Origin of the sequence: Burkholderia lata (genome assembly GCF_902499335.1) — a bacterium.
GTDB lineage: Bacteria > Pseudomonadota > Gammaproteobacteria > Burkholderiales > Burkholderiaceae > Burkholderia > Burkholderia lata_B.
Genome location: NZ_CABVQK010000001.1, coordinates 393392 through 449585, shown reverse-complemented (window position 1 = coordinate 449585; position 56194 = coordinate 393392). Strand labels below are relative to the sequence as shown.

Annotated in this window: 52 protein-coding genes and 1 tRNA gene (1 of these 53 only partly in view); 29 read left to right on the top strand and 24 right to left on the bottom strand. The window is 67.8% G+C overall.

What is annotated here, in order from left to right:
• The 3 genes in view from BCO18175_RS02105 to BCO18175_RS02095 are tightly spaced (at most 3 nt apart) and all read left to right on the top strand, a layout consistent with a single transcriptional unit that may run on beyond the window.
• Positions 1 to 538: the end of a DUF802 domain-containing protein gene (locus BCO18175_RS02105; protein ID WP_174979134.1), read on the top strand. It extends 2510 nt beyond the left edge of the window; the window shows 538 of its 3048 coding nt (coding positions 2511-3048); its start codon lies beyond the left edge, outside the window; its stop codon occupies positions 536 to 538.
• Between the two features lie 3 nt (positions 539 to 541).
• Positions 542 to 1186, top strand: coding sequence for an OmpA family protein (locus BCO18175_RS02100; protein WP_174979133.1), 645 nt, complete (start codon positions 542 to 544; stop codon positions 1184 to 1186).
• Positions 1183 to 1797: a DUF2894 domain-containing protein gene (locus BCO18175_RS02095; RefSeq protein WP_174979132.1), complete on the top strand. Its 615-nt coding sequence runs from the start codon at positions 1183 to 1185 to the stop codon at positions 1795 to 1797. Before BCO18175_RS02100 ends, BCO18175_RS02095 begins: the two co-directional genes overlap by 4 nt.
• A 32-nt stretch (positions 1798 to 1829) precedes the next feature.
• Here BCO18175_RS02095 and BCO18175_RS02090 read toward each other — a convergent pair whose 3' ends face one another.
• The 5 genes from BCO18175_RS02090 to BCO18175_RS41095 all read right to left on the bottom strand — a co-directional run bounded on the left by BCO18175_RS02090 (position 1830) and on the right by BCO18175_RS41095 (position 7838).
• Positions 1830 to 2402 carry an NADPH-dependent FMN reductase gene (locus BCO18175_RS02090; protein ID WP_174979131.1) on the bottom strand — a complete coding sequence of 191 codons (573 nt, stop codon included), beginning with the start codon at positions 2400 to 2402 and terminating at the stop codon, positions 1830 to 1832.
• A gap of 58 nt (positions 2403 to 2460) precedes the next feature.
• The gene (locus BCO18175_RS02085; protein ID WP_174979130.1) at positions 2461 to 3051 is read right to left on the bottom strand and encodes a histone acetyltransferase; all 591 of its coding nucleotides are present in this window, start codon (positions 3049 to 3051) and stop codon (positions 2461 to 2463) included.
• Between the two features lie 516 nt (positions 3052 to 3567).
• The gene (locus tag BCO18175_RS02080; RefSeq protein ID WP_174979129.1) at positions 3568 to 4065 is read right to left on the bottom strand and encodes a GNAT family N-acetyltransferase; all 498 of its coding nucleotides are present in this window, start codon (positions 4063 to 4065) and stop codon (positions 3568 to 3570) included.
• A gap of 128 nt (positions 4066 to 4193) precedes the next feature.
• Positions 4194 to 5477, bottom strand: coding sequence for an isoprenylcysteine carboxylmethyltransferase family protein (locus BCO18175_RS02075; protein ID WP_174979128.1), 1284 nt, complete (start codon positions 5475 to 5477; stop codon positions 4194 to 4196).
• Positions 5478 to 5597: 120 nt separating this feature from the next.
• Complete coding sequence (locus BCO18175_RS41095) at positions 5598 to 7838, bottom strand: collagen-like triple helix repeat-containing protein (RefSeq protein ID WP_174979127.1); 2241 nt, start codon at positions 7836 to 7838, stop codon at positions 5598 to 5600.
• 359 nt (positions 7839 to 8197) lie between these two features.
• Here BCO18175_RS41095 and BCO18175_RS02060 point away from each other — a divergent pair, with 359 nt between their 5' ends.
• Entirely contained in the window at positions 8198 to 8596 is a 399-nt protein-coding gene (locus BCO18175_RS02060) for a carboxymuconolactone decarboxylase family protein (protein WP_174979126.1), read from the top strand.
• 57 nt (positions 8597 to 8653) lie between these two features.
• Here the strand turns inward: BCO18175_RS02060 and BCO18175_RS02055 are convergent, their stop codons facing one another.
• Genes BCO18175_RS02055 through BCO18175_RS02045 form a run of 3 tightly spaced genes read right to left on the bottom strand, consistent with a single transcriptional unit; the run spans position 8654 to position 12118 of the window.
• Complete coding sequence (locus BCO18175_RS02055; protein WP_174979125.1) at positions 8654 to 9637, bottom strand: alpha/beta fold hydrolase; 984 nt, start codon at positions 9635 to 9637, stop codon at positions 8654 to 8656.
• 7 nt (positions 9638 to 9644) lie between these two features.
• A complete protein-coding gene (locus BCO18175_RS02050; protein WP_174979124.1) occupies positions 9645 to 11219 on the bottom strand; it encodes a flavin-containing monooxygenase in 1575 nt (524 codons plus the stop codon).
• Positions 11216 to 12118: an SDR family NAD(P)-dependent oxidoreductase gene (locus BCO18175_RS02045; protein WP_174979123.1), complete on the bottom strand. Its 903-nt coding sequence runs from the start codon at positions 12116 to 12118 to the stop codon at positions 11216 to 11218. The genes BCO18175_RS02050 and BCO18175_RS02045 overlap by 4 nt, the downstream gene beginning before the upstream one ends.
• Positions 12119 to 12220: 102 nt before the next feature.
• On the opposite strand from BCO18175_RS02045, the gene BCO18175_RS02040 reads away from it, so the two are divergent.
• Positions 12221 to 12862, top strand: a complete 642-nt coding sequence (locus BCO18175_RS02040) for a TetR/AcrR family transcriptional regulator (protein WP_241019541.1) — start codon at positions 12221 to 12223, stop codon at positions 12860 to 12862.
• A 24-nt stretch (positions 12863 to 12886) separates the two neighbouring features.
• Here the strand turns inward: BCO18175_RS02040 and BCO18175_RS02035 are convergent, their stop codons facing one another.
• Positions 12887 to 13342: a hypothetical protein gene (locus tag BCO18175_RS02035; protein ID WP_174979121.1), complete on the bottom strand. Its 456-nt coding sequence runs from the start codon at positions 13340 to 13342 to the stop codon at positions 12887 to 12889.
• A gap of 251 nt (positions 13343 to 13593) precedes the next feature.
• Positions 13594 to 14544, bottom strand: a complete 951-nt coding sequence (locus tag BCO18175_RS02030) for a LysR family transcriptional regulator (protein WP_174979120.1) — start codon at positions 14542 to 14544, stop codon at positions 13594 to 13596.
• 126 nt (positions 14545 to 14670) lie between these two features.
• Between BCO18175_RS02030 and BCO18175_RS02025 the strand changes: the two genes are divergently transcribed.
• The 11 genes from BCO18175_RS02025 (at position 14671) to BCO18175_RS01975 (ending at position 31026) form a co-directional block, all read left to right on the top strand.
• A complete protein-coding gene (locus BCO18175_RS02025; protein ID WP_174979119.1) occupies positions 14671 to 15315 on the top strand; it encodes a glutathione S-transferase family protein in 645 nt (214 codons plus the stop codon).
• A 36-nt stretch (positions 15316 to 15351) separates the two neighbouring features.
• Positions 15352 to 17439: a pyridoxamine 5'-phosphate oxidase family protein gene (locus BCO18175_RS02020; protein WP_174979118.1), complete on the top strand. Its 2088-nt coding sequence runs from the start codon at positions 15352 to 15354 to the stop codon at positions 17437 to 17439.
• A gap of 123 nt (positions 17440 to 17562) precedes the next feature.
• Positions 17563 to 17766, top strand: a complete 204-nt coding sequence (locus BCO18175_RS02015; protein WP_043178166.1) for a DUF2970 domain-containing protein — start codon at positions 17563 to 17565, stop codon at positions 17764 to 17766.
• A 604-nt stretch (positions 17767 to 18370) separates the two neighbouring features.
• Positions 18371 to 20602, top strand: coding sequence for a TonB-dependent siderophore receptor (locus BCO18175_RS02010; RefSeq protein WP_174979117.1), 2232 nt, complete (start codon positions 18371 to 18373; stop codon positions 20600 to 20602).
• Positions 20603 to 20661: 59 nt separating this feature from the next.
• Positions 20662 to 21294, top strand: coding sequence for a nicotinamide riboside transporter PnuC (gene pnuC, locus BCO18175_RS02005; protein ID WP_174979116.1), 633 nt, complete (start codon positions 20662 to 20664; stop codon positions 21292 to 21294).
• A gap of 41 nt (positions 21295 to 21335) precedes the next feature.
• A complete protein-coding gene (locus tag BCO18175_RS02000) occupies positions 21336 to 22526 on the top strand; it encodes a phosphotransferase enzyme family protein (protein ID WP_174979115.1) in 1191 nt (396 codons plus the stop codon).
• Between the two features lie 243 nt (positions 22527 to 22769).
• Positions 22770 to 24074: a TolC family protein gene (locus BCO18175_RS01995; RefSeq protein WP_174979114.1), complete on the top strand. Its 1305-nt coding sequence runs from the start codon at positions 22770 to 22772 to the stop codon at positions 24072 to 24074.
• A gap of 34 nt (positions 24075 to 24108) precedes the next feature.
• Positions 24109 to 25584 carry an efflux RND transporter periplasmic adaptor subunit gene (locus tag BCO18175_RS01990; protein ID WP_174979113.1) on the top strand — a complete coding sequence of 492 codons (1476 nt, stop codon included), beginning with the start codon at positions 24109 to 24111 and terminating at the stop codon, positions 25582 to 25584.
• Positions 25585 to 25709: 125 nt separating this feature from the next.
• Positions 25710 to 28922 (top strand): efflux RND transporter permease subunit, encoded by a 3213-nt coding sequence (locus BCO18175_RS01985; protein WP_174979112.1) that lies wholly within the window; start codon positions 25710 to 25712, stop codon positions 28920 to 28922.
• Positions 28922 to 29605: a heavy metal response regulator transcription factor IrlR gene (irlR, locus tag BCO18175_RS01980; RefSeq protein ID WP_089497548.1), complete on the top strand. Its 684-nt coding sequence runs from the start codon at positions 28922 to 28924 to the stop codon at positions 29603 to 29605. Before BCO18175_RS01985 ends, irlR begins: the two co-directional genes overlap by 1 nt.
• Positions 29602 to 31026 carry a heavy metal sensor histidine kinase gene (locus BCO18175_RS01975; protein ID WP_174979111.1) on the top strand — a complete coding sequence of 475 codons (1425 nt, stop codon included), beginning with the start codon at positions 29602 to 29604 and terminating at the stop codon, positions 31024 to 31026. Before irlR ends, BCO18175_RS01975 begins: the two co-directional genes overlap by 4 nt.
• Before the next feature lie 82 nt (positions 31027 to 31108).
• On the opposite strand, the gene BCO18175_RS01970 is transcribed toward BCO18175_RS01975, so the two are convergent.
• A complete protein-coding gene (locus tag BCO18175_RS01970) occupies positions 31109 to 31393 on the bottom strand; it encodes a DUF4148 domain-containing protein (protein WP_174916083.1) in 285 nt (94 codons plus the stop codon).
• Positions 31394 to 31691: 298 nt separating this feature from the next.
• On the opposite strand from BCO18175_RS01970, the gene BCO18175_RS01965 reads away from it, so the two are divergent.
• Positions 31692 to 31940: a hypothetical protein gene (locus BCO18175_RS01965; protein ID WP_254607943.1), complete on the top strand. Its 249-nt coding sequence runs from the start codon at positions 31692 to 31694 to the stop codon at positions 31938 to 31940.
• 200 nt (positions 31941 to 32140) lie between these two features.
• Here the strand turns inward: BCO18175_RS01965 and BCO18175_RS01960 are convergent, their stop codons facing one another.
• Positions 32141 to 33301, bottom strand: a complete 1161-nt coding sequence (locus tag BCO18175_RS01960; protein WP_174979110.1) for a porin — start codon at positions 33299 to 33301, stop codon at positions 32141 to 32143.
• A gap of 316 nt (positions 33302 to 33617) precedes the next feature.
• Here BCO18175_RS01960 and BCO18175_RS01955 point away from each other — a divergent pair, with 316 nt between their 5' ends.
• Positions 33618 to 33893, top strand: a complete 276-nt coding sequence (locus BCO18175_RS01955; protein ID WP_174979109.1) for a DUF4148 domain-containing protein — start codon at positions 33618 to 33620, stop codon at positions 33891 to 33893.
• A 65-nt stretch (positions 33894 to 33958) separates the two neighbouring features.
• Complete coding sequence (locus tag BCO18175_RS01950; RefSeq protein ID WP_174979108.1) at positions 33959 to 34462, top strand: hypothetical protein; 504 nt, start codon at positions 33959 to 33961, stop codon at positions 34460 to 34462.
• Between the two features lie 16 nt (positions 34463 to 34478).
• On the opposite strand, the gene BCO18175_RS01945 is transcribed toward BCO18175_RS01950, so the two are convergent.
• Complete coding sequence (locus BCO18175_RS01945) at positions 34479 to 35204, bottom strand: ZIP family metal transporter (RefSeq protein ID WP_174979107.1); 726 nt, start codon at positions 35202 to 35204, stop codon at positions 34479 to 34481.
• 186 nt (positions 35205 to 35390) lie between these two features.
• Positions 35391 to 36686, bottom strand: a complete 1296-nt coding sequence (locus BCO18175_RS01940) for an O-acetylhomoserine aminocarboxypropyltransferase/cysteine synthase family protein (RefSeq protein ID WP_174979106.1) — start codon at positions 36684 to 36686, stop codon at positions 35391 to 35393.
• A 132-nt stretch (positions 36687 to 36818) separates the two neighbouring features.
• Between BCO18175_RS01940 and BCO18175_RS01935 the strand changes: the two genes are divergently transcribed.
• The gene (locus BCO18175_RS01935; protein WP_174979105.1) at positions 36819 to 37487 is read left to right on the top strand and encodes an O-methyltransferase; all 669 of its coding nucleotides are present in this window, start codon (positions 36819 to 36821) and stop codon (positions 37485 to 37487) included.
• Positions 37488 to 37534: 47 nt separating this feature from the next.
• On the opposite strand, the gene BCO18175_RS01930 is transcribed toward BCO18175_RS01935, so the two are convergent.
• The 6 genes from BCO18175_RS01930 to BCO18175_RS01905 form a co-directional block, all read right to left on the bottom strand.
• Positions 37535 to 38830: an XAC2610-related protein gene (locus BCO18175_RS01930; protein WP_174979104.1), complete on the bottom strand. Its 1296-nt coding sequence runs from the start codon at positions 38828 to 38830 to the stop codon at positions 37535 to 37537.
• A 61-nt stretch (positions 38831 to 38891) separates the two neighbouring features.
• Positions 38892 to 40040: a DUF1176 domain-containing protein gene (locus tag BCO18175_RS01925; protein ID WP_174979103.1), complete on the bottom strand. Its 1149-nt coding sequence runs from the start codon at positions 40038 to 40040 to the stop codon at positions 38892 to 38894.
• Positions 40041 to 40298: 258 nt separating this feature from the next.
• Complete coding sequence (locus tag BCO18175_RS01920) at positions 40299 to 41111, bottom strand: nucleotidyltransferase domain-containing protein (protein ID WP_174979102.1); 813 nt, start codon at positions 41109 to 41111, stop codon at positions 40299 to 40301.
• 55 nt (positions 41112 to 41166) lie between these two features.
• Positions 41167 to 42390: an RtcB family protein gene (locus BCO18175_RS01915; RefSeq protein WP_302480635.1), complete on the bottom strand. Its 1224-nt coding sequence runs from the start codon at positions 42388 to 42390 to the stop codon at positions 41167 to 41169.
• A 59-nt stretch (positions 42391 to 42449) separates the two neighbouring features.
• A complete protein-coding gene (locus tag BCO18175_RS01910; protein ID WP_174979101.1) occupies positions 42450 to 43592 on the bottom strand; it encodes a slipin family protein in 1143 nt (380 codons plus the stop codon).
• A 258-nt stretch (positions 43593 to 43850) separates the two neighbouring features.
• A tRNA-Cys gene (locus BCO18175_RS01905) sits at positions 43851 to 43921 on the bottom strand.
• Positions 43922 to 44256: 335 nt separating this feature from the next.
• On the opposite strand from BCO18175_RS01905, the gene rtcR reads away from it, so the two are divergent.
• Positions 44257 to 45873 (top strand): RNA repair transcriptional activator RtcR, encoded by a 1617-nt coding sequence (gene rtcR / locus BCO18175_RS01900; RefSeq protein WP_174979100.1) that lies wholly within the window; start codon positions 44257 to 44259, stop codon positions 45871 to 45873.
• Between the two features lie 63 nt (positions 45874 to 45936).
• On the opposite strand, the gene BCO18175_RS01895 is transcribed toward rtcR, so the two are convergent.
• The gene (locus BCO18175_RS01895) at positions 45937 to 46527 is read right to left on the bottom strand and encodes a nuclear transport factor 2 family protein (RefSeq protein WP_174979099.1); all 591 of its coding nucleotides are present in this window, start codon (positions 46525 to 46527) and stop codon (positions 45937 to 45939) included.
• Positions 46528 to 46655: 128 nt separating this feature from the next.
• On the opposite strand from BCO18175_RS01895, the gene BCO18175_RS01890 reads away from it, so the two are divergent.
• The gene (locus BCO18175_RS01890; protein WP_174968232.1) at positions 46656 to 47198 is read left to right on the top strand and encodes a MarR family winged helix-turn-helix transcriptional regulator; all 543 of its coding nucleotides are present in this window, start codon (positions 46656 to 46658) and stop codon (positions 47196 to 47198) included.
• A 58-nt stretch (positions 47199 to 47256) separates the two neighbouring features.
• Here the strand turns inward: BCO18175_RS01890 and BCO18175_RS01885 are convergent, their stop codons facing one another.
• Positions 47257 to 48468 carry an IscS subfamily cysteine desulfurase gene (locus tag BCO18175_RS01885; protein ID WP_174979098.1) on the bottom strand — a complete coding sequence of 404 codons (1212 nt, stop codon included), beginning with the start codon at positions 48466 to 48468 and terminating at the stop codon, positions 47257 to 47259.
• 255 nt (positions 48469 to 48723) lie between these two features.
• On the opposite strand from BCO18175_RS01885, the gene BCO18175_RS01880 reads away from it, so the two are divergent.
• From BCO18175_RS01880 to BCO18175_RS01865, 4 genes are all read left to right on the top strand, one after another.
• A complete protein-coding gene (locus BCO18175_RS01880; RefSeq protein ID WP_174916069.1) occupies positions 48724 to 49272 on the top strand; it encodes a flavin reductase family protein in 549 nt (182 codons plus the stop codon).
• Between the two features lie 36 nt (positions 49273 to 49308).
• The gene (locus BCO18175_RS01875; RefSeq protein WP_174979097.1) at positions 49309 to 50787 is read left to right on the top strand and encodes a 4-hydroxyphenylacetate 3-hydroxylase family protein; all 1479 of its coding nucleotides are present in this window, start codon (positions 49309 to 49311) and stop codon (positions 50785 to 50787) included.
• Positions 50788 to 50831: 44 nt separating this feature from the next.
• Positions 50832 to 51218 (top strand): hypothetical protein, encoded by a 387-nt coding sequence (locus BCO18175_RS01870; RefSeq protein ID WP_011356002.1) that lies wholly within the window; start codon positions 50832 to 50834, stop codon positions 51216 to 51218.
• Between the two features lie 72 nt (positions 51219 to 51290).
• Positions 51291 to 51980 carry a DUF2848 domain-containing protein gene (locus BCO18175_RS01865; protein WP_174979096.1) on the top strand — a complete coding sequence of 230 codons (690 nt, stop codon included), beginning with the start codon at positions 51291 to 51293 and terminating at the stop codon, positions 51978 to 51980.
• A gap of 24 nt (positions 51981 to 52004) precedes the next feature.
• Here the strand turns inward: BCO18175_RS01865 and BCO18175_RS01860 are convergent, their stop codons facing one another.
• Together BCO18175_RS01860 and BCO18175_RS01855 are read right to left on the bottom strand one after the other, a co-directional pair.
• Complete coding sequence (locus tag BCO18175_RS01860) at positions 52005 to 52769, bottom strand: class I SAM-dependent methyltransferase (protein ID WP_174979095.1); 765 nt, start codon at positions 52767 to 52769, stop codon at positions 52005 to 52007.
• Positions 52770 to 52782: 13 nt separating this feature from the next.
• On the bottom strand, positions 52783 to 53409 hold the full coding sequence (locus tag BCO18175_RS01855) for a LysE family translocator (RefSeq protein ID WP_011355998.1): 627 nt from the start codon (positions 53407 to 53409) through the stop codon (positions 52783 to 52785).
• Between the two features lie 178 nt (positions 53410 to 53587).
• Between BCO18175_RS01855 and BCO18175_RS01850 the strand changes: the two genes are divergently transcribed.
• The 3 genes from BCO18175_RS01850 (at position 53588) to BCO18175_RS01840 (ending at position 56024) form a co-directional block, all read left to right on the top strand.
• Positions 53588 to 54388, top strand: a complete 801-nt coding sequence (locus BCO18175_RS01850) for an AraC family transcriptional regulator (protein WP_174979094.1) — start codon at positions 53588 to 53590, stop codon at positions 54386 to 54388.
• A gap of 125 nt (positions 54389 to 54513) precedes the next feature.
• Positions 54514 to 54933 carry an ATP--cob(I)alamin adenosyltransferase gene (locus tag BCO18175_RS01845; protein ID WP_174916064.1) on the top strand — a complete coding sequence of 140 codons (420 nt, stop codon included), beginning with the start codon at positions 54514 to 54516 and terminating at the stop codon, positions 54931 to 54933.
• Positions 54934 to 55028: 95 nt separating this feature from the next.
• On the top strand, positions 55029 to 56024 hold the full coding sequence (locus tag BCO18175_RS01840) for a LysR family transcriptional regulator (protein ID WP_254607942.1): 996 nt from the start codon (positions 55029 to 55031) through the stop codon (positions 56022 to 56024).
• The last annotated feature ends 170 nt before the right edge of the window (positions 56025 to 56194 follow it).

Here is a 56194-nt window from a genome sequence, read left to right as displayed (position 1 = left end):
GGCGCCGAAGGCCGCGGCCGACGTCGTCGCCGAGCTGCGCCAGCGCCTGTCCGACAGCCTGGTGCACGACACCGCGATGCTCGAGGAACGCAGCCGTCTGCTCGCGACGCTCGAAACGCTGCTCGGCGCGGTCAACCACGCGTCGACCGAACAGCGCACCGCGATCGACGCGCTCGTCAGCACGTCGGCCGACCTGCTCGACCGCGTCGGCGCGCGCTTCAACGACACCGTCGATGCCGAAACGCGCAAGCTCGACTCGGTGGCCGCGCAAGTCACGGCAGGTGCCGTCGAAGTCGCGAGCCTCGGCGACGCGTTCGGGATGGCCGTGCAGGTATTCGGCGAGTCGAACGACAAGCTGCTGACCCATCTGCAACACATCGAGGCCGCGCTCGAGAAATCGCTCGCGCGCAGCGACGAGCAGCTCGAGTACTACGTCGCGCAGGCGCGTGAGGTGATCGACCTGAGCATGATGTCGCAGAAGCAGATCGTCGAAGACCTGCAGCAGCTCGCCGGCCGGCGGGCGAGCGTCGGAGCGTAACGCATGCACGACGAAATCGACGGCGGCGCGTCCTCCGCGCCGGTATGGCCCGCGTTCGCCGACCTGATGTCGGTGCTGCTCGGCGCGTTCGTGCTGATCCTCGTCGGCGTGATCGGCATGCAGCTTCAGCTCACGTCGAAGCTCGAGGAGGCCGTACGCGCGCGCCAGCAGGAAGCGCAGCAGCGCAAGTCGCTCGAGCAGGCGCTCGCCGGGCCGCTCGCGGCCGGCCGCGTGACGCTCGTGAACGGTCGTATCGGCATCAGCGGCAACGTGCTGTTCGCATTGAACTCCGACCAGTTGCAGCCCGCGGGCCGCGATCTGCTGAAGACGCTGGCCGCGCCGCTGGGCGCCTACCTGAAGACGCGCGACGAGATCCTGATGATCAGCGGCTTCGCCGACGACCAGCAGGTGCATGCGGGCAACCGCCAGTTCACGGACAACTGGGAGCTGTCGGCCAAGCGTGCGTTGACCGTCACGCGTGCGCTGATCGACGCCGGCGTGCCGGCGTCGTCGGTGTTCGCGGCCGCGTTCGGCTCGGAACAGCCGGTCAGCTCGAATGCGGACGATGAAGGCCGCGCGAAGAACCGTCGCGTGGAGATCGCGCCGGTGCCGCGCAAGTCGGCATCGAACGGAGGGAAGGCGAAGTGACCGGCGACGCGACGCACGTTCGCGCGACGCTCGACGCATGGCGCGAGCAGGGCGCCGACCGGCTCGATCCGGTGCGCTTTCACCGGATCGACGCGCTCGAACGGCGGGCGGCCGCGCTCGAAGGTGACGCACGCGCGTTGCTCGACGCGCGTCTGGCGACGTTGCTCGAAGGTTTCGCGGAGGTTGTGTCGCGCGCCGGTGAAACGGCCACCGTGAGCGACGCGCCAGGTGCGCCCGCGCGCGGCGCGCTGGCGGAACTCGTCGAGCGGCTCGCGCGCGATGCGCAGGCCGACCGGCGCGGGCTCGATCCCGAGCTGGTCGACTACTTCCGCACGATGTGGTCGAAAGTCCGCACGGAGCAGCAGTACCGTCAGTCGCTCGACCAGGTGCCGCGCAACGCGGGGCCGCTCAATTCGAACAGTCTCGTGCACCGGTCGCTCGCGACGATGCGCGAGTTGTCGCCGGCCTATCTGCAGCAGTTCCTGTCGTATGTCGACGCGCTCGCGTGGCTCGAGGATCTTGCCGGCGGCGGCGCGCAGCCCGAGAAGGAAGCGCCGCGCGCGAAGGCGGCAAAACCGGCGAAGAAGGTGGCGCGCACGAAGGCGCGGTAACGCCGCGCGCGTTCACGAACGAACGCAGGTCACTACCGGCCGGGCTCTGCCTCCTGGATCGCCGCGCGCAGTGCGTGCAACGCGTCGGTCAACGCCGATGCGAACGGCGGATGCGCGGCGACGCCCGCCGCGTCGAGCTGGCTTCCGAGGATCGGCAGCGTGATCGACGCGGGTTCGACGATGCGCGCCGACATCACCGACAGCGTTTCGCGCAGCGCCGCGTCCGCATGCGTCGCGCGCGGCGACGCATTCAGCACCGCGACCGGTTTGTACACGACGGCCTCGCATCCCACGATCCAGTCCAGCGCGTTCTTCATCACGCCCGTTACGCCGTGCGCGTATTCCGGGCTGGCGATCAGCAAGCCGTCGGCAGCATTCACGCGGTCGATCAGGTCGCGCACCGCGGCGGGCGACGGATATTCGGCATCGGGATTGAACAGCGGGAATTCGCCGAGACGATCGAAGCGCACGATGCGCATGCCGCGCGGTGCGACGAGCGCGGCCGCATCGAGCAGCGCGGCGTTGTACGACTGCGTGCGGAGGCTGCCGCACAGCGCGACGATGTCGATGTGGCGGTCGGCGTGGGTGCGGGGATCGGTGGTCATCGATGTGCGTGTCGGTTGGCGCGTGGCATAGCGGCGTGCGTCGCGCGGGTCGCACGGATTATCGCACCGGCGTCGGGACGGCACCGGTTATCCCCGTCACGCGCGCGAATTCCCCGATTTCCCATCCATTACCGAGCAACAGTCGCCGCGTATGCAGCGCGCCGTGCACGTCGTCGGCGACGGCGTCGCCGAGATAACGCAGCGCACGCCCCTCGATATCGACGAAGCCGTGCCGGTAGTCCTGCGCGAGCGCCGTCCACAACTGCGCGGCGCCAACCGACTGGCGCGCGCCGCTGATCAGGCACAGGCCCGCGTCGAGCCCCCAGCGATACAGCGTCGTCGCGAGGCCCTTGCGCTGCGACGAGCCGCGCAGCCGCGTATGCGGCGCGCGCAGGTAGCGGTCGGCGCGGCGCGGGATTTCGGGTAAGCGGTTGAACACCGTATAGCCGGCGAGCTGGCGCGCGGCCGGATCCTCGACATACAGGAAGTATTCGCCGTCCGCTTCGCGGTGGCGGACGATCAGGCCGGAGCGGCCGAGCGCGATGGCCGGCAGGCCGTGCAGGCGATGGCCTGGCTGGTGGAGACGCGCGTAGAGCGTGTCGAGTTCATCGTCGATGTCGTGCTGGGAATGCTGTACGTCGATGCGCATGGCAAAGGTCGCCCGTCCCGGGCGGTCCGAGAAAGTGGTTCATCGCAAAAGGGGAGAGGAATGGGTGCGGCCCCCGGGCTCGGCGAAGCGAGCCGGGGCCGCGAATCAGCTGGGGATGTGCTGGAAACCGGCGGCGATCGCGGCGAGGCCCGCGATGCAGAGTGCAAACAGGATCAGGACTTTGTGGATCACGTCTCTCTCCTCAAGAATGCGCGGCGCCGAAGGGTGGCATCGCGGAGACGGTGAGCGGCGGGCACGGCCCGCGCGGCCGTCGTGCGGGACGACGGTCGAAGGTCCGGGTGATAGCGCGCAGGTCGGGCGCCGTATCGCACGCGGACGGGCAGCACCATACGCGACACGATTCCGGTGGGCAACCGGACAGAAGATGAAAAGCGACGAAAGGCGGAGATTCGCGTCGTTTCGCGACAATTGGCCGCAAGGGGGCGTGTCGCCGCCGGAGCGGCGGGCGAGGCGGGCCGGATCGCGGCTACAGGACAGTGCGCGCGGCCGGTGCCGTCAACCGGCCACCGCGCGCTCGTAGAGCGAAGCGATGTAACCGCTGGGCAGTGGGCGAAGCGCGACACGTTCGAAGCCCAGCGCCTCGTAATACGCACACAGCTTCACGTTGCGCGGATCGCAATCGAGCCGCAGAAGCGCGCGCTGCTGCGCGCGCACCTGATCCGCGCACCAGTCGATCGCATGGCGGCCGAGCCCGCGGCCGTGGAAACCGTCCCGTACCGAGAGCCGGTGCAGATAGCCGGCGACGGGCGCCTGCGGCCCCCAGTACGCTTCGTCGTCCCACGTCAGCACGAACATCGCGGCCGCGATGCCGTCCTGCTCGACGATGTGAAGACTGCCGTCGTCGAGCATCGGGCGAACGTCCTGTTCGGTGCGTGCGTGATGCCCCCATGCCGGGTCGTCGTGCGCGGTCTTGAACGCAACGGCATCGGTCAGGATGCGTGCGGCAATCGCCGCATCATCGGTCGTAGCCAGCCGCACCGTGGTGACGTTCATCGTTCGCCTGTTGCACCGTTCTCGAGGGAGCGCGCATTGTGCGCCGGAACCGGCGAAACGTCGACGTGCGAACGCGAACGCGAACGCAGACGTGGGCGGGGCAGCCGGGCCCGCCTTGCGCCGCCGCGTCAGGCCGGCGCGCGCTGCCCGAATGCCTGCTTGATCCGCGCGAACAGCCCGTGTTGCTCGATCCATTCGGCATACGCGCGATAGTCGGGGTCGCGCATCAGGTGGCGCTCTTCCGTCTTCGCCCGCGTGTAGTAGATCAGGTTGACCGCGACGAGCCCCGCACAGTGCATGAGCCCGACCCGCCAGCCGAGCGGCTCGACGAACGGCACCGACACCATCCAGTACGACAGGTTCTTCGTGATGTACGCCGGATGCTTCGTGAAACGGTACGGGCCCGACGTGATGATCCCGCGATTGGTGAGGTTCGAGAAACGCAGCCCGAACGAGATCGTGCACAGCGCGTAGGTCAGCAGCAGCAGGATGATCACGGTGCCCCAGATCACGCGCAGCGTCGGAGCCGACATCAGCCAGTTGTCCCAGAACATCGAGCCTTCGTAACGGATGTAGTTGTTCGAGAACAGCGACCAGAACGGCTGGTAGCACATCAGCGCGGCCACCCAGCCGAGCGTCGTCGGCTCGACGGTGCGCACGTGGCTGTCGAGGATGCGGAACGTGCACAGGTAGCCGACGGTGCCGAACATCAGGTCCATCGTGAACGACAGGTCGTACATGAACATGAAGGCCGCGATCGTCGTCGGCGCGTGCATCGCGTTCGCGAGCGACGCGGTCAGGTGATCGGCGTCCTTCGACAGGTAGACGGTCATCAGCGGCAGGAAGAACGCCTTCACGCCCCAGCCGGCCAGCATCTCGCGCACCGGCTTCCAGCTCACGGGCTGCTCGCGGCGGAACAGGAAGCGGCCCCACAGCAGGTACGCGTCGTCGGTCTCGCGCTGGTGGCGGTCCATCCACGCGAAGTAGAACGGCGCGGCGACGATCACGTACGGCGCGAGCGAGCGCAGCAGCGACCAGAACGGCCGGTAAAACGCACCGTGGTATTCGGGCAGCAGCCAGTAGATCACGCCGATGCCGGCATAGATCGACGTCAGCGCGCCGAGCCGCGTCGCGACGCGCGCGATGCCGAGCGGCCGGACGGCCTGCCGTGACAGGCCCGCGCTCGGGCGCAGGTAGACGCGCGAGATGAAGATTTCGTGCAGCGCGATCGTGCCGATGATCGCGAGGCTGGCGATGACCGCGCGCGTCGCGGCATCGAGGGCCGGCTGGTCGCGCGTGATCCACAGCGCGAAGAGTCCGGCGGCGATGCCGAGCAGGCCGGCGCGCAGGGGCGTGGCGGAACGGGGTGGGCGATCCTGGACCGCGGCGATGCCGTCAAGCGTGGAATTCATGATCGGATCCTCGTACGGATGAGGGCCGGCGCCCCTGCTTGGCGGGTGACGCCGGCCGTCGGCCGGGCTTTGTATGGATGCGCGCCCGGCCATTGGCCTGTGGTTCTGATAGGTAAAGCGTTACTTCTTGGTGCCGCCGCCCAGCAGACCGCCGAGGAGGTTGGTCACCGGCGACAGCAGGTTGCCGGCGCCGCCCGCGGTACCACCGTTCGAGCCGCCGGTCAGGCCGCCCACCAGGGTGCCGCCGCCGGCCGGCGTCGTGACCGTGCCGGCCGCGCCGCCGGGGCTGGCCGTGCCGGTGGCGCCCGCGGCGCCTGCCGGCGTCGTCAGCGCACCCGTCACCGTGCCGACCGGGCCGCTCGACAGCAGGCCGCCGAGTGTGCCCGTCACGTTGCCGCCCGGCGTCGTGACCGTGCCCGTGAGGCTGGCGCCGAGCGGGGTCAGCGAGTTGACGAGGTTGGTGACCGGCGCCAGCAGGCCGCCGACACCCGAGCCACCGGTGCCGCTGGTGCCACTCGTTCCGCCAGTGCCGCTCGAACCGAGGCCGCCGAGCGCACCCGTCAGCGAGCCGAGCAGGCCCGTGACCGGTCCGAGCGGGCCACCGCTGCTGGTGCCGCTCGTGCCGCTGGTGCCGCCCGAACCGCTCGAGCTGCCGCCGCCCAGGCCGCCGGTCAGCGTGCCGAGCAGGCCCGTGATCGGGGCGAGCGGGTTGCTGCCGCCCGTGCCGCTGCTGGAGCTGCCCGCGTTGTTGTCGTGAACGAGGCCACCGGTGGACGTCACCGTGTTGCCGAGCTGCGCCACGACACCGCCGAGGCCGGTACCGACCGGGTTGTCGGTTGCGCCGCCGACCTTCGTGCCGGCGCTGGCGAGGCCGTTGCCGAGCGTGCTCAGGAGGCCGTTGAGCGGCGTGCCGAGCAGCGTCACGCCGCCGAGCGTTTGCGTGGCGCCCGGCGTCGTGACACCGCCGGTCAACGTGTTCGTGATCGGGTTGATCACCTTGCCGACCTGCGTCTCGAGCTGCTGGACCGGCGAGCTGTTCAGCGCGGTGTTGAGGCCCGATGCGGTCGAATTGACGGCGCCGCCAACTGTGTTGACGAGATCGCCGACGAGCGACGTGACCGGCGACAGCGGCGACAGCGGGCCCGAACCGAGGCTCTTCACTGCGTTGCCGAGGTTGTTGACCGCGCCGCCGGCGCCGGTCAGCAGACCGGTGGTCGACGTCAGCGTCGGTCCGAGCGGGTTGGCCGACACGCCGATCGAGCCGAGGCCGGCCGCGACGCCGTTGCCGAGTGCCTGCACGCCGTTGCCGAGGCTCGTGACCGCGTTGCCGACGCTGGAGGCCGTCGTCGGGTTCGTGCCGGGGATCTGCACGCCGCCGATCTGCCCGCCGCCGTTTGCGACCGTCGTGCCGAGTGCCGTCACGAGGTTGCCGGATTTCTGGAGGACATTGCCGAGCGGGGTGACGCCGGTGCCTGACGTACCGGAGGTGCCCGAGGTGCCGGAAGTACCCGACGTACCGGAAGTACCCGACGTGCCGGAGGTGCCTGACGTACCGGAAGTGCCCGACGTGCCGGAGGTGCCCGACGTACCGGAAGTGCCCGAGGTACCGGAAGTGCCCGAGGTACCGGAAGTGCCCGAGGTGCCGGAAGTACCCGAAGTGCCGGAAGTACCCGAGGTGCCGGAAGTACCCGAAGTGCCGGAAGTACCCGAAGTGCCGGAAGTACCCGAGGTGCCGGAAGTACCCGACGTGCCGGACGTACCCGAGGTGCCGGAAGTACCGGACGTACCGGAGGTGCCTGACGTACCGGAAGTGCCCGACGTACCGGAAGTGCCCGACGTACCGGAAGTGCCCGACGTACCGGAAGTACCCGACGTACCGGAAGTACCCGACGTACCGGAGGTGCCCGACGTACCGGACGTACCGGAGGTGCCGGACGTACCCGACGTGCCGGAGGTACCCGAGGTGCCGGAAGTACCCGAGGTGCCGGAAGTGCCCGACGTGCCGGAGGTACCCGAGGTGCCGGAAGTACCCGAGGTGCCGGAAGTGCCCGACGTGCCGGAAGTGCCCGACGTGCCGGAGGTGCCCGAGGTACCGGAAGTACCCGACGTGCCGGAGGTGCCCGACGTACCGGAAGTACCCGACGTCCCGGACGTACCTGAGCTACCCGACGTCCCGCCACCCGAAGTCCCCGAAGTCCCACCGCCCGACGTACCCGAAGTCCCCGAGCTGCCCCCCGTCCCGGACGTGCTCGGCTTGATCGTCGGCGGGGTCGTCGGTCCATCGACCGAGCCGCAGCCATAGAGTGCGAGCAGCGACGAGACGGCCATCGTTACCGTCGTCTTCTTGAAGAGTTTGTGCATGTTGGCCTCGACATTGGAAATGTGTCCAAGCCACCTCTGCAAATTCCGCGCCACGACGTTTCCCCCGAAACGGTGTCGCGATTTGTTGCAGGAATCGGGAATATACGCGCGATTTAAACGCAGTTCCGGCGCTTTCGCGCGACGGGTACGCAAGGTGCGCCGGCGCGGCGGTTGCGATGTTCCCGCAAGCCGCCGTAACGCGCGGCGCGATGTTACGTAGCGTTCGATATCGCGTGACGCGGGCGGCCTCGAACCGAGGGCCGCATCTTTGACGAAACGTGCCGGCCCGATGAACATGGCGCGACATCCCCGGCTGCCGGCAGCGACGCAGCGGCCACGACTTCACACAGGACACGGACATGAACGAACAGGACAGGGAACACGGCAAGGCGCGACGAATCGACGTGATGGGCGAAGCGTTCGTCGAACGCGCGATGCGCGACCTCGACGGCTTTTCGCGCCCGCTGCAGAACTGGCTGAACGAACACGCGTGGGGCAGCACGTGGCAGCGGGGCGGGATTGACCTGAAGACGCGCAGCCTGTGCACGTGCGCGATGCTGGCGGCGCTCGGCCGCAGCACGGAGCTGAAGGGTCACATTCGCGGCGCGCTCAACAACGGCGCGAGCCTCGTCGAGATCCGCGAGGTGCTGCTGCACAGCGCGCTGTACGCGGGCGCGCCGGCCGCGGTCGAGGCATTCCGCAGTGCGCGGGAGGTGATATCGGAGCTCGGGCTGTCGCTGCCCGACGACGAAGCCTGATTCCGCCGCAGCGCCGGCTGCACGGCACGGAATCAGGCCCTGTTACGCGGTCGCGGCTTACGCGATGCGTGCCGCCGGCGCGGCCGCCTCGGCTGGCGTAGCGGCGACTTCGAGCAGCCAGTCGGCCGTGGCTTCCGGAATCGTGACCGGCAGCATGTGCCCGCCCTCGACCACCTTCAGCCGCACGCGCGCCGATTTCTTCGCGAGCGCTTCGCCGTGCTCGCGCCAGTTCAGGATCGGATCGGCGCGGCCGTACAGCACGTCGACCGGCAGCGCGAGGTCCGGATAGCGGCGCTCCATCGCGGGCAGGTCGACGGGGGCCGACAGCAGGTCGGTCGCGGTCGCGTAGAACACGTGCGGGCGCATCCCGAGCAGCCCGCCGCCCTTGACCGGGAAGTCGCGCGGCACGTCTTCCGGCGCGAACACCTGGCGCACGGCCTTGCGGCCGGTCAGGATCGTCAGCGGAATCGCGAAGGTCCACGACACGAAGCGGCGCACCAGCGGCGACGGCAGCATCAGCGGCTTGAACGGCGCCGGCGGCTCGCTCTGCTCGTGCGACAGCGGCGCGATCAGCGCGAGCCGGCTCACGCGATCGGCATGATTGAGACCGACCGCGAGCGCGATCGCGCCGCCGAGCGAGTGGCCGACGAGCACCGGCTTGTCGAGCCGCAGCGCGTCGATGAACGCGGCGACCGTGCGGGCCTGCGCGAACACGTTCGCCTGCGAGCCCGCGCCGCGGAGCGACCGGCCGGCGCCCGGCCGGTCGATGAGGATCACGCGATGCTGCTGCGCGAGCCGCGCGAGCGGCAGGTACGCGAAATTGCGCAACTGCCCCGCGAGCCCGTGGACGAACACGAGCGGCGGGCCGTTGCCGTATTCGACGTAGTGGATGCGGTCGCCGCCGATGTCGACGAAGCGGCCTTCGGGCGGAAACGCGCGCGTCACGCGGCGGGCCACGTAGCCGGTAAACAGCGCGAGCGCGGCGAGTACCGCGACGACGCCGAGCAGCACGTTCTGGATCAGATGGAGCGTATGGGTCATGTCGGCCTCAACGGGTTTCGAGTGCGGGTTCGGCAACCGGCGTCGTGGCGGCCGGGCCGGCTTTTGCGCGGCGTTCGAACTGCATCGCCGAATCGGCGAGTCCGCTGAACTTCAGCGACGCGAGATCGAGCACGTAGTTCTGGTGGAACTTCCACGGCTTGCTATGCCCCTGCTTCGGCAGGATGCCGGCCGCGCGCTGGATGTAGCCCGAGCTCAGGTTGACGGCCGGCACGTTGCCGGGATCGCTGGTGCCGAGCCGCGGCACGCACGTGTCGTAGCCGTTCGCGCGCATGTGGTTGAGCAGCCGGCACACGTAGCGCGCGATCAGCTCGGCCTTCAGCGTCCACGACGCATTGGTGTAGCCGAACGACGATGCGAGGTTCGGCACGTCGCTGTACATCATCCCCTTGTACGACACGGTGTCCGGCAGGTCGACAGCTCGGCCGTCGACGGTGACGCGCGCGCCGCCGAGCATCTTCACCTTCAGCCCGGTCGCGGTGACGATCACGTCCGCGTCGAGCTGCTGGCCGCTCTTCAGCTTGAGGCCGGTCGGCGTGAAGCGTTCGATCTCGTCGGTGACGATCGACGCGCGGCCCGCGCGGATCGACTTGAACAGGTCGCCGTTCGGTACCAGGCACACGCGCTGGTCCCACGGCATGTAGCGCGGCGTCAGGTGCTTCGCGACGTCGAAGCCGGGGCCGACCTGCTTGCTGGCCGCGCGGATGATGAACTGCTTCGTCCGGTCGGGCTTGCGGCGCGACACGTTGTACAGGTACATCGTCAGCAGCACGTTCTTCACGCGCACGAGCCGGTGCGCGAGCCGCGACGGCAGCACGCGGCGCAACGCGTTCGCGATCTTGTCGCGTGCGGGCAGCGACACGATGTAGGTCGGCGAGCGCTGCAGCATCGTCACGTGCTGCGCGTCGGCCGCCATCGACGGCACGAGCGTGACGGCCGTCGCGCCGCTGCCGATCACGACCACGCGCCGGTTCGCATACGACAGGTCCTTCGGCCAGTGCTGCGGATGCACGAGCTTGCCTTCGAACGTGTCCATCCCCGCCCAGTCGGGCAGGTAGCCGGCGTCGTAGTCGTAGTAGCCGCTGCACATGAACAGGAAGCGGCAGGTGTAGACGAGCGTGTCGGTCGCGCCGTTCCGCGTGCGCTCGATGCGTACCGTCCAGCGCGCGCGGTTCGAGTCCCAGTCGGCCGCGACCACCTTCTGGCCGTAGCGGATCGTCTTGTCGATGCCGTACGCGCGTGCGGTGTCGCGGATGTAGTCGAGGATCGTCTGGCCGTCCGAGATCGCCTTGTCGCTGTGCCACGGCCGGAAGCTGTAGCCGAGCGTGAACATGTCGGAATCCGAACGGACGCCCGGATAGCGGAACAGGTCCCAGGTGCCGCCGATCGCGTCGCGCGCCTCGACGATCGCCACGCTCGCATACGGGCAGCGCTGCTTCAGGTGATACGCGGCGCCGATGCCGGACAGGCCGGCGCCGACGATCAGCACGTCGAGGTCGTTGCCGTCTTGTCGAGCACCGGAGGCGGGCGGCGCGTCGCGCCGGTCGGTCGTCGTCGAGGTCATGCGGGGTCCTTGGTCGGCGTGGTCGGAAGAGCGGCCGGGGCGTGCGCACGATCGAGATTGCGGGCACGGGCGCGGCGGACGTGGCGCAGCATCAGCCACTGGTAACCGGCGCCGAGCAGGCGCGCGATCCGGTCGAGCCGGCGCGCATCGGCGCCGACGAGCACGCGGCGCGCATTGCGCTCGACGCCCGCGAGGATCTGCCGCGCGGCGTCATCGGCCGTGGTTGCGTGAATCAGGCGGTTCGCCTGGCGGCGATGGGTCGCTTCGTCCTGGCCCGTGAGCGCGTGGATGCTGGTATCGACGCGGCCCGCGTCGACGATGTTCGTCGCGACGCCGCCCGGGTGCACGCAGGTCGCGCTCACCGGCGCGCCGTCGAGTTCGAGCTCCATGCGCAGCGCCTCGGTGAAGCCGCGCACCGCGAACTTGGTCGCGTTGTACGCGCTTTGGGTGGGCATCGCGACGAGGCCGAACAGGCTCGACGTGTTGACGACGTGCCCGTCGCCCGACGCGCGCAGATGCGGCAGGAACGCCTGCGTGCCGTGCACGACGCCCCAGAAGTTGATGCCGACGATCCATTCGAGATCGGCGATGCGCGCGGTCTCGGCGCTGGCGGCCAGCGACACGCCCGCGTTGTTGAAGACCAGGTTGACCTTGCCGTGCTCGGCGCGCACGAAATCGGCCCACGCGAACACCGCATCGCGGTCGGATACGTCGAGCCGCCGCGTGCTCACGCGCACGCCATGCTGCGCGCAGGCGGCTGCCGTGCCGGCGAGCCCGGTTTCGTTGACGTCGGCGAGCGCGACCTCGCAGCCGCGCCGCGCGAGCTCGACCGCGAGGCTGCGGCCCATGCCCGAACCGGCGCCCGTGATCGCGGCGACCTTGCCGGAAAACCCGTTCATCCGTGCTCCTCCCGTTCCGCTTGCACTGCGCCGGCGGCGCGTCTAATGTGGTGTTGATCGTCACCACTTTAGTTTTCGGGTGTCCTGATGTCAAATAGCGGAATGGAGAAAGCACTCGAAACGGAAAAACGGGGCCGCTCGTATGGCGGCGTGGCGCCCGAGGTGCGGGCGGCCGAGCGCCGCGACGCGCTGATCCGCGCGGCGACGCGCGTGTTCGGCACGGTCGGGTTCCGCAAGGCGACCGTGCGGTCGATCTGCCAGGAAGCGAAGCTGAACGATCGCTATTTCTATGCGGCGTTCGACAGCACCGACGATTTGCTGCGCTGCACCTACCTGCATCACGCGCAGCAGCTGCACGAAGCGGTCGCGCGGGCGGTGGCCGAGCGGGGCGGCGATCTGCACGAGAGCGTCGATGCGGGGCTCGCCGCGTTCTTCGCGTTCCTGCGCGACCCGTGCGCGGCGCGCGTGCTGCTGCTCGAGGTGATGGGCGTGAGCGCGGACACCGACATGACGTACCAGCGCATGCTGATCGACTTCGGCAAGCTGATCATGGCGATCGGTGCGCCGCGCGAGGCGGTGACGCCCGCCGAGCGCACCGAGCAACGGCTGATCGGGCTCGCGCTCGTCGGTGCGATGACGAACGTCGGCGCAGCGTGGCTGCTCACCGAATATCGCGATCCGGAGGTGCAGATGGTCGCGAGTTGCCGGAAGGTGCTGCTGGGGACGTTGCGGGAGATCGGGTAACCGGAAGGCATCACCGGTTGAAAATTAAAATAAAGCGTTGGCTGCACGGCGCACCGGGCGCAGTGTCGCTTTCTTGCTCGATTTAATCGCCTGTTGCATAAATAAAAGTCGGCGATTTTTCTGGATGAAAATGATTATCAATAAGCCGTCATTGTTTTGGGTTTGGATTTCATGTGGCGGTGAATTGGTCAAAACAATGTGGATAAAATAAAAAAAGCGGCGCAATGCGAAATTCGGTTCGCATTGCGCCGATCGTGGCGCGAAAATCCTCGCGCCCCAGGCACGTTCGATCACAACCCCGTATAGGCGCCCCGGGTCCAGCCGTCCCCATCCCGGCACCACTTGGTCGCCGAGCCGCCGCTGGTTGCATACACGGGGATGTGGATCGCGTTTCCGACCAGCCGGCACGTTGCGGATACGTTGTCGCCCGCCTGGTTGAATGCGCCCGTGTCGACGCGGATCGATGGTGTGCTTCCCCATGGAGTTGCGGCGATTTGCATTTCAGACTCCTTGATTGAATAAAGCGGAGAATTGAAACGTTTCGGTAAACGCAAATCAGCGTATTTCTGGGAATAAGATTAGTATAAAAACAGGAAATGCAATGCCTGATTTATTTGGAAAATAAAGGGCGTATTCGTTTCGAATGAGAAAGCCCGGAGAAAGGGAATTGGAGGGGAGTTAAAGCGTATCGATCGCCGGCGGTCGTGCCGGACGGGGCCGGCAATCCGGAATCAACCGCTTGTGGGTTTCGCTCGTGTCGCTTGCACCGGCGCTGCCGGCGCCTCCCCGATCCGCGCCTTCATCGCGTCGACAAACGCCCGCACCTTTGGCGAAGGCAGCCGCGTCGACGGATACACCGCATGAATCCCGGCCGGCGCCGAGCGCCACGCGGGAAGCAGCCGCACGAGCCGGCCGGCCGCGACGTCGTCGGCGGTCGAGAAATCCGTCAGCAGCCCGAAGCCGCCGCCCGCGAGCACGATCGCGCGGCACGCGGTGGCGGTGTTCGACATGACCGGCGCGATGCAGCGCACTGAAGCGGTGCCGCCGTTCGCGTCTTCGACTTCGACCGTATGCGGGCGCGGCAGCGTCGACAGCATCACGAACGGCAGCGCGGCGAGCGCATCCGGATCGTGCGGCCGCCCATGGCGCGCGATGAACGCGGGGCTTGCGACCAGCCATTTCTCGTAGGTGCCGAGCTGCACCGCGCGATAGTTCGAATCGGCGAGGCGGCCGATGCGGATCGCGACGTCGAGGTTGTCCGCCACGAGATCGACCACGCGGTCGTTCGCGACGAGTTCGACGTCGAGCCCCGGATGCCGGTCGCGCAAGGCGACGACGGCGGGCGCGACGACCAGCGCGCCGTAGTCGATCGGCACGCTCACGCGCAGCGTGCCGCGCAGCGGCCCCGCGTCGGACGACACCGCGTCGAGCGCGGTTTCGGCGGCCCGCACGATGTCGCGGCACGCGTCGTAGAACGCGCGCCCTGCGTCGGTCACGCTCAGCCGCCGCGTCGTGCGCACCAGCAGGTTCGCGCCGACCTCGGATTCGAGGCGCTGCATGTGCGTGCTGACGACCGTCTTCGCCAGGCCGAGCCGTTCGGCCGCGGCCGTCAGCGAGCCGGCGTCGACCACCGCGACGAAGATCGCCAGCCGGTTCAGGTTCACGTCGCGCAGATCGGCCATCGTCGATTGTCCTATGAAAAAGGATAATGTTTCCTCGATTATCCGTCTTCTGGCGACGAACGGCGAGCGCTACGCTGCGGTTGTTCGTCGCCGATCCCCGGCGGCGCGAGATTCCGGAGTGTTTCCATGTCTGCCGCCCGCAAGCCCGCCTCGCCGATTCGCATCTATTCGTTCCTCCTCTCGGGGCACGCACATCGGGTGCGGCTGTTCCTGTCGCTGCTCGGCCTGCCGTCCGAGACCGTCGACGTCGATCTCGCGGCCGGCGCGCAGCGCGAACCGGCGTTCCTCGCGCTCAATCCGCTCGGGCAGGTACCCGTGATCGACGATGGCGGCACGGTGATCGCCGATTCGAATGCAATCCTCGTGTACCTCGCGAAGCGCTACGGCGACGCGCACTGGCTGCCCGACGATCCGGCAAGCGCGGCGATCGTGCAGCGCTGGTTGTCGTATGCGGCTGGGCCGATCGCATCGGGGCCGGCCGCCGCGCGGCTCGTGACCGTGTTCGGCGCGCAGCTCGACCATGACGCCGCCAAGCGCACGGCCGCGAAGGTGCTCGACGTGATCGACCGCGAGCTGGCCGGCAAGCCGTTCGCGGCCGGCGCGCAGCCGACGATCGCGGACGTCGCCGCGTACTCGTACATCGCACACGCGCCGGAAGGCGGCGTGTCGCTCGAACCGTATCCGCACGTGCGTGCGTGGCTGGCGCGCATCGAGGCGCTGCCGGGCTTCATCGCGATGCCGACGACGCGCGCGGGCCTGCTCGCCGCGTAACACCCACCGAAACCGCGCCTGCTCAGGGAGAACGCGATGAACACCCCGACCGCCGTCGTACCGGGCTGGGAACTCGACAGCGCACCGTTTCACGCGGGCGAGCTTGCCGTGCAGCAGCGTGCAGGCGTGACGGAGGCCGCGGGTTCGGCTGGCAGGCGCGGGATCCGGCGCTTCATGCCGGACCAGCACCGGACGTTTTTTGCGCAGTTGCCGTTCTTCGTGCTCGGCGGCGTCGATGCGCACGGCCAGCCGTGGGCGACGCTACGGGCCGGTGCGCCGGGGTTCGTGACGTCGCCGGACGCGCACACGCTGCGCATCGCGGCGCGCGCGTTGCCGGGCGATCCGCTGGCCGGTGCGTGGCAGTCGGGCGCGCCGCTCGGCGGGCTCGGCATCGAATTCGATACGCGGCGGCGCAATCGCGTCAACGGCGTCGTGCGCGCAGTCGACGGCGACGCGCTGACGATCGCGGTCGAGCAGAGCTTCGGCAACTGCGCGAAGTACATCCAGGGCCGCAAGCCGACGTTCGTCGCACGGGACGTCGATGCATCCGCCGGGCCCGACGTGGCGGACGCGTTGAGCGATGCCGATCGCGCGCTGCTTGCGCAGGCCGATACGTTCTTCGTTGCGAGCGCGAACACGTCGACGGACGCGGGCGCTGCTCGCGGGGCGGACGTGTCGCATCGCGGCGGGATGCCGGGCTTCGTGCGCGTCGACGATGCACACACGCTGACGACGCCGGACTTCAGCGGCAACCGCTTCTTCAACACGCTCGGCAACCTGCAGCACGATCCGCGCGCGGGGCTGCTGTTCGTCGATTTCGACAGCGGCGACCTGCTGTATGTGGCTGCGCGTGCCGAGATCGTGTGGGACGGGCCGCTCGTCGCGTCGTTCGACGGCGCGCAGCGGGTCGTGCGGTTCCATGTGCGGGAAGTGCGGCGCATGCGTGCGGTGCTGCCGTTCCGGTGGTCGGCGGTCGAACGCGCGCCGCAGTTCGCGGCGATGGCGGCGGGGACGGGGGCAGGCGCGGGCGCGGTGGTGGCGCCGTCTACACCCGCACCCGAATCGGCATCGGCATCGGCGACCGCATCGACATCGGCACCCACATGGCGGCCGCTGCGCATCGCACAGATCGTCGACGAAGCGCGTGCGATCCGTTCGTTCCACTTCGAACCGGCGGACGGCGGCGCATTACCGGCCTACGAAGCCGGGCAGCACCTGACGCTGCGCGTCGCGCTGCCGGGCGGCGATGCGCCGTCGATCCGCAGCTACACGCTCTCCGATGCACCGGGCGGCGCGCATTACCGGATCACCGTGAAGCGCGAAGGGCGCGTATCGACTTGGCTGCACGATCACGCTCAAGCGGGCATGACGCTTGACGCGCAGATGCCGCGCGGGCGCTTCACGTTCGATCTCGCGAGCCCGCGCCCCGCGGTGCTCGTGTCGGCGGGCATCGGCATCACGCCGATGGTCGCGATGCTGCGCCGCGCGCTGTCCGACGATCAACCGTCGCGCCGCGTGGTGTTCGTGCACGGCGCGCGTGAATCGGATGATCGACCGTTCGTCGAGGCGCTGGCACGCGTTGCCGCCGCCGACGAACGGTTGTCGCTCCACTGGTTCGACAGTCATCCTCACGAAGGCTCGACAGCCCACGCTGGCCGCATCGACATCGCGCAACTGAAGCGGCTCCTGACGTTCGACGACTACGACTTCTACCTGTGCGGGCCGTCGGCATTCATGCGCGACCTGTACGACGGGCTGCGTGCGCTGAACGTGCCGGACGAACGCATCCGTTTCGAGGCGTTCGGGCCGTCGAGCGTGGCACGCAGCGCGACCCGCACGCCTGCCACGCCGGCGGTGGCGAGCGTGCCGGTCGTATTCCGGCGCACGGGCCGCGAAGCCGCGTGGACGCCCGCCGACGGCACATTGCTCGAATTCGCGGAAGGGCAGCGCGTGGACGTGCCGTCCGAATGCCGCTCCGGGTCGTGCGGCACGTGCGCGACGCGCGTGCTGTCCGGCGCGGTCGACTACGAACAGGTGCCCGACGCACCGGTCGAACCCGGCTGCGCGTTGCTGTGCGTCGCGCGGCCCGCGCAAGGGTCGGAACCGCTCGTGCTCGACCGCTGACGCACCCATGCGACATGCCGCCGCAGTCACCCTGCTGCGCGAAAAGCGCGCGCAACTGCTTCTTTTTTCGGATGCCGGTCGGATCGACGATAGCGTCAACCGATAGATGAAAGGAGCGCAATCATGAAACTGCTCGGCATGATCAAACTGGTTCTGTGGAGTTTCTTCGGCGTACGCAACAGCAAGGCGCACGCGACCGATCTCGCGAACGCCAACTTCACGATGCTGCCGTTCGTGGCGATCATCCTCGCGGTGCTCGTCGGGGCGGTGATCTACGGCGTCGTGCACCTGGTCGTCGATCCGACCGTGACGATGCAGGGGTTCTGACCAACCGGCCGCCGGATCGCGAGCGGGGAAGCGTTCCCGCTCCGAATTCCAGCCGCATGACCGGCGCGCGACTGCGCCGGTGATTGAGGCGGCCGCGCACGACGCCAGTCACGCGCGCATCGGCACCGTCGTCGTGCCGCGCGAATCGCGCTGTCCCTATTCCCGCCTTCCCTGCCTCCCGTTTCGCCCGATTCCAGGGCGGCCGGCCCCGCCCGGGGTAAAATGCGCGCCGCGCCGCGATGTCGCGCGCGACGGGCACGCCGCCGTTCCATCGAACGGTGCGCGCAAGTACGTCGCGCCCGCACCGGGGCGTTCGAAGCGTCCCCCCGCATGACATGACCGCGCGATGCAGCCGGCCGCCCGACACGCCCCCGACGAACCCGTCGACGGCTGCGTCGGTTCCCGGTGCGTCACCTGAATCCGAGTCCCATCCTGCGTCTTCCCGACCGAGCGGCCCGCTTGCGTGCCGTATCGTCCGGTTCGTCTGATGAATATCGCGCCGGCGCTTGCGTCCGGTGGAAGGGCCGGATCCGGTCGCGGGCACGCTTCGCAGCTTCGTAACGGGTTTCGACAGGGTCGAGTGGCGAGTTTTCCATCCAGAACAATGACGGTGAATAGAACAACAGCGTCGCCCGCACGGCGGCGGCGCGCGAAGGTCGGGCTTGGCGTCGGTCTCGGCATCACGCTTTTCGCGGCACAGGCTGCCGCGGCGCAGGGCGGCACGCCGGCCCCGGACACGGAGGCAGCCGGCAGCGCGACGCTGCCGACGATCACGGTGAGCGGCGAGCGCGGCAACGCGCTGCGCGCACGCACGGCGTCGGTTGCGGGGCTCGATGACGCGCCGCTGCGCGACACGCCGGCGTCGGTGAGCGTCGTGACGCGCGCGCAGCTCGACGATCAGCAGGCGAAGCGGCTGAGCGACGTCGTGCGCAACGACGCGTCGGTCGTCAACGACTACGCGCCGGTCGGGTATTTCGAAGGCTTTGCGATCCGCGGTTTCCCGGTCGATCTCGCGAGCGCGATCCGGATCGACGGGCTGACGGTGTCCGGCGAGCAGAACGTGCCGCTCGAGAACAAGGAGCGCGTCGAGATCCTGAAGGGGCTCGCCGGTATCGACAGCGGCGTTGTCGCGCCGGGCGGCGTGATCAACTTCGTGACGAAGCGCTCGGCGAACGTCGCGAGCGTGACGGGTGGCGTCGACAGCCGCGGCTCGACGTCGGCGGCCGTCGATCTCGGCCGCCGCTTTGGCCCCGACAACCAGTTCGGCTTCCGGATCAATGCCGCGAAGGAGAACATGCACTCGTACATCGACGGCACGAACGGACGGCGCACGTTCGGCTCGATCGCCGCCGACTGGGACATCAGCCCGCGCGCGAGCCTGCAGCTCAACGCCGAATTCCAGCAGTGGATCCAGCGTTCCGCACCCGGCTACCAGCTGCTGGGCGGCACCGTCGTGCCGTCGATCAAGACGACGTCGAAGGCGCTCGGCACGCAGCCGTGGGCGAAACCGGTGACGACCGATGCGCTGAACCTGAACGCGCGCTTCGACTACCAGTTCAACGACGACTGGAAGGCCTACATCGCCGCCGGCCGCAGCCGCACGATGATCGACGACAACAGCGCGTTCGCGTACGGCTGCTCGTACGCGGCGAGCTGCACGGCCGGCGCGACGTCGCCGTTCTTCTTCGGCGCGAACGGCGACTATGACGTCTACGACTTCCGCAGCCCCGGCGAATACCGGCGCAACGACGACCTGCGCGCGGTCACGACCGGCAAGTTCGCAACGGGCCCGCTGCGGCACGAGCTGACGCTCGGCGTGAGCGTGCAGCGCCGCGTCGTGAGCATGGCCGACGCCGTGTACGACTACGTGGGCAGCGAGAACATCTACGGGCCCGACACGACGTTCGCGCCGTCGCCGAATTCGCCCGGCCCGTCATATCCGCGCCTCGACGCGTGGCAATACGGCGTGTTCGGGCTCGACCGCATCAGCATCGGCGAACACTGGCAGGTGCTCGCGGGCGGCAAGGAAGTGCTGCTGCGCCAGCGCAGCTGGAGCAGCCTCGACGGCGACACGACGCATACCGATCGCTCGGTGTTCCTGCCGCAGGTGGCGCTCGTCTACAAGCCGGTGAACGTGCTGTCGCTGTACGCGTCGTACAGCAAGGCGCTGTCGCTCGGCGACCAGGCGCCCGTGCGCGCGACCAACGCGTATGCGTTCCTGCCGCCCGTCGAGTCGCACCAGATCGAGGTCGGCGCGAAATACGACTGGCTCGACCGGCTGAGCCTCACGGCCGCCGTGTTCTCGATCAGCAAGCCGTTCCAGTTCGCCGACCCGGACGCATCGGGCACCAGCTACACGTTCGTGCAGCGTGGCACGCAGCGGCACCAGGGGATCGAGCTCGGCGCGGCCGGGCGCGTGACCGAGCGCCTGGGGCTGACGGCCAGCGTCGCGGCGATTCGTGCCCGTGCGTACGATTCCGGGTCGCCGGCGTACGAAGGGCACCAGATCATCAACGTACCGGCGCTGCGCGCGTCGCTGTATGCGGACTACGCGGTGCCGGGCGTCGCGGGGTTGAACGTGCTGGGCGGCGTCGAGTACAGCGCGGCCCGCAATGCGAACGAGGAGGGCACCGCGCGCGTGCCGTCGTGGTTCGTGTTCAATCTCGGCGCGCGCTATACGACGAAGATCGGCGGCCATCGCACGGTGCTGCGCGTGTCGGTGGACAATCTGTTCAACAAGTTCTACTGGCGCGACGCGGGCGAGCAGCAGGGCGATGCGTACCTGTTCCCGGGTGCGCCGCGCACCGCGCGAGTGTCGTTGACCTATGATTTCTGACCGTCCGGAACCGGCCGCGTGACGCGCGGCCCCGGCAGCTAACCTGGAGAGCACAGACGATGTCCCCACTCGAAATCGCCGGCGTGATCGTCAGCGCGCTCGCGATCTGGCTGACCGCGAAGCGGCGCATGCTGTGCTGGCCGGTCGGGCTTGTGTCGGTTGCGCTGTACGGCTGGATCTTCTTCGACGCGAAGCTGTATTCGGACATGCTGCTGCAGGGCGCGTTCGCGGTGCTGCAGGTGTACGGCTGGCATCGCTGGCTCGCGCAGCGCGCCAGCGAGGCCGATGGCAGCGCGGCGCCTGCGGGCGACGTCGCGCCCGTCACGGGCGTGCGGCCGATGCAGATGCTGCCCGACCTGATCGCGGCCGTCGTCGGCAGCGCGCTGCTCGGCGGCATGATGGCGCGCTGGACCGATGCGGCGCTGCCGTTCGTCGATGCATCGTTGACCGCGTTCAGCCTCGTCGCGCAATACTGGACGGCGCGACGCTACATCGCGTCGTGGGGGTTGTGGATCGTCGTGAACGTCGTGTATGTCGGGATGTTCGTGTTCAAGGAACTGTATCTGACGGCCGGACTCTATGCGCTGTTCATCGGGCTGGCCGTCGTCGGCTGGCGCGACTGGAGCCGGACGGCCGCGGCGCTGCGCGCGGCGGCCGGCGGTGCGCTGGCAACGGGCGGCGGCGCGCGCTGATCTCCGCGCCGATCTGAATCAACCACGGAGCAACGTCGTACATGTCATTCCCACTCGAGCCGGACGGATCCCTGTCGCGTGACGTCGCGCCGCCGCAATTCGGTGTCGACGGCGAGCAGGCCGAACGTGACTGGCCGCTGATGACGCACGACGAGGTGGCCGCGGTGCTCGCCCGGATCGACGGCGCCGGCGAGCCGGCGCGGCTGACGTGGCACAGCCCGCGGCAGTTCGCGGCGGCCGTCCTGGTGCAGATGACGGACGGACGCGGGTTGTTCGTCAAGCGTCATCACGTGAGCCTGCGCGATGTCGAAGGGCTCGAGGAGGAGCATCGCTTCATCGCGCATCTGCGCGAGCGCGGCATACCCGTGGCGGACATTCTCGCGGATCGCAACGGCGCGACCGCGTTCGCGTCCGGCGACTGGACCTACGAAGTGCACGTACGGGCGCCCGGCGTCGACCCGTATCGCGGCGTGATGTCGTGGCAGCCGTTCACGCATCCGTCGCATGCATACGCGGCCGGCCGCGCGCTGGCCGAGCTGCATCGCGCGTCGGCCGGCTACGATGCGCCGGCGCGGCCCGTGCGGACGCTGCTGTCGAGCTTCCGCGTGCTGTCGTCCACCGATCTGGCGGGTGCGCTCGAACGTTGGGTCGACGCGCAGCCGCTGCTCGTGCGGGCGCTCGGCGCGCGCGACTGGCGCGGCGACGTGGCCGATGCGATCGGCCCGTATCATGCGCGCCTCGTGCCTTTGCTGCCGGCGCTTACGCCGTTGTGGACACACGGCGACTGGCATGCGTCGAACCTGTTGTGGACCGAGGCGGGGCCCGGCGCGCAGGTGCGGACCGTGCTCGATTTCGGGCTGTCGGATCGCACCTGCGCGGTGATGGACCTCGCGCTGGCGATCGAGCGCAACACGGTCGACTGGATGGCGCCGGCCGATGCGCGCCGCGTCGAGTACGCGCAGATCGACGCGCTGCTCGACGGGTATGAATCGCTCGAACCGCTGGGTGACGAGGCCTATGCGGCACTGGTCGCGCTGCTGCCGATCGTGCATACGGAGTTCGCGCTGTCGGAAGTGGCCTATTTCGGTTGCATCATCGATGCGCCGGCGATCGTCGACATCGCGTACGACGGCTACCTGATCGGTCACGCGCGCTGGTTCGGCGAACGCGACGGGCGGCAACTGCTCGACTGGCTCGTGCAGCGGCGGCGCGCGAAGCGAGGGGCCGTCTGAGCCGTCTGCGGGGGATCGCCGCGCACGCGTGCCGATTCCCCGTGCCACCGCCATCTTCCGTGCGGCCGTCGCGCCGCACGCTCATCGAGTTCTCCTGATCGCCGAAGCGGGGCATGGCTCCCGCGGGGCGCCGCACGCATGCGCGCGGCCGCGCCCAAGATGACGGAATTATCATCTTCGCCTCATGTTCGCACTGCGGCCGGACCGTAGCATCGGTCGCGAACCGTTACCGCAGAACCGAACATGCTCAAGCTCAACCTCGCCGTGGCCGTCGTCTTCGCGATGGCCGCGACGGCTCATGCGCAGCCGTCGCTGTCGCCGGCCCCGGCCCCGGCTGCCTCCGGCAGCGCCGCGCCGATCGGCGCACCGTCCCCCGACGCGCTCCCTTCCACTTCATTGACGCTTTCCGATGCGCTATCGGTCGCGGCCCGGAACAATCCGGCGCTGCGCGGCGCGCGCGCGGACGTCGATGCGTCGGCCGGCGCACTGATGCAGGCCGGCGCGCGTCCCAATCCCGAGGTGTCGTTCCTGCAGGAAGGGTTTCGGCGCGCCGAACGTACGTCGACCGCGCTGATCAACCAGACGATCGAACTCGGCGGCAAGCGCAGCGCGCGGCTCGATGTCGCGTCGTACGGCAGGGAAGCGGCCAATGCATCGCTCGACGAACAAGGCGCCGTCGTGCGCGCCGACGTGATCGCCGCGTTCTACGGGCTGCTCGCCGCGCAGCGCCAGCTTCAGGTGACCGAGGAATCGGCCGCGATCGCCGCGCGTTCCGCGGATCTCGCGAGCCGCCGTGCACAGGCCGGCAAGGTGTCGCCCGTCGAAGCGACCAAGGCGCACGTGGCGGCAGCCGGCGTGCAGATCGAAGTCGTAACCGCGCGCGGCCGTGTCGAGGTTGCACGCGAGAAGCTGAACGCGGTGATGGGCGAAGCACGCAGCGGCCGGCTTGCGGTGCTCGGCGACCTCGAAGCCGTGCCGCCGGTCGAGCCGCTGCCCGCGCTGACCGCGCAGCTCGACGATGCGCCGCTTGCGCGGATCGCGCGTGCCGAGATGTTGCGCTCGAACGCGGCCGTGTCGCTTGAACGCGCACGGCGCATTCCGGACGTGACGATCAGTGCCGGCGTGAAGCGCGTGACCACGGGCGGCGTGCCGGACAACCAGGCCGTGGTCGGCGTGTCGATCCCGATTCCGCTGTTCAACACGAACAAGGGCGCGCTGCTCGAGGCGACGCACAAGGCCGAGCGTGCAAATGCCGATCTCGATCGCGAACGCACGCGCCTGCGGCTGGACCTCACGCAGGCGTATGCGAATTTCGAAGCTGCCGCGCAGGAGGCGCAGCGGCTGAAGGCCGACATCCTGCCGGCCGCGCGCCTCGCGCTCGACGCGATGTCGCGCGGCTACGAGCTCGGGAAGTTCAGCTTCCTCGACGTGCTCGACGCGCAGCGCACGCTGTTCCAGGGCCAGTCGCAATACGTGCGCGCGCTCGCCGATGCGCATACGGCCCGCGCTGACATCGGCCGGCTCGTCGGTACGCCGCTCGCGCAGTAGCGCAACAGACGCCTCATTTACCTGAAGGATCACCATGTCACGCAGCAGAATCCTGATCATCGCGGCGGTCGTGCTCGGCAGTGCCGGGATCGTCATCGGCGCACTCGGCGTCACGCGCAACAGCGGCGGCAACGGCGCGGCCGCGTCGGCCGCTTCCGCAGCCGCTTCATCCGCCGAAGCCGCCGGCGAGCGTGGCGGTGTCGTGCTCAAGCGCGGCAAGCTGTCCGTCGAAATCGTGATGACGGAGAAGCCTGGCGACGCGCGCCTCATCGTGTATCCGTTCGTCGACGGCAAGCCGGCCGACAAGGGCGTCACCGTGTCCGGCACGTTGGTTCGCTACGACCGCACGCACGAACCCTTGCGATTCGACGCGGCCGGCCAGAAGTTCGTGTCCGCGCAGTCGATCGGCAAGCCGCACGTGTTCGATGCGACGATCGACGTGAAGGCGGGCAATGAAGCCGCATCGTTCCCGTTCGCCCGCGCCGACGGCGCGATCGCGCTGACCGACGCCCAGCTCGCGACCTCGAAGATCGCGTTGGCGAAGGCAGGTCCCGCGCAGATCGCGACGCCGTTCCAGTTGCCGGGCGAGATCAAGTTCAACGAGGATCGCACCGCGCACGTGGTGCCGCGCGTGGCCGGCATCGTCGAGCAGGTATCGGTGTCGCTCGGGCAGAACGTCACGAAAGGGCAGGTGCTGGCCGTGATCGCGAGTACCGATCTTGCCGACCGGCGCAGCGAGCTGCTGACGGCCGAGCGCCGGTTGTCGGGCGCTCGCGCGACCTACGAGCGCGAACGCACGCTGTGGAAGGAGCGCATTTCGGCCGAGCAGGACTACCAGCAGGCGCAGGTGCAGTTGCGTGAAGCCGAGATCGCCGTGCAGAACGCGCGGCAGAAGCTCGCTGCACTGAACGCGCCGGTCGGCGCGGGCGCGCTGAACCGCTACGAACTGCGTGCGCCGTTCGCGGGCACGATCGTCGAGAAGCATGCGACGCCGGGCGAAGCGACCGCTGCCGATGCCAGCATGTTCGTGATCTCCGACCTGTCGACGGTATGGGCCGAGATGGCCGTGCCGGCGCAGCGGCTCAATGACGTGCGGGTCGGCCGCGACGCGACGGTCATCGCAACCGCGTTCGAATCGCGTTCGAGCGGCCCGATCGCGTACGTGGGTTCGCTGCTCGGCGAACAGACGCGCACCGCGCCGGCGCGCGTCGTGCTGCCGAACCCGGACGGCGTGTGGCGGCCCGGGATGTTCGTGAACGTGTCGGTCGACGCGGGCAAGCAGGGCGTGCCGCTCGCGGTCGCGAGCGACGCACTGCAGGACGTCGACGGTGCACCTTCCGTCTTCGTGCGCTCGTCGAAGGGCTTCGTCGCGCAGGCCGTCGAGACGGGGAGACGTGACGAACGTGCGACCGAAGTGCTGAAGGGGCTCAAGCCGGGCCAGGAATACGCGGCGTCGAACAGCTTCGTGCTGAAGGCCGAACTCGGCAAGGGGAGCGCGGAACATGAATGAGCGTTACGTGTGTGCCGTTGCACGACTCGCGGCCCGATATGCGGCCCGTTTTCCGGCCCGCCGGGTGACCGGCCGGGCGGCCCGTCCGTCGAGGGTGTCTGTGCCCCGTTTCAAGGAATTCCGTCATGTTTGAGCGCCTGATCCGCTTTGCGATTGCGCACCGCTGGCTCGTGATGCTGGCGATCGCGGCCGTGGCCGCGCTGGGCGTGTTCAGCTACCAGAAGCTGCCGATCGACGCGGTGCCCGACATCACCAACGTGCAGGTCCAGATCAACACGTCGGCGCCGGGCTATTCGCCGCTCGAGGCCGAGCAGCGCATCACCTATCCGGTCGAGACCGTGATGGCCGGTCTGCCGGGCCTCGAGCAGACGCGCTCGATCTCGCGTTACGGGCTGTCGCAGGTCACCGTGATCTTCAAGGACGGCACCGACATCTATTTCGCGCGGCAGCTCGTCAACGAGCGCATCCAGGAAGCGAAGGACAAGCTGCCGGCCGGCATCGCGCCCGCGATGGGGCCGACGTCGACGGGCCTCGGCGAGATCTACCTGTGGACCGTCGAGGCCGACACGGCCGCGCGCAAGCCCGACGGCACGCGCTATACCGCGGCCGACCTGCGCGAGCTGCAGGACTGGGTCGTCCGGCCGCAGCTGCGCAACGTGCGCGGCGTGACCGAGGTGAACTCGATCGGCGGCTACGTGAAGGAGTACCGCGTCGCGCCGAATCCTGCAAAGCTGATGTCGTACGGGCTGACGCTCGCCGACGTCGTGCGCGCGCTGGAACGCAACAACGACAACGTCGGTGCCGGCTACATCGAGAAGCGCGGCGAGCAATACCTCGTGCGCGTGCCGGGCCAGGCACGCACCGTCGACGACATCGCGAACATCGTGCTGACCAACGTCGGTGGCGTGCCGGTACGGATGAAGGACGTCGGGCTGGTCGATATCGGCCGCGAGCTGCGCACCGGCGCGGCGACGTCGGACGGCGAGGAGGTCGTGCTTGGCACGGTCTTCATGCTGATGGGCGAGAACAGCCGCACGGTCGCGAAGGCCGTTGCCGCGAAGATGGAGGACGTGAACCGCACGCTGCCGTCCGGCGTGAAGGCGATTCCGGTGTACGACCGCACCGTGCTCGTCGAGAAGGCCGTCGCGACGGTGAAGAAGAACCTGCTCGAAGGCGCGATCCTCGTGATCGCCGTGCTGTTCCTGTTCCTCGGCAACATGCGCGCGGCGCTGATCACCGCGCTCGTGATCCCGCTGTCGATGCTGATGACCTTCACCGGGATGGTGAACGCGAAGGTGAGCGCGAACCTGATGAGCCTCGGCGCGCTCGACTTCGGGATCATCGTCGACGGCGCGGTGGTGATCGTCGAGAACTGCGTGAGGCGGCTTGCGCACGCGCAGGCCGCCGCCGGCCGGCCGCTCACGCGTGACGAGCGTTTCGCGGAGGTGTTTGGTGCGTCGCAGGAAGCGCGTCGCGCGCTGATCTTCGGGCAACTGATCATCATGGTCGTGTACCTGCCGATCTTTGCGCTGACCGGCGTCGAAGGCAAGATGTTCCACCCGATGGCCATTACCGTCGTGATGGCGCTCGCGGCCGCGATGGTGCTGACCGTCACGTTCATTCCGGCGGCCGTCGCGCTGTTCATCGGCGAGCGCGTCGAGGAGAAGGAGAACCGGCTGATGGGCTGGGCGCGGCGCGCGTACGAGCCGGCGCTCGCTGCGTTCATGACGCGTCCGGCGCGCGTGATGATCGGCGCGGGCGCGATCGTGCTGGTCACGCTCGGGCTCTCCACGCGGCTCGGCAGCGAGTTCATCCCGAGCCTCAACGAAGGCGACCTGGCCGTGTCCGCGCTGCGGATTCCCGGCACGAGCCTGTCGCAGTCGGTGGAGATGCAGAAATCGATCGAGAAGACGCTGAAGGCGCGCTTCCCCGAGATCGAGCGCGTGTTCGCGCGCACCGGCACGGCCGAGATCGCGGCCGACCCGATGCCGCCGAACCTGTCGGACGGCTACATCATGCTGAAGCCTGCCGACAAGTGGCCCGACCCGAAGAAGCCGCGCGACCAGCTCGTGCGCGAGATCGAGGACGCGCTCGCCGAGCTGCCGGGCAACGCCTACGAGTTCTCGCAGCCGATCCAGCTGCGCTTCAACGAACTGATTTCGGGCGTGCGCAGCGACGTCGCCGTGAAGATCTTCGGCGACGACATGGTTGTGCTGAACCAGACCGGCGAGCAGATCGCGGCCGCGCTGCAGAAGGTCCCGGGCGCGTCGGAGGTGAAGGTCGAGCAGACCACCGGCCTGCCCGTGCTGACCGTCAACCTCGACCGCGACAAGCTCGCGCGCTACGGCGTGAGCGTTGCGGACCTGCAGGACTCGGTGGCCGCGGCCGTCGGCGGGCAGAAGGCCGGCACGCTGTTCCAGGGCGACCGCCGCTTCGACATCGTCGTGCGGCTGCCCGACGAGCTGCGCTCGGACATCGAGGCGATCAAGCGGCTGCCGATCGCGCTGCCCGCACCGGCGGCCGGCGCCAGCGCACCGCTCGCGGCGGCGCCGTACGTGCCGCTCGCAGAGCTCGCGACGATCGACGTCGCGCCGGGCCCGAACCAGATCAGCCGCGAGGACGGCAAGCGGCGAGTGGTCGTCAGCGCGAACGTGCGCGGGCGCGACGTCGGCTCATTCGTCGCCGATGCGCGCGAGCAGCTGCAGCAGGATGTGCGCGTGCCGGCCGGTTACTGGGTGTCGTGGGGCGGCCAGTTCGAGCAGTTGCAAAGCGCGAGCGAGCGCCTGAAGCTCGTCGTGCCGCTCGCGCTGTTCATGGTGTTCGTGCTGCTGTTCGTGATGTTCAACAACGTGAAGGACGGGTTGCTCGTGTTCACCGGCATTCCGTTCGCGCTGAGCGGTGGCGTCGTATCGCTGTGGCTGCGCGGGATTCCGCTGTCGATCACGGCGGCGGTCGGCTTCATCGCGCTGTCGGGCGTGGCCGTGCTCAACGGGCTCGTGATGATCTCGTTCATCCGCAACCTGCGCGACGAAGGGATGCCGCTCGAGGCCGCCGTGCGCGAAGGCGCGCTTACGCGGCTGAGGCCGGTGCTGATGACCGCGCTCGTCGCGTCGCTCGGCTTCCTGCCGATGGCGTTCGCGACCGGCACCGGCGCCGAGGTACAGCGCCCGCTCGCGACGGTCGTGATCGGCGGTATCCTGTCGTCCACGGCGCTGACGCTGCTGGTGCTGCCCGTGCTGTACCGTGTCAGCCATGCGGTGTCGTGGCGCGCGGCGTTGCGCGGCGGCTTCGGCTCGGGCGTGCTGCGCCGGCTGGGTTTCTTCAAGGGTAATGCGTGATGCGAATTCTGATTGTCGAAGATGAACCGAAGACGGGCGCGTACCTGCGCAAGGGTCTCACCGAGGCCGGCTATGTCGTCGACTGGGTCGAGGACGGCATCACGGGCCAGCACCAGGCCGAGACCGAGGAGTACGACCTGCTCGTGCTCGACGTGATGCTGCCCGGGCAGGACGGCTGGACGCTGCTGCAGAACCTGCGGCGCAGCAAGTCGACGCCCGTGCTGTTCCTGACCGCGCGCGACGATGTCGGCGATCGCGTGAAGGGGCTCGAGCTCGGCGCCGACGACTATCTCGCGAAGCCGTTCGACTTCGTCGAGCTGACCGCGCGCATCAAGTCGATCCTGCGGCGCGGCCAGCCGCGCGATTCGAACACGCTGCGCGTGGCCGACCTCGAACTCGACCTGACGCGCCGCAAGGCCACCCGGCAGGGCGACACGATCCTGCTGACCGCGAAGGAATTCGCGCTGCTGTGGCTGCTGATGCGCCGCGAGGGCGAGATCCTGCCGCGCGCGACGATCGCGTCGCAGGTGTGGGACATGAATTTCAACAGCGACACGAACGTCGTCGATTCGGCGATCCGGCGCCTGCGCTCGAAGATCGACGACGCGTACGATCCGAAGCTGATCCACACCGTGCGCGGGATGGGCTACGTGCTCGAGGCGCGCGGCGGCAGCGCGACATGATCGCGCGCCTGCTGCCGCGTACGCTGCGCGGACGCCTGACCGCGCTGATCATCCTGTCGACGTCGGTAATCCTCGCGTCGAGCGGTGTTGCACTCTATGAAGCGCTGAGCAATCGCGTCGAAACGACGGCGGCCGAGCAGATGGCCGGCATTTCCGCCGCGTTGGGCGCGCACCTGGGCGAAGCGCGCTCGACCGCCGACGTCGCGCGCAATACCGATATCTGGATCGACCAGTTGCACGGCCATCCGAACATGGATCTCGCGATCTTCGATGCCACGGGTACGCGCCTGGTCGGCACGCTCGGCTTCCGCCTGGTTGCGCCGCTCATGTCGCTGGATGCGGGGCGCGTGCCGGTCGGCGTCGCGCCGCCCGGCGCGCGGCACCAGTATCTGGTGACGAATGTGCCGCTGGCCGGCGCGGGCGCGCCCGTGGTGCGCGTCGTGGTGCAGTACGACCGCAGCGCCGACGTGCTGTTGCTGCGCACGCACGCTTATACGATCGTCGTGATCGAGGTGTTCGGCGTGGTGCTCGCGGCCGCGTTCGCGTACGGCATCGCGGCGCTCGGGTTGAGCCCGCTGCGGCGGTTCGCGGCACGCGCCGAGCAGATGTCGACGAGCCGGCTCGCCCATCCGCTGCCGGCGCTCGATACGGCCGGCGAGTTGAAGGAGCTCGAGCATGCGTTCAACGGGATGCTCGAGCGGCTGAGCGAATCGTTCACGCGGCTGAGCCAGTTCTCGTCGAATCTCGCGCACGACATGCGCACGCCGCTCACGAACCTGCAGGCGGCTGCACAAGTCGTGCTGTCGCAGCCGCGCAGCGCGGATGAATACCGGAACGTGATCGAGTCGAGCATCGACGAATACCAGCGGCTGTCACGGATGATCGAGGACATGCTGTTTCTCGCGCGTTCGGAACAGGCCGGCACGTCAATCAGCGTGCGGCGCCTGGATGCGTCGGAAGAGGCGGCGCGCGTCGCCGGCTACTACGAGCCGCTTGCGGAGGATGCCGGCGTGACCGTGAAGGTCGACGGCCATGCGTGGGTCGATGCGGATCTGACGCTGTATCAGCGCGCGCTGAGCAACTTGCTGTCGAATGCGCTGGCCTACGCGCCGCGCGGCAGCATCGTGGCGATCGATTGCGTGGAGCAGGGCGGTGCGACGACGATCGCCGTGTCGGATACGGGGCCCGGTATTGCCGCGGAGCATGTCGGGCGGATCTTCGAGCGTTTCTATCGCGTCGATCCGTCTCGGCACAATTCGGCGTCGGGTACCGGGCTCGGCCTCGCGATCGTCCGGTCGATCATGGACAACCACGGCGGCGAATGCGGCGTCGACAGCGACCCCGGCCGCCGCACGACGTTCTGGCTGCGCTTTCCACGCCAGCCGGCCGAACTGAAACGGCCGGCGGCCATCAGTACCTGACACCGCGGGCGGGCACGCCCGCGCGTTCGCCATGAGGCGGCCGCGCGCGGTGCGCTGCCCGCGGTCGTGTGGCCGAGCGTCATTACCGCGCGGTCAGGTTGTCGTGATTGTCGGTCTGCGGCTTTTTCTCGCCGCCATGCACCGAAATCCCGTGAAGCTCCTTGTTGCGTGCGATGAGCTCGCCGGTCGGCGGGTATTGCGTCTTGCTCGTCGGCACGACGCCGTCGTGCTGTGCCTGCTTCAGTTCATTGACGACCTGCGTGCGGGTCTTGCCCTGCGTTTGCGTCTGCGCGAACGCGGCCTGCGTGGTCATGCCGAGCGACAGCGTGGCGGTGACGAACAGTGCTGCGAGTTTTGCCGTTTTCATTGAGTGCTCTCCTTGATCAGGGCCGCCGGGTGGCGAACCATGTACCCAGTATGCGAAAGCAGCCGTGCGTGATCGTGATCGCGAGATGAAAAAATCGTCAGATTGCGTCACGCGGAGATGCACCGTTCGGATGCGACCGACATGACGCAATCGTCATGTTCGCGTCATGGGCGCGTTGATCGGGAAGCGGAACATGAAGTCTGCCGAGGGTCGATGTGGCCGGCGGCATTCGCGCCGTTCGCGACAGCTGTATGGAAAGCGGGCGGCCCTGTTCTGACTTTCACACCGGACTTGAAAAGTGCATCGTCCCGCCATTCGCCTAGCCTTGATCGCAGTCCTGATTGTCCCGTTGTTCGCGGGCTGCGCATCGACACGTTCCGGCACAACGCCAACCGCGCAGGCGGCACCGGCCGCCGCGGAAAAGCCGGTGCCGGCCGACCTCATGCCCGGCGAGCAGATCGACTATGCCGGGCATCGCTGCGGCAATCCGAACCTGTACGTGAAAACGCACAACTGCCTGTTTCCACAGCGCAATTCAACGCCCTGATCATCGGCGCGCAACCAAAAAAGAAGCCCGGCACTCGACGTGTCCGGGCTTAACGCGTGACGTGCCGTGCGGCAGCGACCCGCTTGCGTGGTCTGGAACGGGCGCTGCCCGTCACGTTTCCGATCGTAGCGATACGACGCTTCGCGAAGCTGATCGGAACATGAAATTTTCGTCACGTTGCGCGCGTATCGCCGCCGCGATCAGAACCGGTGGCGCAGCCCGAGATTGACGATGCCCTGCGTGCGCGTGCCGCCATAGCCATACGAGCCGATCGACGCCTGCGCCGTTTGCGTGCCGCCGTCGAGCGTGCGCTGCTCGCCGTTCGCGCGTTGCCATGCACCGACCGCGTAAAGGTCGGTACGCTTCGACAGCACGTAATCGGCGCCGGCGGACACCTGATGGTAAGTCGCGCTCGTATCGCCGCGGGCACGCGTGTAGCTGTAGCCGACACCGACGAGCAGGCTGGGCGTCGCCTGGTAGTTGAAGAATCCGCGCGCGGTGTCGTACTTCTGCGTGCTCCGAAACGCGGACATCGCATCGGCCTTGTACAGCGCGTTGCTGTAGTCGATGCCGACCGCGAACGGCGCGAAGTTGTAGCGCAACGCACCGCGCGCGATGCCGATCGATTTCGCCGAGATGTAGCCGCCATTGACCAGCGACCCGTCGAATGTGCCGTCGGAGGTGCCGTTCCAGCCGGTGCGGATGCCGTTGGCGAGCGATGAACGATTGGCCGCGTAGTAATAGCCGCCAGCCAGGTCGACCGGGCCGTTGCTGTACGACAGGCCGGCCGACCAGGTTTGCCCGGCGCCGCTCTTGCCGGCCACGCCGCCGAGCGCGTACATGCCGACGAACTGGAATCCGTTGATCATGGGCGACGTGTATTTCACCGCGTTGTCGGTGCGCGACGACGTGTCGTAGTTGTCGACGTCGCCGGGTGTCGCATAGACACTGCCGAAGTAGAAGTCGCCGGTGACCGGCCATGCGACATCCGCGAGCGCGTCGTACTGGCGGCCGAGCGTCAGCGTGCCCCAGCGCGCGCTTTCGAGGCCGACGAATGCCTGCCGGCCGAACATCCGGTTGCCTTGCCCGAGCGCGCCGGTGTTCGGGTTGAAGCCGTTTTCCAGCGTGAAGATCGCTTTCAACCCGCCGCCCAGATCTTCCGCGCCCTTCACGCCGAAGCGGTTGCCGAGCAGGTTGCCGTTGCCGAGGCCGACGAGATTCTTGCCTTCCGCGTTGGCGTTCCATACATAAGTCAGCGACGTATCGAACAGGCCGTACAGCGTGACTTCCGACGCGTGTGCCGCGTGAGCGGTCGCGAGCAGCGCCCCCGACATCATGGCGAGCCGAACTGGAGTTTTCATGGTGTGCCCCTGAGGTTCAAGATGATCGTTTCGTGCATTGGTCGATTCCGCGCCGCGCGTTGTGCTGGCGGGCGCGGAATATCGCAATCGCGCTGCCGATTCTGGAAAGCGTTCGGATCGTGAAGGTGAGGGACAAATGAGAAAAATGTCATCGCCGCGTCATGGGCGCAGACGCCCAGGACGATTTTTCATTCGCAGTGCGATGCAGGGCATGTTGCGGCGGTGACGAAACCGTCATGCTGCGATCACGATTCCGCACCGCCGCCGGATCAAAGTGAAGGCTCCTGTCACGGATTACCAGCAAGGAGCGAACAGCATGAACATTCCGCGACCGATGATTGTCATCGCCGCTGCCGCACTGTCGATTGCGGCCTTCTCGCAAGCGGTGGCCGCGCAGCAGAAGACCCGGCAGGAAGTCCGTCAGGAACTGGTGCGTGCGCGCCACGACGGCGTGATCCCGAGCCCGAATCACGACTACCCGGCGAGCCCGGCCACCGTCGCACGCAACCAGGAGATCCATCGCGCGACGGTGCATCGCGACGAGGCGGCGCCGCTGGTCGATGCGCACGACAACCGTTTTACGGTTCGTTGATCGTTCATTCGCGGCCGACCGGCGCGCTGCCCGTCGGCTGCAACCCACACGAAGAGGAGAGTGCCATGCGTCATTTCGCGAAAGGAATCGTGCTCGCGGCGTGCCTGATGTCGACGGCCGCGATGGCGGCCGGCTGGCCGGAACGTGCGCTGTCGCACGCGTCGGCGCATGATGTCGGCCGGCGTGCGAACGAGCGGATGCGCTGCGAGTTCGCGGCCGTGCCGGCAGGCGCGTGGAGCGCGACGTTCACGCAAGGGCAATGCGAGGTCGACAACGGCCGGCTGACGCTCGTGCCGGCCGATGCAGGCGGCGGATCGAATGTCGCGGAGAAGCGGATCCTGCTCGGCGACATCCGCACCGCGTCGTATCAGTCACGCAAGCTGAAGGAGCAACTGCAACTGACGACAGGTGATGAAGTGATCGCGCTGAACGTGCTGACCGACGACGGCAGCCGCAAGTCGCGCGAACATGCGATCGATCTGTGGGCCGCGCTGCGCAACGAAGGCGTGACGCCCGCCAACGGCACGCGCATCGTCGATACGTATCCAACCGGCGCGACCACGTGGTAGCCGGTGTGCGCCTGGCTTATCCGGCCTTCACCGATCCTTCGATCAGGAAGAACACGATGAAGCCGATGAAGAACGCGGCCGTCGCGAACGGCGTTTCGGGTACCTCGTGCGCTTCGACCAGCAGTTCTTCGGTGACGAGGTACAGCAGCGCGACGGTGCCCAGTCCGAGCAGCGCCGCGTAGATATTGGGCGGAAGTCCGGCGAACACCGCGTTGCCGGCCACGGCCGCGAGGCTCAGCAGCGCCGCGAGCCCGACCGGCACGACGATCGATAGCAGGCGGCCGATGCCGGCGGCCGCCAGCGCCGCGCTGACCGACAGCGCGAGGAACAGCACCTCGAGCGTCAGCGCGACGGTCAGGATGATGCCGCTTTCGTCGCTCGCGGAGAACGCGATGCCGAGCACGAGGCCGTCGATGACGAGGTCGATTGCGGTGACGATGATCAGGCTCACGGGCAGCCGCGCTTCCTCGAAGCGCGTCTCGATCGCACCCGACAGCGCACGGATCGCGAGCATCAGCGCGATGCCGAGCACGAAGCCGACGACGACCGGAAACAGCGCATGCGCGCGGTCCTGCGGCAGCAGTTCGAGCGCCGCTGCCGCGAACACGATGCCGCCGGTGAAATGCTGGATGACGCTGGACGTTTTCGGGCCGGGTGCGCGCCAGGCGGCCGCGAGGGCGCCGAAACAAGCCGCCAGCACGGGCGGTAACGTAAGCAGCGCAAGCTTCGCGGTCGGTGTCATGAGGCCTCTCGGACGGTTGGCGTACCGCGGCGGGCTCAGCGTCTGGCTGCCCGGCGGCATGGTACGGTTGGTTCGTACACGCCGGGCGTTGCCCCGGCATCAACCGGGGATTGAACACCTTGAAGCCGCTTCAAGGTCAACACATTCGATGCAGGGCGCACCGGCAAGCCGGCGCGCCCGTGCCGGTCAAAGCTGCGCGAGCGCCTGGTCGAGATCGGCGAGCAGGTCGTCGATATGCTCGATGCCGATCGACAGCCGCACCGTTTCTTCCTTCACGCCGGCCTTCGCGAGTTCGGCCGGCGACAGTTGCCGGTGCGTCGTCGATGCCGGGTGCGTCGCGAGCGATTTCGTGTCGCCGATGTTGACGAGCCGCGTGAACAGCTTCAGCGCGTCCTGGAATTTCGCACCGCCGTCGCGGCCGCCCTTCACGCCGAACGTCAGGATGCCCGGCGCGCGACCCGACAGGTAGCGCGCGACGAGCGGATGGTCGGGGTGATCGGGCAGGCCCGCGTAGTTCACCCATTCGACGTTTTCGTGGCGCGCGAGATGCTGCGCGATCTTCAGCGCGTTGTCGCTGATCCGCTCGACGCGCAGCGCCAGTGTTTCAATGCCCTGCAGGATCTGGAACGCATTGAACGGCGAGATCGCCGCGCCCATGTTGCGCAGCGGCACCACGCGCGCGCGACCGATATAGGCGGCCGGCCCGAACGCTTCCGTGTAGACGACGCCGTGATAGCTGACGTCGGGCTCGTTCAGCCGCTTGAAGCGGTCCGCATGCTCGGCCCACGGGAACTTGCCCGAATCGACGATCGCGCCGCCGAGGCTCGTGCCGTGCCCGCCGAGATACTTCGTCAGCGAATGCACGACGATATCCGCGCCGTGCTCGAACGGGCGCAGCAGGTACGGCGACGGCACCGTGTTGTCGACGATCAGCGGGATGCCGTGGCGATGCGCGACTTCCGCGAGCGCGGCGATGTCGGTGACGTTGCCGAGCGGGTTGCCGACCGATTCCGCGAAGATCGCCTTCGTGCGCGCGTCGATCAGCGGCTCGAACGATGCGGGTTCGCGCGGATCGGCGAAGCGCGTCGTGATCCCGTATTGCGGCAGCGTATGTGCGAACAGGTTGTAGGTGCCGCCGTACAGCGAACTCGCGGACACGATGTTGTCGCCGGCTTCGGCGATCGTCTGGATCGCGTACGTGACGGCCGATTGCCCCGATGCAAGCGCCAGCGCGCCGATGCCGCCCTCGAGCGCGGCGATCCGCTGCTCGAGCACGTCCGTCGTCGGGTTCATGATCCGCGTGTAGATGTTGCCCTGGACCTTCAGGTCGAACAGATCGGCGCCGTGCTGCGTGTCGTCGAATGCGTACGCAACGGTCTGGTAGATCGGTACGGCGACTGCGCGCGTGGTCGGGTCGGGACGATAACCGCCGTGCACGGCGATGGTTTCGAGACGCCAGTTCGATACGGCCTGATCGGTCATGGGTGCTCCTTCTGTTGTTGTGGTGGTCGAGCGATTATAGGAGCACGTGCGCGGCTACCCTTAGAACGAATGGTTTGTTGCTTATGGCGGCGCGGCGCATAAAATGCCTGTTCCGCAAACAAGGGGTGCACGATGAATCAGGATCATTGGAACCAGGTGGATGCGTATTTTTCCGCGACGCTCGTGCCGTCCGACGACGCGCTCGACGCCGCGCTGGCGGCGAGCGACGCGGCCGGGCTGCCCGCGATCAACGTCGCGCCGAACCAGGGCAAGCTGCTGCAACTGCTCGCGACGATCCGCGGCGCACGCCGGATCCTCGAGGTCGGCACGCTCGGCGGCTACAGCACGATCTGGCTCGCGCGCGCGTTGCCGCCGGGCGGCAAGCTCGTGACACTGGAACTGAACCCCGAGCATGCAAAGGTCGCGACGCGGAACATCGCGCGTGCGGGGTTCGCGGAAGTCGTGACGGTGGTGGTCGGCAGCGCGAAGGACAGCCTCGCGCGGCTCGTCGACGCGGGTGAAGCGCCGTTCGATTTCATCTTCATCGATGCGGACAAGGACAACAACCCGGTCTATCTCGACGCGGCGCTGAAGCTGTCGCGGCCCGGCACGGTGATCGTCGTCGACAACGTCGTGCGCGGCGGGCGTGTGGCCGATCCTGACAATCGCGAGCCCGACGTGGTCGGCGTACGCGACGGGTTCGCGCGTCTCGCGGCCACCCCGAACCTCACGACGACCGCCGTGCAGACGGTCGGGCAGAAGGGCTGGGACGGGTTCTCGATTTCGATCGTCGGCGCGTAGTCGGTGCGTAATGTGATGGCGGTACGTGCGTGCGGTCGTACCGCACGCTAGTTCTTGTCGGGATTCTTCTCTTCGCACTGGTCGGGATCGTCGCGCAGCACGATGCGGCGGATGCGGCCGTTGTCGTAGAACGGGACATCGGGGCAGAACTTCATGCCGGCGCGGGTTTGCGTGCGCTTCCACGTGACCTTCTCGGTGCGCACCAGCGTCGGCGCATGGCCGGGTGCGCCCGGCTTCCAGATATCGATGTACACGCGCGACATCCACGGCGAATCGTTCGCCTCGCACTCCTTCGGGTTGCCCAGTGTCGAACGCAGCCCGGTGTCGGTCTGCTCGATACGCTGCGGAAACTCGATGTAACCGTCGCCGTAGCCGGGCACGACGTAGCAATAGCGGCGCGTGTTCCCGTCGAGCACCGGCAGCATGTAGCTGCTGGCCGAGTCGACCTCCTTCACGTCGTTGCCCTGCCAGCGGTAGGTTGTCACGCCATGCTCGCAGCAGCTCGCGCGCCAGCTCGTCCAGATGATCCGGTGCTGGGGATCGAAATCCGGCGACGTGATGCCCTGCAGCCCCTGCGGCGCATCGACGAAGCGCCGCGTTTTCGGATCGTAAATCCACGTCTGGTAGGGAATGTTTGGGCTCGCCCCCATCCCTTGCGCAAGCATCAGGTCGGGCCAGCCGTCGAAGTTGACGTCGGCGAAATCGGGCGTGGACAGGCTGCAGGTGCCTTGCGAATCCGTCTGCAGTGTCTGTACGAGGCGGCCGCGATCGTACAGACGGATCGCGGAGACGTGCGGCGGGTCGTTGCATGAACCGCTGTCGTCCGGCAGCTTGTCCGCGACGAGACGGATCTCATAAGGGAACGGCCGGCCGTCTTGTTTCGGTGCGAGCGAGACGGGCAGTGTGCGCTTGCCGTCCGGCGACGCCCACGTGCCGGTCACGGCGTTGTCGAGGGATGCAGCATGCCACGTACCCGTCACGCGATCGGCGTTCGCTTTCGCGCCGCTGTCGCGTTCCGACAGCGTGGCGCCGTGTGCATCGAGCGTTCCCTTCAATGCGAGCCGATAGCGTTTGTCGGACGTGCAGGGCGCGTAGCAGTACCAGCCCGATACCGTGTCGGCCACGCGCGACAACGACACTTCGACATGCCGGTTGCCGATCGTGCCGGTCCAGTTACGCGACCAGAACGGGATTTCGACCGAATCGTCGGCGCTTGCCGCACGCACGGGCGCCGACGCGAACGTGGTGACGGCGATCAGCGCGAACGCAAGCGCGCCGCGCCAGCCGCGCGTGCGCCACGTCGCGCTCGCATTGCGCGACGCGTCGATGAACGGGAGATACATGGTGCGGCCCTCGGTTTGTTATGGGTTATGTCTGCCGGCGTGTTGCGGTGCGATGCGCGCGTCAGCGGCTCCCCGCCGCATCGGCCCGTCGATACAGGCGTGGCCATTGATCGTCGAACAGGCCGTTGCAGGCGCCGTGCGTGGCGATGTCGGAGAGCATGAAGCGCCGGCCGTCGAAGATCCACGATGCGGTCGAGCCGCAATCGCCTGCACTGCGCAGCCGGACCTTGCTCGACAGCGTCGCGCTGGTGCGGTCGTAGCCGGCCTCGGTCAGCTCGTTCGCGAACGACGCTGAATCGAGTCCCGCGTTCGCGTTCTCGCCGAAATTCATCGCCGTCGGTGCGAACGGTGCCGTGCGTCGCACGCGATACCACAGGTCGGTGTGGTTATACATGCTGCTCGTCTGGCACGGTATCGCGACCAGCGCTTCGTCGGCGGAGATCGCCACGGCGCGCGACGCCTTCTTGCGATCGCTTGCCGACATTTCGTCTTCGACATCGGCCGCGCATTGCTTCACGTCGTCGCCGAACTTTGCGAGCACCGCGTCGACGAGCGGGCGCTGCTCGGCGGCCGACAGGTTCGCGACGGCCGGTGCCGGCGTGACGGCGGGTGGCAGCGCGGGTGCTGCGGGCACCGACGACGCGGGCCGCGTGCCGGGGCGCAGCAGGGCCGTGACGGTGCCGACACGGCCCTGCGTGTCGTCGATCAGCAGCAGCGCGGCACTCAATCCCGTCAACGGCGTGCGAGCGGTTTGTGCCGACGCCGGATCGCCGAAGCTCAGCAGTTGCGCATTGCGCGATGCGGTGAGCCATGCGGCAACCGTTGCCGGATCTGTGGTCCGGACCCGGAACGGGTGTGCTTCGTCATCGTCCGGCTTGCCGCCGAACGCATGCCATTGGGCCGCCATTGCATCGAACGGGCGGCCGTCCACGCGCGTGGTGCGCAGGTCCAGCGGCGCCGACGCGTAGATGTCGAGCGATGCTTGCGCGTCCGGGCCGGCATCGCGCGTCACGCGCAGGATGACGCGGGTGCGTGCGTCGTCGATATCGTCGGCGTGGCTTTCGGCAATGCAACGGTTGCCGTTGTCGCAGACGACCGACCAGTTCTTGAAATCGCGTTCGACCGGCGGCCGCGCGAGCGGGCGAGCCTGGGCAACGATCGGGGAAACGGCGAGGAGGGTGGCGATGGCGAGCGAAAGGCGGTGCGACATGACGGTTCGTATCGACTGTGGATGGGCGGGCGGAAGACGTCGGACGGCAAGCGCATCGTCAGCAAGCGGAGCAGGTCGAAGGCTGCGGCGCATGCGGCGACGCGCTTTACCGAACGGCATCGAGTATACCGCCGCAATGGGCTGCGATCGTGACGGCGACGCGTTGTGTGCGGGCACGTGCATTGCTGGCCTGCATTGATCGGACAAGTGCGAATGCGAAAACGGCGCGACACCCGAGGGCGTCGCGCTGTTCGCTTTTCATCGGCCGTCGACCACGTCGCGCAGGAACGCGTCGAGCATCGCCACGTCGCCCCACGGCCGCTTGTATTCGCGATCGTGTTCGGCATCGGCGAGCATCGTCTCGACGAGCGCGTGGATCGCCGGCCGGCGCGGCCCGTATTCGCTTTCGTTCGCGCTCATCTTCAGCGCGAGCAGCGCGTCGAGCTCCGCGCGCACCGCCGGCTCGTGCACGGTGCCGTCGACGAGATCCGCGAAGCGCATCGGCGGCATCCCGAGCCCCGAGTCGATCCAGCGCACCGCGAGCAGCGGCCGCAACACGTACAGGTACTTCTTGTAACGCACCGTGTCGCCTTGCAGATAGCCGCGGAAGTTCTTCTTCGCCATTGCGAGGTAGTGATGACGCCCCCGCATCGGCGAGAAGAACGCCGACGCCAGCGACCTGAGCCGCGGCGCCCAGCGCGCGTCTTCGCGATACACGACGGGCGAGTCGAGCCATTCGAGCAGCGTCGGGTTCGAGCGGCGCAGCAATTGCAGCGCCTTGCGCAGCTCCCAGCCGCTGACGTCGAGCTCGTCGTCGAGCGGCCGCTCGATCACGTCGCGTTGCGGTTCGACGCTCAGGTACCAGTCGCGCCGGTGCGCATACACGAAGCGCACGTCGTAGTCGCTGTCAGGCGATGCGAACCCCCAGCCGCGGCTGCCCGATTCGCAGGCGAACAGCACGCTCACGTCGTGGCGGCGTTCGACTTCCGCGAGCTCCGCCATCACGCGCGCCCGCACGGCCGGGGCGACCGGGTGCGCGCTGCGCACGGCCGTCAATTTTTCCGTTTTCATTGTTGTTGCTTCCCTTTCGTTGTGCGCGGCCGCCGGCCATCGGCCGCGCACCGCGCTATCCTTTCACGCACACCACCTGGCGCAGCGTATGCACCACTTCGACGAGGCTGCGCTGGGCCGCCATCACCGCGTCGATGTCCTTGTAGGCCATCGGGATTTCGTCGACGACGCCCGAGTCCTTCCGGCATTCGACGCCCTGGGTCGCCTTCACCTGGTCGTCGACCGTGAAGCGGCGCTTCGCTTCGGTGCGGCTCATCGTCCGGCCTGCACCGTGGCTGCACGAGCAAAAGCTTTCCGGGTTGCCGAGCCCGCGCACGATGAAGCTCTTCGCCCCCATCGAGCCCGGAATGATCCCGAGCTGCCCCTTCTGCGCGGACACCGCGCCCTTGCGCGTCACGAGCACGTCTTCGCCGAAGTGGCGTTCACGCTGCACGTAGTTGTGGTGGCAGTTCACCGCGTGTTCGTCGACCGAGAACGGCTTCGTAATCACGCTGCGCGCCGCGCCGATCACCGCATCCATCATGGCCTGCCGGTTGCGGCGCGCGTAGTCCTGCGCCCAGCCGACCGCTTCGACGTAATCGTCGAAGTGCCGGCTGCCCTCGGTGAAATACGCGAGGTTGCGATCCGGCAGGTTCGCGATGTGCTGCCGCATGTCGGCCTGCGCGAGTTCGATGAACAGGCTGCCGATCGCATTGCCGACGCCGCGCGAGCCGCTATGCAGCATGAACCACACGTGGCCCGCTTCGTCGACGCACACTTCGATGAAGTGGTTGCCGGTGCCGAGCGTGCCGAGATGCGCGTAGTGGTTCGTCTTTTCCAGCTTCGGATACTTGTCGACGATCCGCTGGAAGCCCGGCTGCAGCGACTTCCACGATTCGGTCACGGCAGCCGGCGTGCGGTCGCCCCACGCGCCCGGGTCGCGGCGGCCCGGCGCGCGGCCGTGCGGCACCGCGCGTTCGATCGCGCTGCGCAGGCCCGCGAGCGAATCCGGCAGGTCGGACGCCGTCAGCGTCGTGCGCGCGGCCATCATCCCGCAGCCGATGTCGACGCCGACCGCGGCCGGAATGATCGCGCCCTTCGTCGGGATCACGCTGCCGATCGTCGAGCCCTTGCCGAGGTGGACGTCCGGCATCACCGCGACGTGGCTGAAGATGAACGGCATCTGCGCGGTGTTGCGCAGTTGCGCGCGTGCTTCGTCTTCAACGGCCACGCCTTGCGTCCACATCTTCACCGGCTTGCCGTTGGCCAGTTCCATCACCTGGTAATCCATTTCACTCATGTTCATCACCTTGCTACCTTGTTCATGAGGCACGGCGCCCGTGCGCCGTGCCCGTTCATTCATTGCGCGCCCTTGATGCTGACGAGTCCGTTCAGCACCTGGTCGAGACCGCCGAACACCGAGATGCGGTCGATCCGTTCCGCGACGCGCTCGAGCGTTTCCAGCTCCTTGAGCCGCAGCGCGGTCGGGTTTTCTTCCATCACCTTCGCGGTGTTCAGCAGCGAACGCGTGGCTGCCGTTTCCTCGCGGCGGCGAATCACGTTCGCCTGTGCGGACTTCTCCGCTTCGACCACCTGCGCGAGGATCGTCTTCATGTCGCCCGGCAGCACGATATCCTTCACGCCGACGCTGCGCACCTCCACGCCCGATTGGCCGAGGCGGGCACGCACCTGCGTGATCACGACGTCGTCGATCGACTGCTTGTCTTCCAGCAGTTCGTCGAGCGAGCGCGTGCCGACCGCCGATCGCAGCGCGAACTGCAGCTCGCGATACAGGTGTTCGACCGGCTTCTGCAACTGGCCGAACGCATGCAGCACGTCCGCATAGCACCACGTCGCCGACAGGTTCAGCCGCAGCGCGACCTTGTCGCGCGTCAGGATTTCCTGTCCGCCGACTTCGAGCGCCTGCAAACGCAGGTCGACGAGTTCGATCGCGACGTCGCGATTGAAGCGCCAGAACGCTGCCACGCCTGCGTCCAGCAGCCGCTCGATCTTGCCGTCGATCTTCAGCACGCCGACGTGGTACGCCGGCACCTGCGCCAGCAGCACGCCCGTCAGGCCCGCCACGCCCCGCGCACGCAGCGCAGGTTGCGCGATGCGCTTCACGAGCGCGGCCGGCAGCATGCTGTCCTGCGCGAGATCGACGCGTTCGAGACGGTGCGCGGTCAGGCCGCGCCAGTACAGCCGGCGCGTGCCCGGCGCCAGAATCTCGACGAGCACGTCGTCTTCGTAGCGCAGGCCCGCTTCATCGTCGGCGAGATCCATCGCGACGAAGTACTGCGCGAGCACGTCCGATGCGTCGTGACGCAGGTAGTCGGCCAGTGCCGCGTCGGCGAGCGGCGCGTCGAGACGCGCGGTCTGCACCGACAAACGCTTGAACGGATCGAAGGCCTTGAACACACCCGGTTCGAGCACCTTCACGAAATCGCCCTCATTCATCAGCAGCGCGCGTTCGTTCTTTTTCACTACATGTCGCATCCACATATTCTTGTCCTTTTCTTCATTGGCCGCCGGGTGACACGCATCGTGCGGATCGCGGGGCGACGCAACCGGGCGGGCGGCGCGCTGGCCCGGCGCCGAAGGGCACGGCGACGCATCCTGCATCGCGTCGTCGTGCGCCTTTGCGCGGGCCGTGCGGCCGCCCGGCCGATCGCGCGGAACCGCAACCGGTCCGACGCGCGGCGGGCCTTGCGGCCCGCACCGGCGGGTACTGCTTTCATTACAAAGCTGTCCTTGCGGACAGCGTTCGAGCGGGATTCGAACCCGCTACACACCGGCTTGCGCCGGCTGCTCTACCTATGAGCTTCCGAACGGAGGGCGCCCCGGGACTCGAACCCGGGCGAAGCTCCTTGCGCGCCCGTTTGCCTTCGTCTGCCCATGGCGGCATGCACTGCCGCGACGAACCAGGTTCGGCGGCGGCGCACCAGCAGGGCTTTGTGAACCCTGGCTCGTGGGCCAGCGGGACATCCGGCGCTTTCTATTAAGCGAGGAGCGTGCCAGCGGGTGGTTTGATGCTCGAGAAAAATCTCAAGCCGTTGAAGTAAAAGGGGAAATTATTTCAAGTGGCGGGTGGGGCTTGCAAATCCCGTGGTAGCTCGATCAGGAAAATTCGATACAATCAGATCGCTTCTTATCCTATGAGATAAACATGCGAAAGACTGTTGCGATCGGTTTTCTCGGCACCGTGCTCGACCAGGGCGGCGGCTCGCAGCGCCGCTGGCGCAACTGGCGACCGACGATTTCGCTGTGCGAGCAGCGCGACACGCCGATCGACCGGCTCGAACTGTTGCACTCGCCGAACTACGCGCGGCTCGCGAACCGCGTGAAGCAGGATCTGGAGCGCGTTTCGCCGCACACCGACGTGCGGCTCATTCCGATGGAGATTCGCGATCCGTGGGATTTCGAGGAGGTCTACGCGACGCTGCACGATTTCGCGCGCGCCTACCCGTTCGATCTCGACCGCGAGGACTACCTGATCCACATCACGACGGGCACGCACGTCGCGCAGATCTGCTGGTTCCTGCTGGCGGAGGCGCGCTACCTGCCTGCGCGTCTCGCGCAAACGGCGCCGCCGCAGAAGACCGATGAAGGACTGAGCGGGCCCGGCACGATGTCGGTGATCGATCTCGACCTGTCGCGCTACAACCGCATCGCGCAGCGCTTCACGCGCGAGCGCGACGAAACCGTGTCGTTCCTGAAGGCCGGCATCGCGACGCGCAACGCGCGCTTCAATGCGCTGATCGAGCAACTGGAGCGCGTGGCCGTGCGCTCGCGGGCGCCGATGCTGCTGGTCGGGCCGACGGGCGCCGGCAAGTCGTTTCTCGCGAAGCGCGTGTACGAGCTGAAGCGCGGCCGCCATCGGCTCGCGGGCCCGTTCATCGAGATCAACTGCGCGACGCTGCGCGGCGACGCGGCGATGTCGACGCTGTTCGGTCATGTGAAGGGCGCGTTCACGGGCGCGCAGTCGGCGCGGGCCGGGCTGCTGCGCGCGGCGGACGGCGGCCTGCTGTTTCTCGACGAGATCGGCGAACTCGGGCTCGACGAGCAGGCGATGCTGCTGAAGGCGATCGAGGAGAAGCGTTTCCTGCCGGTCGGCGCGGACGTCGAGGCGACCAGCGATTTCGAGCTGATCGCGGGCACGCACCGCGACCTGCGGCAGATGGTGGCGGCCGGCACGTTCCGCGAGGATCTCTACGCACGGATCAACCTGTGGACGTACGAACTGCCGGGGCTGGCCGAGCGGCGCGAGGACATCGAGCCGAACCTCGAATTCGAACTCGACCGTTTCGGCCGCGAGCAGGGCGAGCAGGTGCGCTTCAACGTCGAGGCGAAGCGGCGCTATCTCGCGTTCGCCGCATCGCCGCGCGCGGCGTGGGCCGGCAACTTCCGCGAGCTGTCCGCGTCGGTCACGCGGATGGCGACGCTGGCCGATGCCGGGCGGATTACCGAAGCGCTCGCCGAGCAGGAAGTCGAACGGCTGACGCGCACGTGGTCGTCGCCGGGCGGCGCGGGTGCGTCCGATGCATGCGTCGACGCGGTGTTCGGCGCGCGGGCGGCGGAGCTCGACCTGTTCGACCGTGCGCAGCTCGAACGCGTGCTCGATGTGTGCCGCGCGTCGGCAACCCTGTCGGAAGCCGGGCGCACGCTGTTCGCGGTATCGCGGCAGAGCAAGAAGCAGCCGAACGATGCGGACCGGCTGCGCAAGTATCTCGCGCGGTTCGGGCTGGATTGGGAGGGCGTGCGGCAGGCGCTCGACGGGGCATGACGAGTCCGACGGCGCGGGCGCCGCGTGGAGCCGGAAGGCCTGGCACGCGGCCGACGTGATCGGTTATGCAGCCGCCGCTGCTTGCCGGAACGGCGCCAGGAAGGCCCACTCCGGCTGCGCCGCCGCGACATCCGCGAGCCCGTGCGCGAACGCGTGCGCCGGCAGCCACGGATACCCGAACGCCGCGTGCAGCGCATCGAGTTTCGCCGACTCCGGATCGTCGATCGTATCCATCCGTGCGATATGAATATGCAGCGCGGCAATCCGCGCGACGTCTTCGTTTTCGTCGTTGCCCGCGAACTGCCAGCGGTACGTGCCATGCCCGATCCGCAATGCGCCGTTGTCCTTCTGCCGCATCACGACGAGCCACGACATTCCGCTGACGCCGTGCGGGTCGACTTCGGGTTCCGTGCAGACGTAATAGGTCCGGCACCGCTCGAATCGCTCGCCGAATTCCTCGACCAGCGTACGCGCAATCGCGGCCGCACCCGTCACGCGCGGCGGAAAATCGATATCGTCGTTCGCGAGCGAAAAGCTCAGATCGGCGTCGGCCGCGAAGCAGTCGGCGATCAGCGCGGGCCGGTTCAGGTCCTTCGCGCGCAGATAGCATTCGAGCAGCGCGCGAACCGTTGCAGGATGAAGCGGGAAGGGCATGGACGTGGCTCCTGTATCGGGAAATCGGGGCACATGCACCGGCCGGGCCGGGCCAGGGGCGCATGTGCCTTTGCCGTATAATTTCGTTTCAAAGCTAAATTCGCATGACCGTACGGAGCGTCGAAGTCATGGCCAAGCAGCAAGAGGAGTCCGTTCTGACCATTACCAACCCGGCCTGCCTGATCGACGGCACGGACACGGAATTTCGCCACCTGATCAACGGGCTGCTGCCGTTCGCGGCCCGCCTGCTGTCGGTGCGCGACGGCTTCGGCTCGCTGATCGGCCTCACCGGCATCCAGTATTCGCTGCTCGTCTCGGTCGCGCATCTATCGCACGACGACGTCGTGACCGTCAACCGCCTCGCCGATCACCTGCACCTGAGCGGCGCATTCGTCACGATCGAGACCGGCAAGCTGAAGAAGCTCGGCCTGATCGACAAGCGCTCGGACCCGGACGACAAGCGCAAGATGCGGCTCACGGTCACGCCGGCCGGCTCGAAGCTGCTGAAGGCGCTTACCGATACGCAGCAGCGCATCAACAACGTGCTGTTCGAGGGCGTGACGAAGACCGAATTCAAGGCACTCTGCTCGGTGATCGACCGCCTCGTCACCAACGGCGACCGCGCGACACTCGATCTCGCCCACCTGATCGCGCGCCAGGAAAAAAGCTGACGCGCGCGAGCCGCAGGCCCGCCCGCGATCGCCGGCCGGCCTGATGCACCGGACGCGCTCAGTGCGCGGCCCACTCGATCGTATTCAGGTCGACCCCTTCGAGATGCATGTCCCACAGCGGGCTCAGCGCGCGCAGCTTGCCGACCGTGTCGCGCACCTGCGCGATCACGCTGTCCACTTCGGCTTCGGTCGTGAAGCGGCCGAGCGTGAAGCGGATCGAGCTGTGCGCAAGCTCGTCGCTGCGGCCGAGCGCGCGCAGCACGTACGACGGCTCCAGCGATGCCGACGTGCACGCGGAGCCTGACGATACCGCGACCCCCTTGATTCCCATGATCAGCGATTCGCCTTCGACGAAATTGAAGCTGACGTTCAGGTTGTGCGGAATCCGGCGGGCGAGGTCACCGTTCACGTAAACCTCGTCGAGCGTCGACAGGCCGGCCAGCAGCCCGTCGCGCAATGCGCCGACGCGTCGGCTTTCCTCCACCATCTCTTCCTTCGCGAGCCGGAACGCCTCGCCCATCCCGACGATCTGGTGTGTCGGCAGCGTGCCCGAGCGCATCCCGCGCTCATGGCCGCCGCCGTGCATCTGCGCTTCGATCCGCACGCGCGGCTTGCGGCGCACGTATAACGCGCCGATCCCCTTCGGGCCGTAGACCTTGTGCGCGGTCACCGTCAGCAGGTCGACGTTCAACGCATTCACGTCGACCGGAATTTTGCCGGCTGCCTGCACGGCGTCGCAGTGAAACACGATGCCGCGCGCGCGGCACAGCGCGCCGATCTCGGCGACCGGCTGGATCACGCCCGTTTCATTGTTCGCAAGCATCACCGATACCAGGATCGTATCGGCACGCAGCGCCTGCTGCACCGTATCGAGATCGAGCAGGCCGTCTTCCCGCACGTCGAGGTACGTGACGTCGAAGCCCTGGCGTTCGAGTTCGCGGCACGTATCGAGCACCGCCTTGTGCTCGGTCTTCACCGTGACGAGATGCTTGCCCTTGCCCTGGTAGAAGTGCGCCGCACCCTTGATCGCGAGGTTGTTGCCCTCGGTCGCACCGGAGGTCCACACGATTTCGCGCGGATCGGCGCCGAGCAACGCGGCGACGTGCGCGCGCGCGTCCTCGACGGCCTGCTCGGCATCCCACCCGTAGCTGTGGCTGCGTGAAGCCGGGTTGCCGAACTGCTCGTGCAGGAACGGCACCATTTTGTCGACCACGCGAGGATCGACGGGCGTCGTCGCGCTGTAGTCCATGTAGATCGGGCGGGATTGCATCGAAGCGGCTCCGGAAAGCGGTGTCTCCCGCAGTGCCCGAAAGCACCGGGGAATAGGGTAGCCGCAGTGTACGTGGACATTCACGGGCGCCGCGCAACATCCATCCCGCCAGTAGGGTTGTCTTTCAAACAAAGCTTTCAAGATCAGGGTTTACGACAGCTTGAACCTGCCTCTGTGTTTACATTTAATAAAAGCTAAATAACAAAGCTAAATAACGGTGCTTTGTTGGGCCGGATTCCGCAGCGGAATCCGGCGATGCAACCCAAGGAGGACGAGATGAGCGAGAACCATGCCGGAACCGGCGCGGGTGCCGACGCGCAGCGGCGCTTTCGCACCGCGCTGTCGATGTTCGCGACGGGCGTGGCGGTGATTACCGCCACGCGCAAAGAGGGGATGCCGATCGGCATCACGGTCGCGTCGTTCAATTCGGTGTCGCTGGACCCGCCGCTGATCCTGTTCTCGGTCGACCGTCGCAGCCTGAGCCTCGGCGACCTGGCCGGTGCGGGCGGCTATGCGGTCAACGTGCTCGACGAGACGCAGCAGCACCTGTCGAACTGCTTCGCGAAGGCGAACGGCGACAAGTGGGGCTGGCGTGCCGACACAGCCGATGACGATGGCGCGGTGCTGCTGCCCGACGCGCTGGCGACTTTCGAATGCGAACCCTATGCGCAGTACGACGGCGGCGATCACGTGATCTTCGTCGGCCGCGTGACGCGGCATTGCGCGCGCTCGGAAGGGCGCCCGCTGATCTTCTTCGGCGGCCGCTACCGCACGCTCGACGGCATGCACGTGCCGTCCGCCTGAATGCAAACCACGCTTCATTCCACCCTGGAGGACATCATGATCAAGAACGGGACTCAGCACATCGCGTCGCTGCGCGACGGGCGGCAGGTCTACCTGAACGGCCAGCCGGTCGGCGACGTGACCGCGCACGCGGCATTCCGCAATTCGATCCGCAGCTACGCGAGCCTGTACGACTACCAGGCGCGCGACGAGAACGTCGAGAAGATGACGTTCGTATCGCCCGACTCGGGCAACCGCGTCAGCCGGATCTGGCAACTGCCGACGTCCTATGACGAACTCGTCGAACGCCGCGCCGCGATGGAGGCGTGGTCGGAACTGCATTACGGCTTCATGGGTCGTTCGCCCGATCATGTCGCATCGTGCCTGTCCGGTATGGTCATGGGCGCCGACGTGTTCGAGCAATATGATCCGGCGCGCGCGGGCGCACTGCGCGACTACTACCGCTATGCGCGCGACAACGACCTGTTCCTGACCTACGTGATCGTGAATCCGCAGGCGAACCAGTCGAAGGCCGCGCACGAGCAGGAGGACAAGTACCTCGCGGTCGGCATCGTCGATCAGGATGCCGAAGGCATCACGGTGCGCGGCGCGAAGATGCTCGCAACGAGCGGGATCATGGCGAACGAGGTGTTCTGCAGCTGCATCCAGCCGCTGCGCGAAGGCGACGAGATGTACGCGCTGTCGTTCGCGGTGCCGATGAACGCGAAGGGCATGAAGATCCTGTCGCGCAAGTCGTACGAGGAGAACGCGACGTCGGTGTTCGACAACCCGCTGTCGAGCCGCTTCGACGAGAACGACGCGGTGCTGTATTTCGACGACGTGAAGGTGCCGTGGGAGCGGATCTTCGTCGCCGGCAACACGGCGATGTGCGCGAAGCAGTTCCACGCGACGCCCGCGCACGTGTACCAGAACTACCAGTGCCAGGTGCGCCTCATGACGAAGCTGCGCTTCCTCGTCGGGCTCGGGCTGAAGATCTCCGAGGTCAACGGCACGAACACGTTCCCGCAGGTGCGCGAAACGCTGGGCCAGCTCGCGGCCGAAGCGTCGATGGTCGAGGCGTGGGTCTACGGGATGGAAGCGAAGGGCACCGTCGTCAACGGCTTCTACGTGCCCGATCGCAACATGCTGTACGGCTCGCAGGTCGTCACGCAGCAGCTCTACTCGAAGGTGCTCAACACGCTGCGCGAGCTCGCCGGCGGCGGAATGATCATGCTGCCGTCGAGCGTGCGCGACTTCGAGAACCCCGACCTGCTGCGCATCATCGAGAAGACGCAGAAGTCGCCCGTATGTTCGTCCGAGGAGCGCGTGAAGTTCTTCAAGCTCGCTTGGGATGCGGTCGGATCCGAATTCGCATCGCGCCACAACCAGTACGAGCTGTTCTATGCCGGCGCGTCGTTCGTCACGAAGGGGCATGCGTATCGCACGTACGACTGGCAGCGCGCGTCGCATCTCGTCGATTCGATGCTCGGCAGCTATTCGCTGAACCAGGAACTGTCGACGCCGCGCGCCGCCTGACGCGCCGCGCCTGACTCAACCGCTATCGCTTACAGGAGAGACAGATGGCCATCAACAAGCTTCACGACGAATTCCACACGCTGGACATGCAGCGCGACTGGCGGCTGCCGGAAGGTTACGACCCGGCGTCCGGCGCGCAGGAGCTGATCCTGTCCGGCGCGCTCGATACCGAGCGCAAGCGGGGCAGCCGCACGCGCCTGCTGCGCCTGCCGGCCGGGCTGCATACGAAGAAGCCGTTCGTGCACGACTACTGGGAGGAGGTGTTTCTCGTCGAGGGCGACCTGACCGTCGGCAACGACGAGCACGGCAACGGCGGCACGCCGTTCAAGGGCTACACGTACGCGGTGCGTCCGCCCGGCGCATGGCATGGCCCGTTCAAGTCGAACGGCGGCTGCGTGCTGCTGGAGATCCACTACTACGACCCGGCATAAGCACGGCCGATCAACGACACACGGCGGGCGGCGGCACGCAGCGCGTGCGCTGCCCGCCACGAGGAGCATTCGATGAAAACCATCACGTTCGCGATCGACGGTCGCGACGGCCGCACCGAGCGCGCGATCGCGATCGACACGCTCGTGATCGCGGGCTGGACCGGCCGCGACACGGTCGCCATGGAGAAACACATCCGCGAGCTGGAGGAACTGGGCGTCAAGCGCCCGGCGACGACGCCCGTGTTCTACCGCGTCGCGGCCGATCGTCTCGATCCGTCGCCCGCGATCCGGGTGTCGGGCGGGCAGAGCAGCGGCGAAGCGGAGTTCGTGCTGGTGCGCGACGGTGGCGAAACGTTCGTCGGCATCGCGTCCGACCACACTGATCGTGAAGTCGAGACCTACGGGATCACCGTGTCGAAGCAGATGTGCGGCAAGCCGTGCGCGAACACGCTGTGGAAGTTCGACGACGTGGCCGGGCACTGGGATCAGCTCGTGCTGCGTGCATATGCGACGATCGACGGCGAGCGCGTGCTGTATCAGGAAGGCAAGGTGACGGCGATGCGCGCACCGGACGACCTGCTCGCGCAGTTCGCGCGCCACGACGGCCGCTTCGTCGACGGCACCGCGATGCTGTGCGGCACGCTTGCCGCGATCGGCGGCATCCGGCCGGCCGAGCGGTTCGAAGTCGAGCTGGAGGATCCGGTGCTGGGCCGCACGCTGCGGCATGCGTATGCGGTGGACACGCTGCCCGTGGCGGGCTGACGCCGTAGAAGAACGCAGGCGCGCTCACGCGCGGCAGATCGCGATGATCTCCGCGCTGGTCGCAGCGTTGAACGGCGCGTGTTGCCAGTCGCCGTACCAGTCCGCCGACGAGAATCCGGCTGCGATCACGCGCGCCTGCAGATCGGGTTGCGCGATGAAGCGCAGCCGGCTCGTGTTCGTCAGCGCCGTATCGTCGCGGCCGAAGCGGTAGTGCGTGTCGAACGTCACGATCGCGCCGTCCACCGAGCGCACCGCATGATGAAGATCGACGATGCCCGATTCGCGCGACTCGACGCTGCGTGCCGAATGCTCCGGCGTCCATGCACGCCACGGCGCGATGTGCGGGTTGCGGGTCTCGAACAGGAAGCGACCGCTATCGGCGAGCACGCGCCGCACACCGCGCAGCGTCGCGTCGATTTCGGGGTCGGTCAGCAGGCACTGGAACGCATGCCCGGTCATCACGACCGCATCGAACGGGGGTATGTCGGGCGGCAGGTTGTCGAGCCCGCACGCGAGCCAGTGCACGGCTTCGGCGTTTGGCTGGCGTCGCGCGTATTCGATCATCGCCGGCGCGGGATCGATCGCGACGACGTCATGCCCGGCCGCCGCGAGCCGGCGCGCGAACGTACCGGTGCCGCAGCCGAGATCGAGGATGCGTTGCCGCCCGGCGCCGATCACGGCGGCGTAGAACGCAAAATCCTGATCGCCCGCGTTGAACAGGTCGTACGCGGCGACGAGGCGCGGGTCGGTGTAGAGGGCTTCGCCGGCGGGCGCCGCGGCGGACGTCATGCGGCCGTGCGGGTCAGCGCTGCTGCACGGCCACGCGCAGCCCGAGCGCGATGAAGATCGAGCCGATGATCTTCCCCTGCCAGCGCGTGAGCCACGTGAGCCGCTTCACGAGGCGGCCGAGCGGGCGGATCGAGCACGCGATCAGCGTCGTGTAGAGCGAGCTGAGCACGACGAAGATCAGCCCGAGCACCGCGAACTGCACGAACGTCGAGCCGCGTTCCGGATGCACGAACTGCGGCATGAACGCGAGGAAGAACAGCGCGGTCTTCGGATTCAGCACTTCGGCGGGAATCGCCTGCAGGTACGCCTTGAGCGGCGTGACGGGCGACACGCTCGGCAGCGACGGATCGGACGGCTTCTCGATCAGCGCGCGCACGCCGAGGTAGATCAGGTACGCGGCGCCGACCACCTTCACGACGTTGAACGCGAGCGCCGAGGTCATCAGCAGCGCCGACAGGCCGACGGCCGCGAACAGCGTATGCACGAAGTCGCCGCTCGCGACGCCGAGGCCGGTCAGGATGCCGGTCTTGCGGCCGCCCTGCACGGTGCGGCTCAGCACGAGCAACACGGCGGGGCCGGGGATCAGGAACAGGCCCAGGACGACGGCCGTGAAGGTGGTCAGGGTGGTCAGGTCGAACATGGCGGCTCCGGCAGGTGGGCGCAGCGGCGGGGGATCGGGGCATTGTATTCGCTTCGGCGCGCGGCTGCAGACGCAGCCCGGGCAGCGTCCCGGTGGCAGGGCCGCGCCGGCCCCTTTCTGGTATAAGCACGAAAGGGCGCGGTCAGCGCGTCCGGCTTCCTCCATCGTCCACCGTTTCATGCGCAAGCTTCCACCGACCACCGATCCCGCAGCGGATGACGAAGTCTTCCACGTGCCGCGACCGCTCGTCGTGTTCGGCGGCTCGGTCGTCGAGCCCGAATGGCGGCTCGAGCGGCACAGCCATCCGCAGGCGCAGTTGCTCTACACGTTGAGCGGCGTCATCTATTGCGAGATCGACGGCGGCGTGTGGAGTGCGCCGCCGCAATGCATGGTGTGGATTCCGGGCGACGTCCCGCATGCGGCGCGCGGCTCGGCCGGTGCGACGTTCTACGCGGTGCTGGTCGAACCCGACGCGGCGCTCGACCTGCCCGCGCGCTGCTGCACGCTGTCGGTGTCGCCGCTGCTGCGCGAGCTGTTGCTGAAGGCGGCGAGCTTCCCGAACCTGTACGACGTCGACGGGCCGCAGGGGCGATTGATCGCGACGCTGCTCGACGAGCTGGTCGCGGCGCCGGTCGAGGATCTGTACCTGCCGATGCCGGCCGATCGCCGGCTGCGCAAGCTGATCGACCATCTGCTCGACGATCCGGCCGACAAGTCGCCGCTGACCGAACTCGCGCGGCGCGCGGGCATCAGCGAGCGCAGCCTGACCCGGCTCGCGGCGAAGGAGCTCGGGATGAGCCTCGGCGACTGGCGCCGGCGGCTGCACGTCGCGCTGTCGCTGCGGATGCTGACGACCGGCCGCCGCGTGCACCAGATCGCGATCGATCTCGGCTACGAGAGCGCGAGCAGCTTCGTGACGATGTTCCGCAAGGCGACGGGCAAGTCGCCGACGCAATTCCTGACCGATCGACAACGCTGAGCGATGAAGGCCGTGCCGCCGCGCGTGCGTGATTGGCCGGATTGAGCAAGCGGTTGGCCGGGACGATAAATGACGCGGTGGGCCTCGATCCATAAAATGAGAATTGTTCTCATTTGGAGGTCGACATGCACATCACCACGACTGAATTCCCGTTTGTCTGGTTGCGTTACACCGGCTCGACGCACACCGACCCCGCCCGCCTGATCGCCGAACTCGACACGTTGCTGGCGCGTCGCGAACGGTTCGTTCTTCTGACCGACGACGCGCCGTCCGGCGACGATCGCGGTGCGGACGACCACGAACTGCGCAAGCAACTCGCGAAGTGGAGCAAGGCCAACCGCGCGCAGTCGCGCGAATGGATCCCCGCGATGATCGCGATCGAGCCCGACGCGTCGCGGCGCGTGGCGCTCAATGCATTCTCTGGGGCGTTCGAGAAGGTATGGGGTTATCCGCTGAACGCGGCCGCAACCCGCGACGACGCGCTCGCGCTCGCGCAGCGGCTGCTCGACGAACCGGTGCGCGACGCCGTGGCGGCGAACGGCTGAACCGTCTGCCGCGCCGGCGGCGCGGCGTTCCTCGATATGCATGCACGGCGCGCGTTCGCGCGCCGCGGCATGCGGCAAACATGCAGGGGTGTCCGGTGGACAATCCGATCCGCGCGATGCGCATCTTCACGCGCATCGTCGAAATGAACAGCTTTACGCGTGCGGCGGAGGCGCTCGGCATTTCGCGCGCCACCGCGACGCGGACCGTGCAGGAACTCGAAACGGCGCTCGGCATGCCGTTGCTGGTGCGTACGACGCGCGCGCTGCGGGCGACGCCCGAAGGTGATGCGTATTACCGGCGTTGCGTGCGTATCACGGCGGACGTCGACGACCTCGAAGCCAGCATCCGCGGCGCCGCGCTGCATCCGAGCGGGCCGCTGCGTGTCGAGCTGCCTGCGGCGGTGGCGGACGCGATCGTGCTGCCGGCGCTCGGCGCATTTCATGCACGGCATCCCGATCTGGTGCTGACGTTGGGCGTGTCAGGGCGTGCGGCCGATCGGGTCGGCGATGCGATCGATTGCAGCATCCGGCTCGGCGAGCTGCCCGATTCGTCGCTCGTCGCGCGCCGGCTCGGCACGCTCGAGCGCGTGACCTGTGCGAGCCCCGCGTATCTCGACCGCCACGGCGCCCTGCGCACGCTCGACGATCTGGCCGCGCATCGCGCGGTCAGCGTGTCGTCCGTTCCGGGCCAGCGCACGGCCGAACTCGATTTCCTCGTCGATGGCGCGGTGCGCAAGGTGCGGCTCGGCGGGATCGTCAGCGTGGACGACGAGCCGGCGTATCTGGCGTGCGGCGTGCATGGCCTCGGGCTGATCCAGCCGCCGCGCGTCGCTGCTCAGCCGCTGATCGACGCGGGACGGTTGCGGGAAGTGCTGCCGCGCTGGCGGCCCGATGCGATCGCGGTGTCGGCCGTCTATGTGAAGCGCCCGCATGTGTCGCCCGGCGTGCGCGCGTTCGTCGACTGGATCGCCGAGCGGTTCGAGGCCGCGGTGAGCGACCACGTGGGCATGGTCACCGCACGGATGTGGCGGCCGATGACGGATGCCGTGGACAGGGTCGATCAGGTGGATGCCCAGATGGCCGCCGCTTGATCGGCGGGCATCGAATCAGGCGCGTTCAATCGTTCGCAAGGTGGAATGCGGCGCCGATGCGTTCCTGCTCGCGGGCGGGAAGCCCGAGTCTCGTCGCCAGTGTTCTCCATTGGCTGACGATGTTGCGGAAGCTGTCGATGCGCTCATCGGGTTGTCTCGGGGGAGCGGTC

Coding starts and splice junctions, on each gene's coding strand:
- BCO18175_RS02100 (WP_174979133.1), top strand. CDS start 542: ATGCACGACGAAATCGACGGCGGCGCGTCCTCCGCGCCGGTATGGCCC.
- BCO18175_RS02090 (WP_174979131.1), bottom strand. CDS start 2,402: ATGACCACCGATCCCCGCACCCACGCCGACCGCCACATCGACATCGTC.
- BCO18175_RS02085 (WP_174979130.1), bottom strand. CDS start 3,051: ATGCGCATCGACGTACAGCATTCCCAGCACGACATCGACGATGAACTC.
- BCO18175_RS02080 (WP_174979129.1), bottom strand. CDS start 4,065: ATGAACGTCACCACGGTGCGGCTGGCTACGACCGATGATGCGGCGATT.
- BCO18175_RS02075 (WP_174979128.1), bottom strand. CDS start 5,477: ATGAATTCCACGCTTGACGGCATCGCCGCGGTCCAGGATCGCCCACCC.
- BCO18175_RS41095 (WP_174979127.1), bottom strand. CDS start 7,838: ATGCACAAACTCTTCAAGAAGACGACGGTAACGATGGCCGTCTCGTCG.
- BCO18175_RS02060 (WP_174979126.1), top strand. CDS start 8,198: ATGAACGAACAGGACAGGGAACACGGCAAGGCGCGACGAATCGACGTG.
- BCO18175_RS02055 (WP_174979125.1), bottom strand. CDS start 9,637: ATGACCCATACGCTCCATCTGATCCAGAACGTGCTGCTCGGCGTCGTC.
- BCO18175_RS02050 (WP_174979124.1), bottom strand. CDS start 11,219: ATGACCTCGACGACGACCGACCGGCGCGACGCGCCGCCCGCCTCCGGT.
- BCO18175_RS02045 (WP_174979123.1), bottom strand. CDS start 12,118: ATGAACGGGTTTTCCGGCAAGGTCGCCGCGATCACGGGCGCCGGTTCG.
- BCO18175_RS02040 (WP_241019541.1), top strand. CDS start 12,221: ATGGAGAAAGCACTCGAAACGGAAAAACGGGGCCGCTCGTATGGCGGC.
- BCO18175_RS02035 (WP_174979121.1), bottom strand. CDS start 13,342: ATGGGGAAGCACACCATCGATCCGCGTCGACACGGGCGCATTCAACCA.
- BCO18175_RS02030 (WP_174979120.1), bottom strand. CDS start 14,544: ATGGCCGATCTGCGCGACGTGAACCTGAACCGGCTGGCGATCTTCGTC.
- BCO18175_RS02025 (WP_174979119.1), top strand. CDS start 14,671: ATGTCTGCCGCCCGCAAGCCCGCCTCGCCGATTCGCATCTATTCGTTC.
- BCO18175_RS02020 (WP_174979118.1), top strand. CDS start 15,352: ATGAACACCCCGACCGCCGTCGTACCGGGCTGGGAACTCGACAGCGCA.
- BCO18175_RS02015 (WP_043178166.1), top strand. CDS start 17,563: ATGAAACTGCTCGGCATGATCAAACTGGTTCTGTGGAGTTTCTTCGGC.
- BCO18175_RS02010 (WP_174979117.1), top strand. CDS start 18,371: ATGACGGTGAATAGAACAACAGCGTCGCCCGCACGGCGGCGGCGCGCG.
- pnuC (WP_174979116.1), top strand. CDS start 20,662: ATGTCCCCACTCGAAATCGCCGGCGTGATCGTCAGCGCGCTCGCGATC.
- BCO18175_RS02000 (WP_174979115.1), top strand. CDS start 21,336: ATGTCATTCCCACTCGAGCCGGACGGATCCCTGTCGCGTGACGTCGCG.
- BCO18175_RS01995 (WP_174979114.1), top strand. CDS start 22,770: ATGCTCAAGCTCAACCTCGCCGTGGCCGTCGTCTTCGCGATGGCCGCG.
- BCO18175_RS01990 (WP_174979113.1), top strand. CDS start 24,109: ATGTCACGCAGCAGAATCCTGATCATCGCGGCGGTCGTGCTCGGCAGT.
- BCO18175_RS01985 (WP_174979112.1), top strand. CDS start 25,710: ATGTTTGAGCGCCTGATCCGCTTTGCGATTGCGCACCGCTGGCTCGTG.
- irlR (WP_089497548.1), top strand. CDS start 28,922: ATGCGAATTCTGATTGTCGAAGATGAACCGAAGACGGGCGCGTACCTG.
- BCO18175_RS01975 (WP_174979111.1), top strand. CDS start 29,602: ATGATCGCGCGCCTGCTGCCGCGTACGCTGCGCGGACGCCTGACCGCG.
- BCO18175_RS01970 (WP_174916083.1), bottom strand. CDS start 31,393: ATGAAAACGGCAAAACTCGCAGCACTGTTCGTCACCGCCACGCTGTCG.
- BCO18175_RS01960 (WP_174979110.1), bottom strand. CDS start 33,301: ATGAAAACTCCAGTTCGGCTCGCCATGATGTCGGGGGCGCTGCTCGCG.
- BCO18175_RS01955 (WP_174979109.1), top strand. CDS start 33,618: ATGAACATTCCGCGACCGATGATTGTCATCGCCGCTGCCGCACTGTCG.
- BCO18175_RS01950 (WP_174979108.1), top strand. CDS start 33,959: ATGCGTCATTTCGCGAAAGGAATCGTGCTCGCGGCGTGCCTGATGTCG.
- BCO18175_RS01945 (WP_174979107.1), bottom strand. CDS start 35,204: ATGACACCGACCGCGAAGCTTGCGCTGCTTACGTTACCGCCCGTGCTG.
- BCO18175_RS01940 (WP_174979106.1), bottom strand. CDS start 36,686: ATGACCGATCAGGCCGTATCGAACTGGCGTCTCGAAACCATCGCCGTG.
- BCO18175_RS01935 (WP_174979105.1), top strand. CDS start 36,819: ATGAATCAGGATCATTGGAACCAGGTGGATGCGTATTTTTCCGCGACG.
- BCO18175_RS01930 (WP_174979104.1), bottom strand. CDS start 38,830: ATGTATCTCCCGTTCATCGACGCGTCGCGCAATGCGAGCGCGACGTGG.
- BCO18175_RS01925 (WP_174979103.1), bottom strand. CDS start 40,040: ATGTCGCACCGCCTTTCGCTCGCCATCGCCACCCTCCTCGCCGTTTCC.
- BCO18175_RS01920 (WP_174979102.1), bottom strand. CDS start 41,111: ATGAAAACGGAAAAATTGACGGCCGTGCGCAGCGCGCACCCGGTCGCC.
- BCO18175_RS01915 (WP_302480635.1), bottom strand. CDS start 42,390: ATGAGTGAAATGGATTACCAGGTGATGGAACTGGCCAACGGCAAGCCG.
- BCO18175_RS01910 (WP_174979101.1), bottom strand. CDS start 43,592: ATGTGGATGCGACATGTAGTGAAAAAGAACGAACGCGCGCTGCTGATG.
- rtcR (WP_174979100.1), top strand. CDS start 44,257: ATGCGAAAGACTGTTGCGATCGGTTTTCTCGGCACCGTGCTCGACCAG.
- BCO18175_RS01895 (WP_174979099.1), bottom strand. CDS start 46,527: ATGCCCTTCCCGCTTCATCCTGCAACGGTTCGCGCGCTGCTCGAATGC.
- BCO18175_RS01890 (WP_174968232.1), top strand. CDS start 46,656: ATGGCCAAGCAGCAAGAGGAGTCCGTTCTGACCATTACCAACCCGGCC.
- BCO18175_RS01885 (WP_174979098.1), bottom strand. CDS start 48,468: ATGCAATCCCGCCCGATCTACATGGACTACAGCGCGACGACGCCCGTC.
- BCO18175_RS01880 (WP_174916069.1), top strand. CDS start 48,724: ATGCAACCCAAGGAGGACGAGATGAGCGAGAACCATGCCGGAACCGGC.
- BCO18175_RS01875 (WP_174979097.1), top strand. CDS start 49,309: ATGATCAAGAACGGGACTCAGCACATCGCGTCGCTGCGCGACGGGCGG.
- BCO18175_RS01870 (WP_011356002.1), top strand. CDS start 50,832: ATGGCCATCAACAAGCTTCACGACGAATTCCACACGCTGGACATGCAG.
- BCO18175_RS01865 (WP_174979096.1), top strand. CDS start 51,291: ATGAAAACCATCACGTTCGCGATCGACGGTCGCGACGGCCGCACCGAG.
- BCO18175_RS01860 (WP_174979095.1), bottom strand. CDS start 52,769: ATGACGTCCGCCGCGGCGCCCGCCGGCGAAGCCCTCTACACCGACCCG.
- BCO18175_RS01855 (WP_011355998.1), bottom strand. CDS start 53,409: ATGTTCGACCTGACCACCCTGACCACCTTCACGGCCGTCGTCCTGGGC.
- BCO18175_RS01850 (WP_174979094.1), top strand. CDS start 53,588: ATGCGCAAGCTTCCACCGACCACCGATCCCGCAGCGGATGACGAAGTC.
- BCO18175_RS01845 (WP_174916064.1), top strand. CDS start 54,514: ATGCACATCACCACGACTGAATTCCCGTTTGTCTGGTTGCGTTACACC.